Origin of the sequence: Actinomadura fibrosa (assembly GCF_900659615.1) — a bacterium.
Classification (GTDB): domain Bacteria; phylum Actinomycetota; class Actinomycetes; order Streptosporangiales; family Streptosporangiaceae; genus Spirillospora; species Spirillospora fibrosa.
The window spans coordinates 1-57,045 of sequence record NZ_CAACUY010000040.1 but is presented as its reverse complement, the minus strand read 5'-3'; the positions used below and the strand labels follow the sequence as shown (position 1 = coordinate 57,045).

The following is a 57,045-nucleotide window of genomic DNA, read 5'->3' as shown; positions in this document are numbered from 1 at the left end:
GTCGGGATTTGTCAGCTCCGCGCGCGGGGGTGCGAGGTGGCGTAGACCTCGCGCAGCAACTGGACGGTCACCAGAGTGTAGACCTGCGTGGTCGTCACCGAGGCGTGTCCCAGCAACTCCTGGACGACCCGCACGTCGGCGCCCCCGTCGAGCAGATGGGTCGCGAACGAGTGGCGCAGCGTGTGCGGGGAGACGTCCGACAGCCCGGCCCGGTCGGCCGCGGCGCGCAGCACCATCCAGGCGCCCTGCCGCGACAGCCGACCGCCCCGGGCGTTGAGGAACAACGCGGGGCCGCCCCGTCCCGCCTTGGCGAGCTCGGGCCGCGCCCGCACGAGGTAGGCGTCCACGGCCTGGCGGGCGTAGTCACCGATCGGGACGATCCGGGCCTTGCCCCCCTTCCCGGCGACCCTGGCGAAACCCTCCCGCAGGTCGAGGTCGTCGGCGTCCAGCCCCACGGCCTCGGAGATCCGCGCCCCGGACCCGTACAGCAGCTCCAGCAGCGCCCGGTCGCGCAGCCCCCGGGCCACCCCCGCATCCCCGTCCGCCGGCCCGGACGCCGCCGCCAGGAGCCGCTCCACCTCGTCCAGGGAGATCGCCTTGGGCAGCCGGCGCGGCGGCGTGGGCGGCTTCACCTCGTGAGCGGCATCACCCTCCGCGAGGCCCTCACGCAACGCGAACCGGTGCAGGCCCCGCACCGCGACGAGCGCGCGCGCCGCCGACCCCGCCGACAGCGGCGGATGCTCCTCGTCGCCCTCGCGCAGCCCCACCAGGAACGCGCGGACATCGTCCTCGGTGACCTCGCCGATCGCCGTACGGCCCCGCCCTCCCTGCACCTGCGCGTACCGGCGCAGGTCACGGCGGTAGGAGCTGAGGGTGTTGGCGGCGAGCCCCCGCTCCACGGCGAGGTGCCCGAGATAGGTGCGCACGGCGGCATCGAGCGCCGAGCCCGTCCCGGCATCGTCGACGGCGGGTCGCGCGGCGCTCCGGCCGGTCGTGCTCGGGGACAGTGCGGCACCTCGTTCTCGGCGATCGGGCCTGTGGACGTGCCCATCATGCCCCCTCCCGGCCGCGCCGCGAGCCCCCGACCCGGCCGCGCCGCCCGCATGTCGCCCGCGCTGACGGGAAACGCCCGGTCAGCCCTCCGGAGCGTCCACCGGACGGAGATCCCGGTAGCCGTTCGCCCGCGCCGCCTGCACCGCCAGGACCCCGATCGAGGCGATCATGTTGTGGACGTCGCCCGCGAGGACCTTGCGGACCGCCTCGTCCAGCGGGACCCACACGACGGGCATGTCCGCCTCCTCGTGCACCCGCTCGAAGTCGATCTCGTCGGCCGGCACCTCGGTGAGGTCCCGCGCGAGGAAGATCCGGACCCGCTCGTCCGACATGCCCGGCGAGGAGAACACGTCGAGCAGGGTGTCCCAGCGCCCGGCGCGGTACCCGCTCTCCTCCAGCAGTTCCCGCGCGGCCAGCCGGTGCAGCGGCTCCCCCGCCACGTCGCGGAGCCCGGCGGGAGCCTCCCACAGCAGGCGCCCGACCGGATGCCGGTACTGCCGCAGCAGCAGGACCCGGTCCCGGTCGTCCAGCGCGATGATCCCCACGGACCCGACGTGCTCGATGACGTCCCGCCCGACGAGCTCGGTGCCGTCGCCGTTCGGCATCTCCACCCGGTCCCGGCGCACCGTGAAGATCGGCCCCTCGAAGGCGACCGACCGCTCGGCCACCTCCCACGCCGCGGACCGGTCGCGGACGTCGTCCGGCCCGAGCCCGCTCACTGAGCGTTCACCCGCGCCGCGTCCTGACCGCCCTCGCGGTCCGCGGCGTACTCCAGCGCCGCCGACACCAGGCCCGTGAACAGCGGATGCGGGCGCGTCGGCCGCGACCGGAACTCCGGATGCGCCTGCGTCCCCACGAAGAACGGGTGCTGCTCCCGGGGCAGCTCCACGTACTCGACAAGCCGCCCGTCCGGCGACAGGCCGCTGAACCGCAGCCCCGCCTCCTCGAGCCGATCCCGGTAGGCGTTGCTGACCTCGTACCGGTGCCGGTGCCGCTCGGACACCTTGGCCTCCCCGTACAGCTCGCGCACCACCGACCCCTCGGCGAGATCCGCCGGGTACAGCCCGAGCCGCATGGTGCCGCCCATGTCCCGCTCCCCCGCGACGACGTCCACCTGGTCGGCCATCGTCGCCACGACCGGATGCGCGGTCACCGCGTCGAACTCGGTGCTCCCCGCGTCCGCGAGCCCGCCGAGATCCCGCGCGGCCTCGATCACCATGCACTGCAACCCCAGGCAGATCCCGAGCAGCGGCACCCGGTTCTCCCGCGCGTGCCGCACCGCGCCGACCTTGCCCTCGATGCCCCGCACCCCGAACCCGCCGGGGATGAGGACACCGTCCACACCGTCCAGCTCCCGCTTGGCGCCCTCCGGCGTCTCGCAGTCGTCGCTCTTCACCCACCGGATGTGGACCTTCGCGTCGTTCCCGAACCCGCCGTGCCGCAGCGCCTCCGTCACCGACAGGTACGCGTCCGGAAGATCGATGTACTTCCCGACCAGCGCGATCGTCACCTCGCGCGCGGGCTTGTGCACCCGGCGCAGCAGCTCGTCCCACGCCCCCCAGTCCACGTCCCGGAACGGCAGCCCGAGCCGCCGCACGACATAGGCGTCCAGCCCCTCCGCGTGCAGCACCTTCGGGATGTCGTAGATGCTGGCCGCGTCCACCGCCGACACCACGGCCTCGCGGTCCACGTCGCACATCAGGCTGATCTTGTGCTTGAGCCCGTCGGTGATCGGCCGGTCCGACCGGCACACGATCGCGTCCGGCTGGATGCCGATCGACCGCAGCGCCGCCACCGAATGCTGCGTCGGCTTGGTCTTCAGCTCCCCCGACGGTCCGATGTACGGCAGCAGCGACACGTGCAGGAAGAAGCAGTTGTCCCGCCCGATCTCGTGCCGGATCTGCCGCACCGACTCCAGGAACGGCAGCGACTCGATGTCGCCGACCGTCCCCCCCACCTCGGTGATGACGATGTCGACCTCGGTGTCGTCCGCCATCCCGCGGATCCGATCCTTGATCTCGTTCGTGATGTGCGGGATGACCTGCACCGTGTCGCCCAGGTACTCCCCGCGCCGCTCCTTGGCGATCACGTTCGAGTACACCTGGCCCGTGGTGACGTTCGCCGACCCGTGCAGCTCCGTGTCCAGGAACCGCTCGTAGTGCCCGATGTCCAGATCCGTCTCCGCCCCGTCATCGGTCACGAAGACCTCGCCGTGCTGGAACGGGTTCATCGTCCCGGGATCGACGTTGAGGTACGGATCCAGCTTCTGCATCGTGACCCGCAGGCCGCGCAGCGTGAGAAGCCGTCCGAGGCTGGACGCCGTCAGTCCCTTGCCGAGGCTGGAGGCGACGCCGCCGGTAACGAAGAGATGCTTGGTAGGACGGGTCCTACCAGTGGCTGCCGAAGGCAAGAAGACGCTCCCGTGGTCGTAGCGAGGCGGACAGTCCGCACTATCCACGGGCCTCGAGTCTACTGCTTTGACCTCGGCGTCAGGCCTGGCGGCCTTCCTTCAACGGCCAAAGCGGCGATCGCCGCATCGCTCCGGCTCGCCTGGCGGCTCACTGCGCGATCAGGTTCTCGCAAGCTCGAACCTGGCTTCGCACGCGATCGCAACGCCCCGGCCGCCGCCACCCCAGCCACAAACACCCCCGCCCGCAGGCCCTCCACACCACCAGGGCGTGTCGCCCCACCCTCCCCCGCGTCCGAGAAACACCCACCCCGGACAAGCCACCCAAACCCCCACCACAACCACCACCAGCTCCCACCACCCGCCGCGCAAGCCAAGCCCACGCGCCCCCGAAACGCCGCCAATGCCCACGCAAGGGCCCGATGATCAGCACGGCGTGGACGAGGCGCCATGCAACCAGGAGCAGAGGACCGCCAAGGCCCACCCCGGGACTCAGAGGAAACGTGCGCCACGCAGCAGCAAGATCATCCAACCCGCTACGCCGTTCGTCGGGCAGGCCCGCCAAGGCCAGTCCTGAGTAACTCAGCGGCGCTCGGGCGCAGCTCGGACGAGGCGGTCACGCACCCGAGGAGAACCACCCACGCCCGCCTTCCCGAGCTCAGCGGGGCGAGTGTCATGCGGCGGGACCATTACCCAGCCCGCTGGAAGGTTCGCCGAGCAGGCTTGACGGCCCGTCGCGAGTGATTCTGCGGTGCTCGGACGCGGCACGCGCGAGGCGGCCACGCACCCCGGGCGGGGCGTCAGAGCCCGCTGCGAGGCTCAGCGGGGACGTGCGTCACGCGGTGGCATGACCATCCGGCCCGCTAAGCGGTTCGCCGAGCAGGCCCGTAAAGGCCCGTCGCGAGTGACTTCAGTGACGCTCGGACGCGGCGCGGACGAGGCGGCTATGCACGCCGGAACGGAAGACCGCCGGAGCTCACCTCGGGACTCAGCGGGAAAGTGCGCCGCGCGGCGGCATGACCGTCTAGCCCGCGAGCGAGGGCGCTGAGCAGGCCACGCAGCCCCGTCGCGGAGGGTCTGGCGGTGCCGCACGCAGCGCCGACGGGGCGGCCATGCACCCCGTGAGGAACCTGCCTCTTCGGGCTCAGCGGGGACGAGCGCGACGCGTGGCATGACCACCCAGCTCCGCTGAGCGGGATCTACCGAGCAGGACCACGAAGGCCCATCGCCGGGGTCCCATGGTCGGGCGCGGCGTGGAGAGGCGGCCTTGCAACAAAGGGCGGAGAGCGTCCGGGCCCACGTCGAGGCTCAGCGGGGACGTGCGCCATGCGGCGGCATGACCACGCAGCCTGTCGAGCGGGCGCCGGGCAGGCCACCAGGGCCCGTCGACGGGGCCCTATGGTCGGGCGCGGCGTGGACGAGGCGGCCTTGCAGCTCGGGGCAGAGAGCGTCCGGGCACACGTCGATGTTCAGCGGGAACGTGCGTCGCCTGCTGAGCGGGGCGCCGGGCAGGCCAGCAGGGCTCATCGCCGGGGGACATAGCGGGCTCGGGCGCGGCGTAGGCGAGGCGGCCACGCGTCCCAGCGAGGAAGCCCGCCAGGCTGCTGTTTCGGGCTTGGCGGGCGCGCGGGCGTCCGCCGGCGACAGGGTTGTAAGCCCAGGTTGTGGTGGGCGGGGCGTTGCGATTGCGTGCGAAGCCAAGTTCGAGCTTGCGAGAACTTGATCGCGCAGCGAGCCCCTGGGCGAGCCGGAGCGATGCAGCAATCGCCGCTAAGCCCGTTGAAGGAGGCCCGCTAGGGCCGACGCCAAGGGCTTTGCTATATACGGGGTGCTCCTGTGGGCATGATTGTGCGGAGTTGGCGAGTTAGTTCGTCGATCAGGGAGCGGGCCTGGTCGGCGGCTTGGCGGGCGGCGTCGCGTTCTTGGGAGAGTTCGGCGATGGAGGCGCGCTGTTCGGTGACGGCCTGGGCCAGTTGGTCGACCCATTGGTCGCGTTCGGCGAGCTTCTCGGCGATGGCGTCGCGTTCGGCGGCCATCTGGCGCATTCCGGCGACGGCCTTGTCGCGTTCGCGGCCGGCCTGGTCGGCGCGGCCGCGGGCGAGGGTGAGCTCGGATTCGGCGCGGGCCTGGCCTTGGACGGCGGCTTCGCGGGTGCGGTCGGCGGCTTCGCGGGCCTTGGCGCTGGCGTCGCGTTCGCGTTCGGCCTTCTTGGCGGCCTCCAGGGACTGGGCGGCGGTGTCGAGGGCCTGCTGGCGTTCGGCTTCGGCGGCTTCGGCGCGGCGTTCGGCGTCCTGGGCGCGGCGTTCGGACTCCTGAGCGCGGCGGTCGGCGTCCTGGGCGCGGCGGTCGATCTCCTGGGCGCGGCGTTCGGCGACCTCGGCGCGGCGGCGGGACTCGTCGGCCTCCTTGCCGGCGGCGACGACGGCGTGCTGGAGGTTCTGGGCGGTCATCTCGGCGTCGGTGACCTTGGCGCGCAGCGCGGCGAGTTCGGCGTGCGCGGTCTCCAGGGCGCGGGAGAGCTCGGACGCCTGCTCGGCGACGCGGTCGCGTTCGGACTCGGCGGAGCGGCGGGCGGCGACGGCGTCCTCGACGGCGCGGAGGGCGTCGTCGCGGGCCTCGCTCATGGCGTCGCGCTGCTGGATGGCCTGCCGGACGGTGGCCTCGGCCTCGGCGACGCGGCGTTCGGCCTGCTCCGCCTGGGCCTGGGCCTGCTCCATCTGGGCGCGGGCCTGCTCGGCCTGCGCGCGGGCCTGGTCGGCCTGGACGCGCGCCTGCTCGGCCTGGCCGCGGGCCTGGTCGGCCTGGGCGCGGCCCTGCTGGGCCTGGTTCCAGGCGGCGGCCGCGTCGCGCTGGGCGTTCTCCTTCTCGGTCTGGAGCGCGGCGATCTGCTGGACGGCCTCGTTCTGGACCTCGGCGGCCTGCCGTTCGGCCTCGACGGCGCGGCGGTCGGCCTGCTCGGCCTGACCGCGGGCGCGCTGCACCTCGCCCCAGGCGGCCGCGGCGTCGCGCTGCGCCGACTCCTTCTCCGCCTGGATCGCGGCCACCTGGGCGGCGGACTCGGTCTGCGCCTCGGCGACACGGCGTTCGGCCTCGACGGCGCGGCGGTCGGCCTGCTCGGCCTGGCCGCGGGCGCGCTGCACCTCGCCCCAGGCGGCGGCCGCGTCGCGCTGCGCCGACTCCTTCTCCGCCTGGATCGCGGCCACCTGGGCCGCGGTCTCGGTCTGCGCCTCGCTGACCTTGCGCTCACCGGCGGCGAGGGCGTCGCCGATGAGGTCGGCCATCTGGCGGAGCCGCTCGACGATGTCCCATGGCTGGGCCTCGGGCGCCTCGATCTCGGAGCGCGCCTCGGTCCGGGTCTCGCCCGGGCCGGCGGGCTTGGCCATCTGTATCGGCTGCTGGGCGGCCGGGACGGGCACGTCGGTGCCCCGCCCGGGGTCGCGTCCCATCGCGGGCCAGGGGGAGCCCGCGTCCGGGACTCCGCGCGAACCACCCGATCCGTTCAGCTCACTCACTTTGTTCCTCGCCTGGCGGCTCGGAGCCGCGTTCGCGGGGCTGCCATGGACATGGTGCTCGCTTCACTCCTCGCCGTACGGCTCGTCGCTTCGCTCACGAAAGGCACTCTAGTGCCGACCAGCGGAGCGTTTGCCCAGTTTGGGGTTTAGTTTCTTGATCATCCTGACGCGTTCCCGCACGCCGGACGCCTGATCACGTGGTGTGGCGGCCCCGTGGCGCCCCCTCCACGGTGCCATGTGTCACATCGCGTGAGGGCCAAAACGCGGACAGGACGGGACTGCCCCCGCGCGAGACGCGTGAAACAACGGGCGGGTGCCGCCGAAGCCGGGCGGAACGGAGCCCGGGTGGAACAATCGCGCACCATGGAGCTTCGCACCCTGTATCCGCCGATCGAGCCGTACGATTCCGGGCTGCTCGACGTCGGCGACGGCAATCAGATCTACTGGGAGGTCTGCGGGAACCCGGACGGGAAGCCGGCGGTCATGCTGCACGGCGGGCCGGGCGGCGGGTGCAGTCCCGCGCACCGCTCGCAGTTCGATCCCGAGGCGTACCGGATCGTGCTGTTCGACCAGCGCAACTGCGGACGGAGCCTGCCGCACGCCAAGGACCCGGACGTGTCGCTGGAGGCCAACACCACCTGGCACCTGGTGGCGGACATGGAGCGGCTGCGCGAGCACCTCGGCGTCGAGCGGTGGCTGGTCTTCGGGGGGAGCTGGGGCAGCGCGCTGGCGCTGGCGTACGCGGAGACGCATCCGGAGCGGGTGTCGGAGCTGGTGCTGCGCGGAATCTTCATGCTGCGCCCGTTCGAGCTGTACTGGTTCTACCAGGAGGGCGCGTCGCTGCTGTTCCCCGATCTGTGGGAGAAGTACCTGGAGCCGATCCCCGAGGACGAGCGGGAGGACCTCCTGTCCGCGTTCCACGAGCGGCTCAACTCGCCCGACCGGGACGTGCGGGTCGCGGCGGCCACGGCGTGGGCGACCTGGGAGGGCTCGACGATCACGCTGCGGCCGGACGCCGGGCTGGCGGCGGGGTTCGCCGAGCCGGACTACGCGGTGGCGTTCGCCCGCATCGAGAACCACTACTTCGTCAACGGCGGCTTCTTCGAGGACGAGCAGCTGATCCGCGACGTCGACCGGATCCGGCACATCCCGGCGGTGATCGTCCAGGGCCGCTACGACGTGTGCACGCCCGCGGCGACGGCGTGGGATCTGCACCGCGCCTGGCCGGAGGCGGAGTTCCACATCGTGGACGACGCCGGGCACGCGTACAGCGAGCCCGGGATCCTGCACCGGCTCATCGAGGCCACCGACCGCTTCGCCCGGACGGACCGATAGGCGTCCCGGTCCTCGGGGCTTGGTTACGGACCTCTTCGCGCTTTACGGCCTACTGCGCCGCCGTCCCGGCCGGGTCCGTAATGAGGGTGGGGCCTCGCGTTCTCGCGAGGCCCTTCGCGGCGTCTGGAGACTCATGGAAACCGGCCATTTCTCACCCAGGAGCAAGCAAGTTCTTACCCATGGGTGGGGACAGTCTTGCCTTGCAAGTCAGCTGGTCCGCGCTTTCGGAGCGCCGGCGGTAGCCTGATCGCCCATCCGTCCCGGAATGCCGCGCGAGAGGACGACCTTCGACAACGCGAGCGACGCCCGCGAACCCCAGGGCGTTGTCGAAAAATCGGAGTGATTCACCTCACACAACCGATACACAGAAACCCTCCCGAAGCGACGGTCAATGGCTAAAGTGGCGCGGAGGTCCGCCGGACGCCGCGCGTCGCGCCGTGCTCGTGATACCTCCTGCACAGGAGGGGGAAATCCGATGTCCGGCCCCGCGTTAACGCGGCCGAAATAATCCCGAATTTCGCAAGCGTATTGCCCTACCCGGTCCGCGCGAAGTTCAAACATCTCGCCGATAACAATCGCGGACGATCATTCGGCCGGGTTCGCTAAGTTGCCAAGACATGGCAGCTCAATCCCTGGAAACACCGGACCGACGCCCCGCCGCCGACGCGACGAACGCCGACGTGCGGCTCCAGGAGCCAGGCCCGGCGGACGGCCCGGAGCTCTGGCGGATCGCCCGTGACTCGCGGGTCCTGGACGTCAACTCGCCCTACAGCTACGCGCTGTGGTGCCGCGACTTCGCCGGCACTTCCGTGGTGGCGCGCGACGGCGACGCCCTCTGCGGCTTCATCACCGGCTACGTGCGCCCGGCGAGCCCGGACACGCTCTTCGTCTGGCAGGTCGCCGTCGACGCGTCCCACCGCGGCCGCGGCCTCGCCCGCCGCATGCTGGACCGGCTCGCCGACCGCGCCGGAGCCCGCGGCCAGTCCTTCATGGAGGCGACGGTGACGCCGGGGAACGCCGCCTCCACCGCGATGTTCGAGTCCTTCGCCCGCGACCGCGGCTGCGCGCTGGTCCGCAGCCCGCTGTTCGGCGCCGAGCACTTCCCCGGCGGCGGGCACGAGCCCGAGGTGCTGTTCCGGATCGGCCCGTTCGCGCCGGCGAACTGACGGCGCGACCGCCCTCAACGACCGTTCCCCTTCACCCCACTCCAACCTGCCGGAGGCAGAACATGGACGTTTTCGCCCGCATGGAATCGGAAGTCCGCGGCTACTGCAGGAGCTGGCCGGCCGTCTTCACCACGGCGCGTGGCAGCCACATCACCGATGAGAACGGCCGAACCTACCTCGATTTCTTCGCCGGCGCGGGAACGCTGAACTACGGGCACAACGACCCGCAGCTGAAACGCCGGCTGCTGGACTATCTGGCCGGCGACAACGTGGTGCACAGCCTCGACATGTACACCGCCGCGAAGCGCGACTTCCTGGAACGCTTCAACGAGTACGTGCTGGCGCCGCGCGGGCTCGACTACAAGGTGCAGTTCCCCGGTCCGGCGGGCAACCACTCGGTGGAGGCGGCGCTGAAACTGGCGCGCAAGTACACCGGGCGGGAGACGGTCGTCAGCTTCACGAACGCCTTCCACGGCATGACGCTCGGCGCTCTCGCGGTCACCGGCAACTCGATGAAGCGCACGGGCGCAGGGGTGCCGCTGGGCCACGGCGTCGCGATGCCCTATGACAACTACCTGGACGGCCGCACGCCCGACTTCCTGCTGTTCGAGACGATGCTGGACGACAGCGGCAGCGGCCTGGACAAGCCCGCCGCGGTCATCGTGGAGACCGTCCAGGGCGAGGGCGGCATCAACGTCGCCACCCCCGAGTGGCTGCGCGGCCTGCACGACCTGTGCAAGCGGCACGACATCCTGCTGATCGTCGACGACGTGCAGATGGGCTGCGGCCGCACCGGCCCGTTCTTCAGCTTCGAGGAGGCCGGGATCACCCCGGACATCGTGTGCCTGTCGAAGTCGCTGAGCGGGTACGGGCTGCCGTTCGCGGTGACGCTGATGCGGCGCGAGCTGGACGTGTGGGAGCCCGGCGAGCACAACGGCACCTTCCGCGGGTTCAACCCGGCGTTCGTGACGGCGGTCGGGGCGCTGGAGGACCACTGGGCCGGCGCGGGCCTGGAGAAGCAGACCCTCGCCAAGGGCCAGCAGGTGCAGACGGCGCTGGACGAGATCGCTCTCGCGCACCCCGGGGCCGTCGACTGCGTCCGCGGCCGGGGCCTCGCCTGGGGGCTGGTCATGACGGACGCCGAGCTGGCGCCGCGGGTCTGCGCGGAGGCGTTCCAGCGGGGGCTGCTGATGGAGACGTCCGGGCCCGAGGGCGAGGTGGTGAAGCTGCTGCCGCCGCTGACCACGAGCGAGGCGGACCTGGCCCGCGGCCTGGAGATCGTCGCCGACTCGGTCGAGGCCGTGCGCACGGCCGTCGCCGTCTGAGACCGCACGACCGGCACGACCGGCGCGCCGGCGCCGGGCACACCGAAAGAGGAGTTCCATGATCGTTCGTTCCCTTGACGAGATCGTCGGCACCGACCGCGACGTGCAGGCCGACACCTGGTGCAGCCGCCGCTTCGTGCTGGCCAAGGAGGGCGTCGGGTTCTCGCTGCACGACACCGTCCTGTACGCCGGCACGGAGACGCACATGTGGTACGCGAACCACATCGAGGCCGTCTACTGCATCGAGGGCCAGGGCGAGCTGATCAACCAGGAGACCGGCGAGAAGCACCGGATCGAGCCCGGCGTGATGTACCTGCTGGACGGCCACGAGCACCACACCCTCCGGGCGCACACGGACGTGCGGACCGTCTGCGTCTTCAACCCCCCGTGCACGGGCCGGGAGGTCCACGACGAGAACGGGGTCTATCCGCTGCTCACCGAGGAGGACGCCTGATGAGCATCATCGAGTCGCATCCGACCATCGACGACGCCTACCCCACCCGCAAGGCCGCCGAGGCGGCGCTGCTGTACCGGCAGGACCCGGTCGTGTACGGCGGCCCGGAGGACGGCCCGATCGACGCCGCGACGCTGGACGGCTACGAGGCGAACGGCTACCTGTCGGTCGACCGGCTGCTCGCGCCGGAGGAGGTCGAGGACTACCGCGCCGAGCTGCGCCGGCTGGCCTCCGACCCGGAGATCCTGGCGGACGAGCGCACGGTGACCGAGCGCGGTTCGGACGAGATCCGGTCCATCTTCGAGGTCCACCGGATCAGCGAGGTGTTCGCCGCGCTCGTCCGCGATCCCCGCGTGGTCGGCCGGGCCCGGCAGATTCTCGGCTCCGAGGTTTACGTCCACCAGAGCCGGGTCAACTACAAGCCAGGCTTCACCGGCAAGGACTTCTACTGGCACTCGGACTTCGAGACCTGGCACGCGGAGGACGGCATGCCCCGGATGCGCGCGGTGAGCATATCCATCGCGCTCACCGAGAACTTCGTGCACAATGGCGGCCTAATGATCATGCCTGGCTCGCACAAGACGTTCGTGGCCTGTGTCGGGGAGACGCCCGCCGACCACTACAAGGAGTCCCTGCGCGGCCAGGAGATCGGCACGCCCGACCCGAACAGCCTCTCGATCCTCGCCGACAAGCACGGGATCGAGCTGTTCACCGGGCCCGCGGGGTCGGCGACCATGTTCGACTGCAACTGCATGCACGGCTCGAACGGCAACATCACCCCGTTCCCGCGCTCTAACGTGTTCATCGTGTTCAACAGCGTGGAGAACACGTGCGTCGAGCCGTTCTCGGCGCCGGCGCCGCGGCCCTCGTTCATCGGGGCCCGCGACTTCACCCCCGTCGGCGGCTGAGCCGCCGCCCGTCCAACTCGATATCCCGACCCACCCGGCCCCGCGCCCGCGGGGGGCTCAGCGCCCCCCGCGGGCGCGGCGGCACACCATCCAGGAGCTCGACGATGACTTCCTCTCGACGCGATTTCCTCCGCGGCGCCGTCCTGCTGTCGGCGGCGGTCCCCCTGGCCGCCGCGGGCTGCTCCACGACGGATCCGGACAAGGAGAAGGCGGGCGGCGGCACCCTCGACAAGGCCAAGAGCGACGGCAGGATCCGCGTCGGCTTCGCCAACGAGGCCCCGTACGGCTTCACCGACAAGTCGGGCAAGCTGACCGGCGAGGCGCCCGAGCTGGCCCGCGTCGTGTTCAAGGAGCTCGGGATCGACAAGGTCGAGGGGGTGCAGGTCGACTTCGGCGGCCTGATCGGCGGGCTCAACGCCAAGCGGTTCGACGTCATCGCGGCCGGGATGTTCGTCACGCCCGAGCGCTGCGGCTCGGTCGCGTTCTCCGACCCCGAGTACGTGGCGAAGAGCGCGTTCATGGTGCCCAAGGGCAACCCGAAGGGCCTGAAGACCGCCGAGGACCCCGGCAAGAAGGGCGTCAAGGTCGGTGTGCTCACCGGTGCCGTCGAGGGCGGCTACGCCGAGAAGCTCGGCGTGAAGAAGGGCAACATCAAGACGTTCGCCGACCAGCCGAGCGCCTTCGAGGGGCTGAAGGCCGGACGGATCGACTGCATCTGGCTGACCCGCATCTCGCTGGCCGACATCATGTCCAAGCACCAGGGCGAGCCGTACGAGGTCACCGAGGCGTTCACCCCCGTCGTCGACGGCAAGGAGCAGCTCGGCGCGGGCGCGTTCGCGTTCCGCAAGGCCGACGCGGACCTGCTCAGCGCCTTCAACGGCAAGCTCGCCGAGCTGAAGAAGGCGAACCGGCTGCTGCCGATCATCCAGCCGTTCGGGTTCACCCAGGCCGAGATCCCGGCCGCCGGCGACACCGCCGCCAAGTTCTGCCAGGCGTGATCCGTGTCCGATGTCCTCGACAGCTACCAGCTGCTGCTGAAGGGCGCCTGGGTCACCGTGCAGCTGACCCTGTACGGGAGCGCGCTGGCGCTGGTGCTGGCCCTGGTCTTCGGGCTGGTCGGCACCTCCCGCCTGCGCGCGGTCCGCGCGCTGAACCGCGTCTACGTGGAGTTCTTCCGCGGGACGGCGACGCTGGTGCTGATGTACTGGTTCTTCTACTCGCTGCCGCTGATCGGGCTGCGGTTCACGCCGATGTTCGCCGCGGTGCTCGCCCTCGGCCTCAACGTGGGCGCCTACGGCGCCGAGGTGGTGCGCGGGTCGGTCAACGCCGTCCCGAGGGCGCAGTACGAGGCGACCGTCGCGCTGAACTTCACGCCGCTCCAGCGGATGCGCCGGGTGCTGCTGCCGCAGGCGGTGGCGCTGATGCTGCCGCCGTTCGGGAACCTGCTCATCGAGCTGATGAAGGGCAGCGCCGTCGTGTCGCTGATCACCATCAGCGACCTGATGTTCCGCGCCAAGCAGATCCAGGCGTCCACCGGCGAGACGCTGTGGACCTACGTCGCGATCCTCGTGATCTACTTCGTGATCGCGCAGGTGCTCCAGCTCGCGGTGCGGCTGGCCGAGCGGCGCGTGGACCGGATGCTCGGGCGCGCGCCGTCCCGTGAGGCGTCGCTGTCCACGATCGCGGCGGGCGCCCCCGGCGCGGAGGTGAGGTGACCGTGGACTGGGACTGGAGCTACACCGGCGACATCCTGCCCGACCTCCTCAAGGGCCTGCGGTACACGATCATCGCGACGCTCGCCGGGTACGCCATCGCGATCGTCCTCGGCATGGTGTGGACGCTGCTGCGCCGCACCCCGTTCGCGGCCGTGAACCAGGCGGTCCGCTGGATCACCGAGTTCATCCGCAGCACGCCGCTGCTGGTGCAGCTGTTCTTCCTCTACAACGTGCTGCCGTCGTGGGGGCTCAGCCTGAGCTCCCTGACCACCGGGATCATCGGCCTCGGCCTGCACTACTCGACCTACACCGCCGAGGTGTACCGGGCCGGGATCGCCGACGTCCCCCGCGGCCAGTGGGAGGCCGCGACCGCGCTGAACCTGCCGAGGTCGCGGGTGTGGCTGGACGTGATCCTGCCGCAGGCCGTCCGCCGCGTGATCCCGACGCTCGGCAACTACCTCATCGCGATGTTCAAGGACTCCCCGCTGCTGCTGGCGATCAACGTCGCGGAGCTGCTGCACGAGGCCTTCGAGGTCGGCTCGAAGTCCCTGATGTTCCTGGAGCCCATCACCCTGGTCGGCCTGCTGTTCGTCGCCGTCAGCGTCCCGTCCTCGATCCTCGTCCGCCGCCTGGAGAGGCGCTATGCCACCTACTGACACCACACCCGACGCCCCGTCCCCGAAGAAGGAGGCCGCCGCGGCGGTGCTGCCGCGCGGCGGCGCGCCGGGCATCCGGTTCGAGAAGGTCGTCAAGCGGTTCGGCTCCAACGTCGTGCTCCGCGAGCTCGACTTCTCCGTGGCGCCGGGCGAGCGCGTGACGCTGATCGGGCCGAGCGGGTCGGGCAAGACCACGATCCTGCGGCTGCTGATGACGCTGGAGAAGCTCGACGACGGCCTGATCTGGGTCGGCGACGACACGCTCTGGCACATGGAGAAGGGCGGTAAACGCGTCCCGGCCAACCAGCGGCACCTGCACGAGATGCGCAAGCGGATCGGCATGGTGTTCCAGCAGTTCAACCTGTTCCCGAACATGAACGTGCTGCGCAACCTCACCGAGGGGCCGGTGCGGGTGCTCGGGCTGTCGCGGGACGAGGCGGTCGAGCGCGCCCGCGGCCTGCTGGACATGGTCGGGCTCGCCGACAAGATCGACGCGCATCCGTCCCAGCTCTCCGGCGGGCAGCAGCAGCGCGTGGCGATCGCGCGGGCCCTCGCCATGGAGCCGCGGGTGCTGCTGCTGGACGAGGTCACCTCCGCGCTCGACCCGGAGCTCGTCGTCGGCGTGCAGGACCTGCTGCGCGACATCGCCAGGGAGAGCGACCTGACGATGCTCTGCGTGACCCACGAGATGGGCTTCGCCAAGGACATCTCCGACCGGGTCCTGATGTTCGACCAGGGGCAGATCGTCGAGGAGGGGCCACCGGACCGGATCTTCGGTGAGCCGTCCGAGCAGCGCACCCGGGACTTCCTCCAGGCGGTCCTCGCCTCCTGAGCCGCCCCGGGCACGGCCCCGGCCCCGCCGCTCGCCGTTTACGCCGCCCGCGTTCCCGTCGCCCCGGGAACGCGGGCGGCCTCGCCTTCGGGTCGTCAGGCGACGCCGGGCCAGGCGCGCCCGACGAGATCCTCCCAGCGGACGAGTGGGGCGTCGGCGCCCGTCTGCCGGGCGATCTCGTAGGGCAGCGACCCAAAGGGCGCCTTGGCGGGATTGCGGCTGATCTGGGCGACGATGGCCTCGGCGAGTCCGCAGCCGGGCTCCAGGCGCGGCAACGCCCGGTGCGTCCGTTCCGCGAGGCCCTCGGGCAGCCGTGCGCTGCCCGGCCCGGTGACGTCCACGCCGATCCCGGCGTGCGCCAGGGCGGTCTCGGCGCGCATCCGGTCGGCGATGCCGAGGCTGGTGTGCAGCGCGATCGCCTCCCAGACGAGCCGCGCCCGCGCCTCGTTCAGGCCCTGCTCGCGGAGGAAGTCCGCGGCGAGGTCCGCGCCGTCCACCTCGAAGCGCTGGTTGCCGTTCCCGCGCTCGGTGAGGCCCACGTCGTGCAGGACGCACGCCAGGAACAGCACCTCGTCGTCGTAGTCGGAGCCGGGGACGAGGTTCCGCGCGTCGGCGAGCGCGCGGGCGAACACGTATCCGCGCACGCTGTGGTTGGCCAGGGCCGGCGTCTCGATCTCGAAGGCCAGGGCGTGGGCCTTGCGGGCCAGGTCGGTGTCGGGCAGCGCGAACTCGGTGAAGTGGTCGGCCACGGGGGTCTCCTCCATCGGCGGGCGGTCGGACGCAGCCGATCGTCCAGGCCCGGCGGAGGCGGTCACCAGTGTCCAGGCTGCCGTGGTGCGCTACGTTCTGGCCATGCCCGCCCCGACGCCGACTCCCCCGCCCGGTTCTGTACACGTCGTCGCGGTCCTGGCCATGGACGGGGTGGTGGCGTTCGACCTCGCGGTTCCGGGCCAGGTGTTCGGCGCGACCACGACGGAGGGCGGCGTCCCCCTCTACGAGACGCGCGTGTGCACCCCGCCGGGCGGCGCGGAGTCCGACGCGATGCTCGGCCGCATGCGCCTGACCTCGCCTTTCGGGCTGGACGCGCTGGCCTCCGCGGACACGATCGTCGTCCCCGGCCACACCGGTCCCGGCGGACGGCCGCCGCAGCCGCCGCCCGCCGCGCCCGCGGAGGTGCTGGACGCGCTGCGCGACGCCGCGGCCCGGGGCGCGCGGATCGCGTCCATCTGCGTGGGCGCGTTCGTCCTCGCCGCCGCCGGGCTGCTCGACGGGCGGCGGGCCACCACGCACTGGATGTACGCGCGGGAGCTGGCCCGGCGGCATCCGCGGATCGACGTCGACCCGTCCGTGCTGTTCGTGGACGGCGGGCGGGTGCTCACGTCCGCGGGCGTCGCCGCCGGGATCGACCTGTGCCTGCACCTCGTCCGGCGCGACCACGGCGCCGCGGCGGCCGCGCGGACCGCGCGCCGCATCATCATGCCGCCGCAGCGGGACGGCGGGCAGGCGCAGTTCATCCGGCACGAGGACCCGCGGGACGGCGGTCCCGCCCTCCAGCCGACCCTGGCGTGGCTGGAGGCGAACCTGCACCGGCCGCTGACCCTGGACGAGATCGCGCGGCACGCGTCGGTGAGCGTCCGGACGCTGACCCGGCGGTTCCGCGAGCAGGCGGGGACGACGCCGCAGCAGTGGCTGTCGCGCGCCCGGGTCCGCCGCGCACAGCAGCTGCTGGAGAGCACGGACCTGCCGATCGAGCGGGTCGCCGCCGCGTCGGGCTTCGCCTCGCCCGTGACCCTGCGCGCCCATTTCGCCCGCCGCGTCGGCGCGTCCCCGCAGGCCTACCGCAGCACCTTCCGCACCCGCATCACCACGTCCCCGACCAGCGTGTGAGCCCCGCCGCACGGTCGAACCACCGCCGCGCAAGCACGCCACTACGTGACCGCCGCCGCGTGAGCCAGCCGAGCAGCTGAGCCCCGTCGGCGCGGCCGGGTTTCGTGGTGGTTCTTGCGGTGCCCCGCTTGGAGGGCACCGAACGTCATTCGGTACCGTGGCTCTGCGCAAGGCGGAGGGCGGTTCGGACGCGGAGGGACGCGGATACCCATGCTGACGCATCCACGATCGGCGGCACCCATGAGCGGCGGCACCCATGACTGACGGCACGGCGATCGCCGGGCTCGGGATGACGGAGCTGGGCAAGGTCTACGGGCGCAGCCCGCGGCGCCTCGCCGCGGACGCGGTGCGGCTCGCCGCCGCCGACGCGGGCCTCGCCCTCGGCGACCTGGACGGGCTGCTCGTCAGCCACGGCATGGGCGGCTCCCCCGGCATCGAGCTGGCCGACACCCTCGGGCTGCGCGACCTGCGGCTGCTCGCCCAGGTCAACGCGTTCGGCGCCACCGCCGGGGCGATGGTGTCCTACGCGGCGATGTCGGTGCTGAGCGGCGCCGCGACCACGGTGGCCTGCGTGTTCGCGGACGCGCCGCTCAAGCCGAAGCAGTCGGCGGGCTCGGCGTACCACCGCGACGCCCGGGAGTGGTACGGGTTCGGCGGCATGACGGCGGCGCTCGGGCTGCGCAGCGTCAACGCCTTCTACGCGCTGGCGGCGCAGCGGCACATGGCCCGGTACGGGACGACCAGCGAGCAGCTCGGCGCGATCGCCGTGTCGACGCGGCAGTGGGCCGCCCGCAACCCGCTCGCGCAGATGCGCGAGCCGATCACGCTCGCCGACCACCAGGCGTCCCGGTGGGTCGCCGAGCCGCTGCACCTGCTGGACTGCTGCCTGGTCTCCAACGGCGCGATCGCCGTGATCGTCACCGGCGCGGACCGGGCCCGCGACCTGGCGCGCCCGCCCGTCCACCTGTGGGGCTGGGGGCAGGGGCATCCGGGGCACCGCAAGGAGCGCGGCAGCGAGTTCGGGCTGACGACGGGCGCCGCCGCGTCCGGCGCGGGCGCGATGAAGATGGCCGGGATCACCCCGTCCGACGTGGACGTGTGCGAGCTGTACGACTGCTACACCTACACCGTGCTGGTGTCGCTGGAGGACTACGGGTTCTGCGCGAAGGGCGAGGGCGGCGCGTTCGCGGCGTCCGGCGCGCTCGGCCCGGGCGGGTCGCTGCCGACGAACACCGGCGGCGGGCAGCTGTCCGCCTACTACATGTGGGGGATGACGCCGCTGTCGGAGGCGGTGATCCAGGCGCGCGGGGACGGCGGGGAGCGCCAGGCCCCGTCGAACGACGTGATCCTGGTCAGCGGCAACGGCGGCATCCTGGACCACCACGCGACGCTGATCGTCAGCCCGCACCCGAAGGGGGCCTAGCGATGGAGATCGGCATCCTGCGGCGGGACGGCCGCACCGACCCGTTCTTCGACGGCACCGCCGCGGACCGGCTCGTCGTGAAGCGCTGCGAGGCGTGCGACCGCTGGTACGCGCCGGACGCGGTCGCCTGCCCCGGCTGCGGCGACGAGGACCTCGCGTGGGCCGAGGCGAGCGGCGAGGCGTCCCTCGTCACCTGGACGGTCACGCACGGCCGTCCCGCCGAGGACGGGACGGTCCCGCCGCCGGCGTTCCTGGCGCTGGTCGAGCTGGCCGAGGGGCCGTGGCTGCACGCGCGCCTGGACGGCGTCGAGCAGGGGGACCTGCACGAGGGGCTGCCGCTGCGCGCGTCGTTCGTCCACCCGGACGAGGGCGAGTCGTACGTGCTGTTCCGCCTCATCGCCTGATCCCGGCCGCCACTGGACCGAATGGCGTTCGGTCCTCTAGCGTCGGAGCCATGCGCACCGAGGTCTGCGAACGGTTCGGCATCGAGTTCCCGCTGTTCGCCTTCAGCCACTGCCGCGACGTCGTCGCCGCCGTCACCAACGCCGGCGGGCTCGGCGTCCTCGGCGCCGTCGCCTACACGCCCGAGCGGCTGGAGGAGGAGCTGCGCTGGATCGACGACCACGTCGGCGGCCGCCCCTACGGCGTCGACGTCCTCGTCCCCGGGAGGATCGACGAGTCGGCGGAGCGGGCCGGGCGCGGCGACGGTGGCCTCGACACCATGCTCGCCGCGATCCCCGCCGAGCACTGGACGTTCCTGACGGGCCTGTTCGACAAGTACGGCGTCCCGCTGCCCGACTTCGAGAAGGCCAAGCGCTCCAACGCGCGCGGCGGCACGCAGGTCACCAAGGAGGGCGCGGGCGAGCTGATCGACGTGTCGCTCGCCCACCCGATCCGGCTCATCGCGAGCGCCCTCGGCACGCCCCCGCCGGTGATGGTCGAGAAGGCCAAGGCCGCCGGGATCCCCGTCGCCGCGCTCGTCGGCACCGCCGAGCACGCCCGCCGCCAGGTCGCCGCGGGCGTCGACCTCGTCGTCGCCCAGGGCGGCGAGGCGGGCGGCCACACCGGCGAGATCTCCACGATGGTCCTCGTCCCGGAGGTCGTGGACACCGTCGCGCCCGTCCCGGTCCTCGCCGCGGGCGGCATCGCCACCGGACGGCAGATGGCCGCCGCGATGGCCCTCGGCGCGTCCGGCGTGTGGTGCGGGTCGGTGTGGCTCACCACCGAGGAGGCCGAGACCTCGCCGCCGGTGAAGGCGAAGATGCTCGCCGCGACGTCCCGCGACACCGTCCGGTCCCGGTCCCGCACCGGCAAGCCCGCCCGCCAGCTCCGCTCCGCCTGGACGGAGGAGTGGGACGGCCCCGCGAGCCCCGGCCCGCTCGGCATGCCCCTCCAGATGATCGTCGCGGAGGGCGCCATGCGGCAGATCACCAAGGTCGCCGAGTCCGGCAACCCGGGCGCCCAGGAGCTCGCCAACTACTTCGTCGGCCAGTGCGTCGGCCTGATGAACACCGTGAAGCCCGCCCGCCAGGTCGTCTACGACATGGTCGAGGAGTTCACGGACGCCGTCGACCGCCTCAACGCCCTGACCGCGGGCGACTGACCCCCGGAAGGCGAACCGTCCGGTTTCGGCCGCCGCGACGGTGCTCCGGTTCACCACCGCCCCCGTGAGCGGGCCCTAGGCTGCGAGGAAAATTCCGCTCGGGGAGGTCGGCCGTGGTCAGTCCCCCACTCCCCGAGCCCGGACGCGGCCTGCTCGCGCTCTTCGCCTGGATGACCGGGCGGCTGCCCTGGCGGCTCGACTCCCGCCCGTTCCCGGTGACCGTCCTGGAACCCGCCACCGACGACGACGACCCCGAACCGCACCTGGACGAGCTGCGCCACCTCGCGAGCGAGCTGGCGCTGTCGGCGGTGTCGCCCGAGCTGGCCGACTCCGCCGACAGCCAGGCCGCCGCGATCGCGCTCGTCGACTCCCTCTCCCAGCCGCTCACCTGGAGCCGCACCCGCTCCCAGTTCGGCCGCCTCCGCTTCCCCCGCTCGGACCTCGTCCGGACGATCCAGGCCGCGGCCGCCGAACCCGGCCCCGACGGCTCCCCCGCCCCGCCCCCGTACCGGCGCTCGCCCGTCGCCACCGTCGCCCGCTGGAACGAGCACGCGGGGCTGTTCCCCTGGCAGGGCGGCGCGCTGCGCGCCCCCGCCTGGTGGTCGACGGTCGGCGCCTCGCTCGTCGCGGTCATCGCCGTCCTCGCGGGCGGCATCGCCGAGCAGACGCCGCGCCGCATCCTCGTCACCGCCGCGGCCGTCATCGCCGGGATCCTGCTGCTCGTCGCCGGGCTCACCGCCCGGCGCGTCTGGCTGCCCGTCCTGTCCAACGCCGGGTACGGCAGCCGCTACCGCTGGTTCGCGCGGACCTCGTTCTTCGCCGTCCTCGGCGACGGCGACGAGGACGGCGACGACCTGGGCTTCGAGGGCCGGCTGCACCGCGTGTCGGAGCGGCTCACCCAGCCGGACGCCGCCCGGTTCCTGCTCCAGATCAAGACGTTCGCGCTGCTGGAGGACATGCGCGACCAGTACCGGCGGCTCGCGCCCAGCCTGCGCGGCTTCAAGCGCCCCGCCCCGCCCGTCGTGTTCCTGTCCCGCGCGTCCCGCCGCAACGGCGGTCTGGCCGTCCTGACGGCGATGAGCGACATCCGCGCCCGCCGCAGCGAGTTCCACCCGCTGATCGTCATCGCGTCCATCGACGCCGCCGCCCGCGACGAGATCGGCCCGCCGCCGCCCGGCGGCGCGCCCCGCGACCGCTACGAGCGGTGGCGGGACTCGCTCGGCACCGCGCAGGGCCCCAGCGAGTCCGTCCCGCTGCCGTGGCTGCTGCGCCTGCCCGTCGGCGGCGACCCCGACACCGACCGCCCCGCCGACGACGCGCCCGCCTTCGCGCCCCGCCGCCGCCCCCGCTGGACGTGGCTGTGGTCCTGGCGCAGCCTCATCGCCGCCGCCGTCGCCTGCGCGCTCGCCCTCACCCTCGTCCAGGCCCACCTCCGCAGCACCTATTGCAGCGTCGGCCTGCCGATGTCCTGGAACGGCGACACCCGCCAGCAGGAGAACCCCGACGGCAGCCGCGAATGCGTCGGCGTCTCCACCCACGGCGTCCGGTTCGAGCGCGGCCGCGACAGCATCGGCATGGACGGCGACGCGCGGCACCCGTCCGCCGCCAGCACCGGCGGCCACATCACCCTCGCCGACCTCCAGCGGCGCATCGACGCCGAGAACCGCCGCATCGCCGCCGGGCCGGACCCCTACGTCACCCTCGTCTACGTCGGCACGTTCACGTTCGGCGCGGGACAGAGCGAACTCACCGTCTCCAGCATCCGCGAACTGGCGGGCGCCTACCTAGCGCAGGTCCGCAACAACCAGCACGGCAACTCCGGCGAGGTCGGCAACGCGCTCAAGGTCCGGATTCTGCCCGCCAACGCCGGACGCGACATGGCCCTGTCCGAGGAGACCGCCGAGCGCATCCTGCACGTGGCCCGGCGCGACCCGTCCGTCGTCGGCGTCGTCGGCTTCGGCCGCAACACCGGACCGTCCCGCACCGCCATCCAGCGCCTCACCCGCGCCGGCCTGCCCGTGGTCAACACCGTCAACTCCTCGGACAAGCTCCCCGACCTCCCCCACTACTACCGCCTCGCCGCCACGAACCGCGAGGAGGCCGCCGCGACGTCGGCCGCCCTCCGCGACGCCAAGGTGAAGAAGGTGGCACGCGCCATGCTGGTGTACCGGTCGTCCGCCGGCTCGGACGCACCGAAGACATCCGGCCCGACCGGCCCGACCGAGGACGTCTACAGCAGCGAGATCGCCGGCGACGCCGCACGCGCCCTCTCCCCCGCCCCCATCGACCACGTCACCTACACCGGCGCCGGCGACGTCTCCGGCACCGTCAAGGCCGCCTGCGCCCGCACCGGCGCCCCGTACACCCTCGTCTACTTCGCCGGACGCGCCGAGGACCTCGCCGGGCTCACCAACGGCCTCGTCCAGGGCGGCTGCACGAGGCGCCGCCTGCTCCTGATCGCCGGCGACGACGTCACCAAGACCCGATTCGGCACCGGCCCCCACGAGGTGCGGCTCCCCGCGAACGTCACCGTCTACCACACCGCGTTCGTCCACCTGCCGAACCTGCTCACCGGCGACGCCGACCTCACCGACGACTTCTTCCTCATGGCCCGCGGCCGGTTCGGCATCGGCGTCCCGCGCGTCAAGCCCGACGAGCCCCTGCTGGTGGACGGGCAGATGGCCCTCACCTTCGACGCCACGATCGCCATCGCCGAGGCCGCCCAGAACGCCTACACGTTCCTCGGCCCCCGGCTCGTCACCGGCGGCCGCTCCGTGACGAGCGGCGCCGTCCTGGAGGAACTCCACAACCTGTACGTGCGGCGCGGCGGCTCCGCCACCGGCGACATCGACTTCACCGGGGACCACCGCAAATCCGCCGCCCCCCGTCCCCGAGGCCTCACGCTCGTCAGGGTGACCCTCGTGAACGGCCGCCCGCAGTCCACCGCCATCTGCGGACAGCTCAACGGCGGCGTCCGCGCCGGCAAGCTCCCCCGCTGCTGACCGTCTCCCGGCTCACCGCAGCGGCGGCGGCCCGGGAAACCGCATCCACACCGTCGTCCGCCCGCCGTCCACCCTGATCCCCCACGCCCTGGTCAGCGCGTCGATGATTCGGAGGCCGCGCCCGTTTTCGGCTAGCGGATCGTCCCGCATCACCGGCCGCGCCCCGCACGCCCCGTCGTCGGTCACTTCGGCGACGATCTCCCCGTCCACCGTGGAGAACAGCACCGTCACCTTCCCGCCGCGCCCGGACGCCGTGTGCTCGATCCCGTTGGTGAAGGCCTCGTTCACACACGTCTGCACGTCGTCCAAGGACGGATGGTCCTCGCCCAGGACGTCCCGGACGAACACCCGCACATGCGCCGCCGACTGCTCCACACCCGGCAGCGTGAGCACCGCGATCACCTCACTGATGGCCATCAAAGCCCCTCTCTCATGCCACCAGCCTCATCGCACAGCGCTACCATCTCGACACGTTCCGTGTGGTCAGTGAGTTCCCGTCACGGGATTTTTCGCGTTCCAGGAATCCCTTGACTTCGCGACTTCGGAGCGTGACAGCCTGACCACATGACGAATCCCGCCTCCACCGTCCGCCTCCGCAAGATCGGTCGGGTGCTCCACGACCTCAGGGAAGAGTCGGGACTCACCCTCAAGGCCGCGAGCCGCCGCCTCGAACGCTCCACCACGTCCCTGTGCCTGATCGAAAAGGGCAACCAGTGGCTCCGCTTCCGCGACCTCGAATACATCCTCGACCGCTACAAGGCCCCTCCCGACGTCCGCGACGCCCTGATGACCCTGGCGCGACAACACAAGCAAACAGGCTGGTGGGACGCCTACAAGGACGTCATCTCCCACGACGCCCGCGACTTCGCCTCAGTCGAATGGGACAGCGCTGACATCATCAGTACCCAGACTGCGGTCATTCCCGGCTTCCTCCAGACCGCCGACTACGCTCGCACGGTCCTCCGCGCCGATCCGCAGGCTCCCCAACCAGACCGCGCTGAACGGTTGGTGGAGTTCCGCCTCGCGAGGCAGCAGATCCTGCTGCGCGATCCCCCGACTTCGCTACATGTGATCATCGACGAGGCAGCCCTGCGCCGCATGCGGGGTGGACGGACCGTGATGCGCTCTCAAGTGCGAAGGCTCATCCAAGAGTGCGATCAGGAGCACGTCAACCTCCAGGTACTTCCCTTCGCGGTAGACCCTGGGCCTGCCTACACAGGGCAATTCCAGCTACTCGACATCGGCAGGCCGCCGATTCTCAGTCTCGTCCTGATCGATGAGATCACCAGCCGACTCGTCAGAGAGGAGCCCGCAGAGATCACCCGCTACAGGAGCGTCTACAACTACGCTAAAGAGGTCGCTCTAACGAAAGAGGATTCACGAGAACTCATGCTAGAGATACTGTCGGAACTATGAGGGAATCCCAATTCGCCGATCTTGTATGGCGCAAGAGCAGCCGCAGCGAATCCCAATTCCAGGAGTGCGTGGAGGTCGCGCGGGTGGCGTGGGCCGTTGCCGTCCGCGACTCCAAGGACCCGGACGGCCCCGTCCTCGCCATCGACGCACAGGTGTGGCGAGGCCTCCTGACCACGCTCAAGACCTACGGCACCTGAGCAGGCAAGGATGCCAGACCTGACCCCTGTACGCCGTCCACACGGAGGGAGACATCTCTTGTCTGATCACGTCTGGCGCAAGAGCAGCCATAGCGGTTCGCAAGCTCAGGAGTGCGTCGAGGTCGCGACCGCATGGCGCAAGAGCAGTCGCAGCGGATCCCAATTCCAGGAGTGCGTGGAGGTTACGAGCGCTTGGCGCAAGAGCAGCAGGAGCGGTTCTCACCTCGAAGAGTGCGTGGAGGTTGCGCGGGTGGCGCGGGTGGTGGCCGTCCGCGACTCCAAGGACCCGGACGGCCCCGTCCTCGCCATCGACGCACAGGCGTGGCAGTGCTTCCTCGACAGCGTGAAGGCGCGGGAAGCTTCAGCTAGTGCCCAGCAGTAGTGCGGCTACTGCGTTTGGGGCTTCTCGCATGGGGTTGTGGGCGGTCGGGAGGTCGTGCACCCGCCAGTCGGGGTCGGCTTGGAGGCGGGCGCGGAGGTCGGCGAACGGCGTCCGGTCCTCCCAGCCTGAGCAGTAGACGAACTCCCGAGTGGGGATCTGTGCGTAAGCGCCCGTGAGCCGGACCGCTTGCAGGAACGAGGCCAGGGGATGCGGACGGCGGCGGGGGTCGCCGCCCTCCGGCGGACGGACGGCGTAGCCGGTGGTCGCGGCACCGGCGGCGAACGCCTGACGGTAGCGCTCGGTCGTCAGGGACCAGCATGACTCGCCGTCGCGCGGGACGTAGGCGTCGAGATGCACCAGCCGGGAGATCCGGCCAGCGGCGCGGTCGGCCGCGGCGGCGATGACCATCCCGCCGTAGCTGTGGCCGACCAGCGTAACGCCGGTGAGGGAGGCGCGGTCGAGGAGCCGCAGCACGTCGTCCGCGTGCGTGTCGAGGTTGGCGGCGGCGACCGTCGCGGCGTCGTCGTCCGGCCGCAGACCGGTCAGGGTCAGGGCGTGGACGGCATGACCGGCCCGCTCCAGCAGCGGGACCACCGCCTCGAACGACCAGGCGCCGTGCCAGCCGCCGGGTACGAGGACGAGCGTCGCCATGCGTCTTCCCTTCTCGCGAGTCGTGCGGGTCATCGAGTTACGCCCAATGCCACCAGGTCAGGGGTTTGGCTTGCCACCGATACGATGCCAAGTGATGTCTGTTCGCCGCCCAAGTGGTCAGATCGCCGGTACGAGGTCGCGTGTGTGGCCGTCCGGTGGGCGCCACCTCTGGGCGTCCGGTGAGACGAGCGCGGCGCAGTCGCATGATCGGGGTCACCTCGTCTACGCGGCCAGCGGTGTTCTGGCGGTGAACACCGAGCGCGGCACGTCGATCGTCCCCGCCGACCGGGTCGCCTGGACTCCCGCCGGGTTCACGCACCACCACCGCGCCCACGGCGAAACTGATATGCGCATCGTCTTCCTCGCGCCGTCCATCGCCCGGTTCCTCCCGGACGATCCCGCCGTGTTCCTGGCCTCCGGCCTCGCCCGCGAGGTCCTGCTCGCCCTGACCGGGCCCCGCAACTACGGCGACGCCGCGTCCGGCTACAGTCGCGCCGCGCAGGCCCGCCTCCTCCGCGTCCTCGTCGACGAACTCCGCGAGGCGTACGAGGAGCCGCTGCATCTGCCGCAGCCACGGGACGACCGGCTCCAGGCCATCGCGCGGATCCTCTACGAAACACCGGCGGACGACTCCACGCTGGGCGAGCTCGGGAAAGCCATCGGAGCCAGCACCCGCACCCTGAGCCGCCTGTTCCGCAGCGAGTTCGGCATGACTTTCTACGAGTGGCGCACGCAGTTGCGGATCTGCCACGCGCTGGTGCTCCTCGCCGACGGCCACGACACCGTCCGGACCGCTCACGCCTGCGGATGGGCGAGCCCGAGTGCCTTCATCGCGGCCTTTACCAAGATCATGGGGACGACTCCGGGCCGCCATCGGGTCGGGGCCCTAGGCCACCGCCCTCCGTTCCCGGCTCCGGCGGCGCCAGTCGCCTCGGAATGATTCGTTTCACCCTCCGGTTACGACCGTCTACACGGGTTCGAGCGCTTGTTCGGCGCCCGGTCGACCGTCCCAGCGCCAGGAGGGCCCATGACGTACGCCTCGGCCATGATCGCCGTCAGCGAGGACGAGCTGGACGGGCTGCGCGCCCGGCTGGCCGCCACCCGGTGGGCCGAGCCCTGGCCGGTGGACGGCTGGGACGCCGGCACCGACCCGGCGGAGCTGCGGCGCCTCGTGCGGTACTGGGCCGGCGGGTACGACTGGCGGGCGCACGAGGCCGCGATCAACGCCCTGCCCTCGCACGTGGCGGACCTGGACGGGACGCCCGTCCACTACCTGCGGTTCGACGGCGAACGGCCGGGGGCGCTGCCGATCGTGCTGACCCACGGGTGGCCCAGCTCGTTCCTGGAGTTGACGGCCCTGGCAGAAAGGCTGTCCGCACCGTCGCGGCACGGGGGTTCGGCAGCGGACGCCTTGACCGTCATCGTGCCGTCCTTGCCCGGTTTCGGGTTCTCCCCGCAGCGGCCCAGGCTCGATGGCGAGCAAACCCACGAGCTGTGGCACCGGCTCATGCGCGAGGAGCTCGGATTCGAGCGATACGCGGCGCACGGCGGCGATCTGGGCGCTGGGATCACCTCGCGCCTGGCCGAGGCCCATCCGGACGAGGTCGTCGGCATCCACCTTCTGGCCGTCGCCCAACCGGCCGAGTACGACCCGGCGACCCTCGAACCGGAGGAACAGGCGCATCTCGACGCGATCGCCGCATGGACGGCGCAGGAAGGCGGCTACCAGCACCAGCAGAGCACCAGGCCCCTCACGCTCGCCCCCGCGCTGGCCGACTCGCCCGCCGGGCTGCTGTCGTGGCTGGTGGAGAAGTACCGGGCATGGAGCGATTCCGGCGGTGACCTCGCGTCCCGGTTCAGCGACGACTTCGTCCTCACCCAGGCGTCCCTCTACTGGTTCACCCGCACGATCTCCACGTCCTTCAGGCCCTACTACGAGTACGCCCAGGGCCTCACGACCCGCGTGAAGCGCGTGGACGTCCCCACCGGCGTCGCGGTGTTCCCCGCCGACCTGAGCCGTCCGCCGCGCGCCTGGGCCGAGCGCACCTACAACGTGACGCGCTACACGCGCATGCCGCGCGGCGGCCATTTCGCCGCGCACGAGGAGCCGGACCTGCTGGCCGCCGACATCATCGAGTTCCTCCGCCCCCTGCGCACCGCCTAGAACCGGACCTCGAATGGTCACGGAGAGTCACATTCGTCGTGGGCATCCCCGGATACGGCCAAGCGGGCGGCAAGGTTGCGCACGCCACGGAATCTCCTATTCGTGATGTTACGATTACGTACTGTGAACAGAGCGGAGCCTGCGAGACGCACCGGACACAGCGCGCGACATGCGCACGATCACTACTGTGAGTGACCGATGATCTTACATCCGAGGCGCCGCGGCGCCTTCCCCGCCGCCCGGCCGGTGTCCCTGCGGGCTCGGTTCGCTCCCGTCCTGGCGGTCCCCGTGATCGCGTTGGCCACCGCCGGGCTCACCACGGCGGACGTCGTCGCACCACGGCCCGCCTCCGCGCCGGCGGCCGCTTCCGAAGCCGCCCCGAAAGCGGCGCCCTGCCGGGTCACGGCCGCCGCGAAGGCGGCCCCCGCCAAGTCCACCGGACCGGCCCACAGGACCGAACCGAGGCCCGGCAAGCGCCGGTACCCGGCGCGGATCCGCGTGTTCGTGGCCAACACCGGCTCCGACACCGTGACGATCTGGGACCCGCGGCTGGAGGAGACGCTCGCGGTCGTGCCCGTCGGGGACGCCCCCGTCGGCGTGACCGTGGCCCCCGACGGCCAGCACGCCTACGCCGCCAACTCCGGCTCCAACACGGTCTCGGTGATCGACACCAGCACCTACCGGGTCGTCGCGACCGTCCCGGTGGGGCGGCAGCCGTTCGGCGTCGGCGCGTCCCCGGTCGCCGTGTACGTCGCCAACCACGGCTCCGACACCGTCACCGTGATCGACCAGCGCTCCAACGCGCCCGTCGCGACGATCCCGGCGGGGCCGCTGCCGCACAGCGTGGCCATCCCCGCGGACGGGTCGCGGGTCTACGTGTCCAACAACGGCGGGCACTCGGTGTCGCTGATCGACCCGCGCATCAACCGCGTGGTCGCGCTCTTCCCCGCGGGGACGTTCCCCGCGGGCGTCGCCCTGCCCGGCTCCGCGCTGCCCGGCCCCGGGCGCGTGTACGTGGCCAACACCGGCTCGCGGGACGTCACCGTGGACGACCCCACGGGCGACCCTGTCGCGACGATCCCCGTCGGCAGGTCGCCGCTCGGCGCCGCCGGGGCCCCGTACGGCGACCGCGTCTACGTCGCCAACGCCCGCTCCGACACCGTCTCCGTCCTCGACGACTGCCTCCTCCGGGTCATCGCGACGATCCCCGTCGGCCACCGTCCCGAGGGCGTCGCCGTGGAACCGGGCGGCGAGCGCGTGTACGTGACGAACAACAGGGACAACACGTTCTCGATCATCGACGCGTTCACCAACACCGTCATCGGCACCGTTCCCGTCGGCCTGGGCCCCGAAGGCATCGCCGTCTCACCCCACTAGCCGTATCGACCCGCGACGTTCTAGTGCGCTGGATGGATCGGCCGACCGGCGAACCCGTCTGGGGCGGTCGCCTCCGTGTCGAGGTCGGACATGTCCAGCACGAACCTGTAGTGAACGTCGCCGGCGGCAAGGCGGTTCAAAGCGGTTTCGATCTCGCTTGAGGGAAGTATCTCGACGTCGGCTGTGATGCCGTGCTCGGCGCAGAACCGGAGCATTTCCGCAGCCCGCCGCCGTCCTCCCGTGCCGGAGGAGGTGAGCCTCTTGCGGCCGGCTCCGAGTTCCCAGAGCTTCGGCCCGGCCAGCAGGGGGTTTCCGAGGACGCACAGGGTCCCGTCGAGGTCCAGCATGCCGATGAGCGGTGAGAGCTCATGGTCGGCCGAGATGGTGTCGAGGATGAGGTCGAAGCGGCCCCGTGCGGCGGCGACCTGGGCCTCGTCGGTGGTCACGAGCAGTCCGGTCGCCCCGAGACGCCAGGCGTCCCGCTCTTTGGCCGTGCTGCGGCTGAGGACGGTGACCTCGGCTCCCAGCGCGGTGGCGAGCTTGACCGCGAGGTGGCCGAGCCCGCCGAGGCCGGCGACGGCCACGCGGGCGCCTGGGCCGACACCCGTGGCCCTCAGCGGCTCCCAGACGCTGACACCGGCGCACATGAGCGGCGCCGCGGCGGCCGGGTCGAGCCCGTCGGGCAGGTGGAACGCGAACTTCTCGCGCAGGACGTACTCACGGCTGTAGGCACCCTTGGTCTGGGTGCCGTCGATGCGGTCAGTGCCGCCGTAGGTGGTGGTCGGGCGCTGGTAGCAGTAGTTCTCCTGCCCGGCCAGGCACATGGCGCACGCGCCGCACGAGTCGATGATCGTGCCGATGGCGACCCGGTCGCCCTCGGCGAAGCCGGTGACGGCCTGGCCGGTGCCGACGACGACGCCGGTCGCCTCGTGGCCGGGGACGAGGTCCTTCTCGCCGAGCATTCCGTGGATGCGGTGCAGGTCGCTGTGGCAGACCCCGCAGTAGTCGATCCGCACGGCGATGTCATCGGGCCGCAGGTCGCGCCGCTCGAAGGTGACGCGGGTCAGCGCATTGGTGGTCGGGTCAAGGCTCTGCCAGCCGGCCGTGGTCCTCATGAGCAGGTCCTTCTCGTCAAAACGGAATCTATCTTCACTTTAGCATGATGCGGAATGAGGATTCCGTTTTGTACACTGCTGCCGATGAGCCCACGAACCGGCCCCTCGGCCACCCCACGCGCCCCGCGCCGGGACGCGCTGCGCAACGACGCGATCGTCATCAACGCCGCGCGTGCGGTCTTCGCCGAGCAGGGACCGCAGGCGAGCATGGAGGCCATCGCCTCTCGCGCCGGCCTGGGCGTCGGCACGATCTACCGGCGGTTCGCGAGCAAGGACGCTCTCCTCGACGCCATCGCACGGCTCTTCGTCGAGGAGCTGGACCGGGCCGCCGCGACCGCGCTCGAAGACCCCGATCCCGCCGCCGGTCTTGAGTGGTTCCTGGATTTCGTCGGGACCTTCAACGCGGAGAAGCGCCGTTACGCGGCCTCCCTGACCGACCGGGTCCCCAGTGACGACGACGTGAGCGCGCGGACCACGGACCGGGTCCGGCAACTGACGCGGAAGGCGGCCGAGGCGGGGTATCTCGCCCAGGATGTGACGGGAGACGACATCAAGGCGCTCATCGTCGCGATACGCGGGGTGGTCGCCGCTTCGCCGGACGGAGATGACGCCCCGTGGCGTCGTTTCGTCCGCGTCCATCTCGCCGGGCTCCGCGTCGGCGGGCGCGCTACCGGAGGGGGCGGGCCGGTCCCTTCCTGATCTGCTCGATGAAGAGGCCGGCCAGGGCGTGCTGCCCGTTCACGGTGGGGTGGTAGCTGCGCGGCTCGGCCTCCAGCGCGGACAGGTTCACCGCGAGGCCGTTCATGTACGGGTCACGGCTCCCCACCTCGTGCCCGGCGAACGCGCTGTAGGCGTCGACGAACTCGACGCTGCCCTGGCCGCGCCTCGCCGCGATGCGGGCGTCGGCCTCGGCGGCCGCGTCCTTGATCAGCCGGCCGAGGTCGTACGCGCGGGCGTTCAGCCACTGCTGCTCGGACACGCTGAGGTTGTCCCCGGCCGTGCCGTTCACCTCGGAGAACGCCTTCGGATAGCCCATCAGGATGATCCGGGCACGGGGCGCGCGGGCGTGGATGTCGGCGATCAGGGCGGGCAGGTCGCGGCGCAGGTCCGACATGTTCTCGGCGATGCTCCGGCCCTGCTCGGTGCAGCCCTTGCTCCAGGGCAGCTTCACCACGCAGCCGGCGACCACCTTGGAGAACCCGATGTCGTTCCCGCCGATGCTCATCGTGACGAGGCTCGTGTCGGCGCCGACCCTGCCGAGCTGCGGGGGCTCCCCGTGCCGCCCGTCCCGGACGTCCTCCGTGGTGGCGCCGGAGCAGGCCCAGAACCCGGTCCCCTTCGAGAACCGGAAGGCCTTGGAGACCTCGTTGTAGTACGCCTTGGACGTCCGGTGGCAGCGGGCGAGCGGGTTCTGGTCGGCCACGGACGCCTCCGCGCCGACGCCGGACGAGTAGGAGTCGCCGAGCGCGGCGTAGGAGCCGCGCGTCGCCACCGCGACGGGGGTGAGGGGGTCGCCGGGCGCCGCGACCGGGTCCGCCCCGACCAGCGCCGTGCGCTCGCGGCAGCCGTTTCCGTCCCCGAACACCTCGCACCGGACGGCGGGCAGCGCCACGAGCGGTGCGAACGCGAGGACCAGCAGCCCGACCAGGACGAGGACGGCGAAGCGCCGCTCCCCCATCCGCTCGCGCAGCGACCGCAGCCAAGACCCCGGGCCCGTCATCGTCCTCCCTCCGTCCGTTGGAGCAGACGCCCGTAGGGCGCCGCGAGTTCCCCCCGAACCGTCACAAGTCCCTTCCGCCGCCCTCTGTTCCCCTCCGACCGCCTTAGCGGCTCCAGCGGACTTTACATTGTAGATTCTTAGATGGGCCGCACGTGGGGGACCATGGTCATCGAAGGCCCCAACGATACGTGCGGAGGCGGAGCCCATGCTCGCGGTGCTGACCGGTCTCGGCCTCTCGGCCGCGGCCGGGCTGAACGCCTACATCCCGATGCTGGTGGTCGGGCTGGTCGACCGCCAGACCGACCTCGTCCGGCTGCCCGCCGAGTTCGGCTGGCTCACGAACGGCTGGGTGCTGGCCGGCCTCGGCGTGCTGCTCGCCGCCGAGGTCGTCCTCGACAAGGTGCCGGTCGTGGACAGCGTGAACGACGCCGTGCAGTCGTTCGTCCGCCCCGCGGCGGGCGGCGCCGTCTTCGCCGCCACGGACGCCGCCGGGAAGCTCGACTCGTCCGAGTTCATGCGCGACCACGCTTGGATCGGCTGGGTGCTCGGCATCGCCGTGGCGTTCGTGGTGCACGCGACGAAGGCGTCCGTCCGCCCCGTGGCGAACGCGGGCACGCTCGGCACCGCCGCTCCGGTCGTCAGCACCGTCGAGGACGTCGTGTCGCTCGCCATGAGCCTGCTCGCGATCCTCGCCCCCGTGATCGCCCTCGTCGCCCTCCTCCTGCTCGTCTACGCCGGCGTCCGGCTGCTGCGGCGTCGACGGCGGCGCAAGCGCCTCAGCGGACAGGCGCCCACATGACGACGCGCGGCCCGAGATCGTGCAGGCCCTCCTCGACCTCGGCGTCCCAGTAGGACCGCAGCCCCGGGCCCCAGCGCTCCTCGGGCAGCTCCGCGAAGCCGTGCTTGGCGTACCAGGGGCCGTTCCAGCGGACGTCCCGGAACGTCAGCAGGCTCACCCCGGGCGCCCCCGCGTCGGCCGCGCGCTCCAGCACCGCCCGCAGCAGGCCGACGCCGATGCCGCGCCCCATCAGCTCGGCGCGCACCGCGATCTGCTCCAAGTGGACGGCGCCGTCCACCTCCTCGAAGGCCGCGAACCCCGCCGGAGGATCGCCGGCCACCACGATGTCCGCGCCCTTCTCGATCATCTTCTCGATCACCGTCGGGCCCGGCGGGAAGACGATCCCGACCGAGCGGAACACCCGGTCCGACGAGTTCTCGATCGCCGGGAGATCCGCCATGTCCGCGGGTCCCGCGGGGCGCACGCGCAGGTCCATCCCGCGATGGTAGGACGGGCCCCGGCCGCCGTCCGAACGGTTATCCGCCGGACGGGCCGTCCCCGGGGCGCCGCAGGAGCCCGCGCTCCATGGCGACGACGACCGCGTGCGTGCGGTCGCTGACGTCCAGCTTGGCGAACACCCGCAGCAGGTGGGTCTTCACCGTCGCCTCCGCGATGACGAGCCGCCGGCCGATCTCCGCGTTGGACAGGCCGTCCGCCACCGCGTTCAGCACGTCCGCCTCGCGCGCGGTCAGCGGCACCTGGGCGGGCCGCCGCATCCGCGCGACGAGCCGCTCCGCGACCCTCGGGGCGAGGACGGTCTCGCCCCGCGCCGCCGACCGGATCCCGTCGGCGAGCTGCGCGCGGGTGATGTCCTTGAGCAGGTAGCCCACCGCCCCCGCCTCGATCGCGCGCTCGATCTCGGCGTCGGTGTCGTAGGTGGTGAGGATGAGCACCCGGGTGCCCGTCCCGCCCGCGACGATCTCGGCGGTGGCGGCCACCCCGTCCAGGACGGGCATCCGCAGGTCGAGCAGCGCCACGTCGGGCCGCAGCCGCTCGACGAGCTCGACCGCCGCGCGGCCGTCGCCGCCCTCCCCCACGATCTCGATGCCGGGCTCCGCGGCCAGCAGGGCCACCACGCCCGCCCGCATCACCGTGTGATCGTCCACGATGACGACCCGCAAGACACCGCCGCTCATATGGCCATCAGCCTCCCATTCACGGCACCCGCCGCGTCCTGGGCGGCACGCGACGGCCGCCGGACGCGTGCGCGGCCGGACGTCTCGATCCTCATCCGGCCGCCTCCACCTCGGCCTGGGCCTCGTCCTCCACGGGGATCACGGCGAGGACGCGGGTGCCCGCGCCGGGCGCGCTGGTCACGGTGAGCTCGCCGCCGAGCTCGGCCAGGCGCCCCCGCATGCCGTCCAGGCCGAAGCCGCGCGAGTCGGCCACGACGAAGCCGCGGCCGTCGTCGGTGATCTCCAGCTCGACGCCGTGGGGATGCCGTTCCAGCACCACGCCGACCGTGGACGCGTCCGCGTGCTTGCGCACGTTCGCCAGCGACTCCTGGACGCAGCGCAGGAGCGCGATGCGCGTCCGCTGGTCGCAGCGGACGTCCGCGAGGTCGGCGCTCACGGTCAGGCCGGTGTCCTCGGCGAACCGGTCGAGGGTGCGGCGGAGGGTCTCCGCGATCGCACCGGCGACGGGGGCGCCCTGCGGAGCCGAGCCCACGAGCACGCGCGCCTCGGCGAAGTTCTCGCGCGCGGTCCGCTCGATGGACAGCAGCTGCCGCTCGCTCCGTCCGGGATCCTCGCCGAGGCCGGCGCGGGCCGCCTCGGCCAGCACGATGATCGACGCGAAGCCCTGCGCGAGCGTGTCGTGGATCTCGCGGGCGATCCGCTCGCGCTCGTCCGAGGCGCCCTGCCGCCGCTGCGCCTCCGCGAGCCGGGCCCGCGCCTCCGCCAGCTCCGCGGCCAGCCGCCGGGCCCGCTCCCCGCTCAGCTGGACGAACCGGTGCGCCGCCAGCCCCAGCAGCACACCGGCCGCGCAGCCGGCCGCGGTGACGACCGCGTTGCCGGTGAGCTGCGCCTCCGCACCCCAGCCCCGGCCGTCCGCGCCCCACCCCTGCCGGACGGCGCCGCCCGCCAGCGTCGCGACGGCCGCGGCGACGCTCAGCACGATCGAGCGCCCTCTGCTCCCCCCGAGGACCCAGAACTGCGGCAACGTCACGACGTACAGGGCCGCGCCGCCGATCCGCAGGTAGGACAGCGCGCCCAGGCCGGCGACCAGCAGCCAGAGGAACACGACCGGACGCAGGACGGGATTGCGGGGCGCCGCCTTCAGCAACGCGAAGCAGAGACCGAGCGCGGCCGTCAGCCCCAACGCCCAGTAGCGCTCCGGAATCGGGTCGTCCGAACCGGCGATCGCCTGCGGCGCCAGCCCGAACAGCACCCAGAGGACCGAGTACCACCGCAGGAGGACCCCGAACCGGTCCTGGGGCCGCGGCGACTCGTCCATGAAGATCACCCTACTTTCGCGCCTGGCCGCCCGGCATCGTCCCCCATGCCCCCACCAGCACCGAAGGCGGCACCGGACGCGGCGCGGGCCACAGCGCGGGACGGCCACCAGACGCGGTCGCCGAGCGGCAGCATCAGCGCCGGCAGGATCATGACGCGGATGACGGCGGCGTCGAGCAGCACGGCCACCGCGAGCGCGAAGCCCATCTGCTTCATCTCGACGATGTGGACGAAGGCGAAGCTCGCGAACACCGTCACCATGACGAACGCGGCACTCGTCACGACCTTCGCGGACCCGCCCACACCGTCCAGCACGGCCTCGCGGGCGGGCACCCCGCGCAGCGCGGCCTCCCGGATCCGGCTGATCACGAAGACCTGGTAGTCCATCGACAGCCCGAACAGGATCACGAACAGGAACAGCGGCACCCGCGACCCGATCGAACCGGTCGAGGTGAAGCCGAGCAGCCCCTCGGCCCACGTGTGCTGGAACACCAGCGTCAGCACCCCGAGCGACGCCCCCGCCGACAGCAGGTTCAGCGCCGTGCCCACCAGGCCGAGGACCACCGAGCGGAACGCCCACACGGTCATCGCGAAGGTCACGAGCAGCAGCGTCCCCACGATCAGCGGCAGCTTCTCCTTCTGGTGCTCGGGATAGTCGGCGTAGCGGGCCACGTCCCCGGTGACCGCCGTCTCGACGCCGAGCCTCCCGACCGTCGCCGGCACGTACTCGCGCCGGACGTCCGCGAGCGACGAACGCGCCTCGTCCGTGCCGACGTAGTGCGGTACGGGCAGCTCCAGCAGGCTGACCCGCCGGTCCGCCGAGGTGCGCAGCTCGGCGGTCCCCGCGAGCCGCGGATCGTCCTTCGCCAGCCGCGCCAGCTCCCGCAGCGCCCCGGCCACCTCGTCCGCACGTCCCGGGTCGGCGCGGACGACGACCTGGTGCATCGACTTCAGCTCCGGGAACGCGGCGTTCAGCCGGTCGTAGCTCCGCATCGCGGGAATGGCGCGCGGGTGCGTCTCCCGCCCCATGTCCGTCAGCCTCATGCCGAGCACCGGCAGGGCCAGCGCGACCATGGCCAGGACCGCGACGACCAGCGTGGCGACGGGATGCCTGCTCACGGGCCTCAGCACGGCCGCCGTGACCCGTCCGGCACCGTCCCGCTCACCGCCGCGCCCGCGCCGCCGGTCGTGGCCGCGGCGCTCCGCCCTCGTCCCGAGCCTCACGAGCACCGCGGGCAGGACGGTGAACGAGCTGACCACCGCGACCAGCGTGACGATGATCGCGCCCGTGGCGATCGAGGAGAAGATGACGTCGTCCGCCAGGTACAGCGTCGCGCTGGACACGGCGACCGCCAGCCCCGACACCACCACGGCCCGTCCCGACGTCGCCGCCGCCACCTCGACCGCCGCCCGCGGGGACAGCCGCCCACCCGACCTCGCCCGCTCCTCCCGCGCCCGCTTGAGGTAGAAGAGCGTGTAGTCGACGCCGACCGCCATACCGATCAGCAGGATGACGTTCGTGCCGACCCCCGCGTCCGGGAAGGCGTGCGACGCCAGCAACGACAGGCCCACCGCCGCCGCGATGGACGACAGCGCGAGCAGCAGCGGGAGCACGGCCAGGCCCACCGACCCGAACACCAGCAGCAGCGTGATCAGCGTGACCGGCAGCGCGATCACCTCGGTGCGCGAAAGGTCCTTGCCGCGCAGCTCCTCGACGCCCTTGCTGACGGACGGGCCGCCCGTCTCCTCCACCCGCAGCGCCGGATGGGCCGCCTGCACCAGCGCGGTCTGGGCCCGCAACGGCGCGACGTGCTTCTTACCGTCGAGTTCGGGCCCCTTCATCGTCACATCGACCCGGACGGCCGTCCCGTCGGCCGACCGCACCGGCGCACCGACCGACTCCACCTCGGGCAGGCCCTTCATCCGTCCGGCCACGTCCTGGGCGGCGGTCATCGCCTCACCGAGCCGTCCCGCGCCGGCGGAGATCAGGACCCGCTCGACGGGCTTCTGCTGGAGGCCGCCGTCGGCCGCCATCGCCTCGGCCCGTCCGGCCTCACCCACCCGGAAGTCCGCCGAGGTCGCGGCGTTCCCGCCGACCGCGATACCGGCGCCGAGGCACAGCGCGACGAACAGGAACCAGCCGGCGATCGCCCGCCATGGGTGCCCGGCACTCCACCGAGCCATCCGTTCAGGAAGATTCCTCATGCCATAGATGCTGGTCAACGGCCTATGCCCGCCGACAGCCTCGACCGGCTGAACCTCACGTCCACCGATCGGTGGACACGGGCACGACCGCAGGCGCCTTCGCCGCGGTTTCGTGATCATCAAGGCGTCCGCGAGGAAGGCCCGGCCTGTTACTCTCGCCCCCTGTCGCGCCGAGGGGGCGCCGCAATCGTGAGGAGCCGGGGGGCTTGACCTTGTCCGACGAGTCGCCCATGGGGCCCGTCGAAGTGCTGTCAACGCCGGAGTCCCCGGACGAGCGACCGGCTCGCGGAACCAGATCGCGAGCGCTCCTGCCATGGGCAGCGATCACGGCGCTCGCGCTCGCGGCCGCCGCCATCTGGACGGTGCATGCGCGGACGTCAGCGGACAAGCCCCTCCCGCCCCTGGTGACCCTGCCGGCAGAGTGCGTCGGGCCGTCCCAAGCCTCCATGGCGAAGTACATGCCACAGGCGGGCAAGCTGACCTCCGACGCGGCTGGGGGCTCGTCATCCCCACGGGAGGCCCTCTCCTGCCGCTCGCGCGAGCTGTGGACCGCCCTGGACGGCAGCGGCGTCGTGTCGCGACTGCTGCTCATCCACGTGCGCATGCATGGAGGAGCAGGCGGGATCGCCGAAGCCAGGAGCATGTACCAGCAGGAGTGGCGGACGCTCGCCCAAGCCTCGACGCTAGGCGATCTTGGCCGCGATCTGGATCAGCACGCGCCCGAGCAGGTTCCCGGCATCGGCGACGAGGCGTTCATCAGCTACGCCACCTTCAGTATCGGAGGCGACGGCGGCGCGCACGAGTCGATGACGGTGCGGACGCAGAACACCGACATCACCGTCGCCGTGCAGGGCGTCCAGTATCCGCGTGACCCGAACGGCGAGATCCGCCGCGACAAGGCCGTTCCGCTGGGCGAGGCCGGGCTCCGCGAAGCGGTGATGGCGTTCACGCGCGACGTGACGTCCTCGCTAGCGAAGTGCGAGCCCTGCCGCCGCTCCTGAGACGCATCACACCTCCTCGCCTCATGGCAGCGCCCACCGATCGGCGGTGGCGCCCCGGTGGGGACCACCCCGGTATGGGCGGAAAAGAGCATGCGGCCGTGTGGCCCTAAGCTCACCCGCCGCCCCGCCCACACCCTCCACCACGACTCAGCGGGCGGGAACCCGCGTGTTCAGCAGGTCGAGTGGAAGAGGCCGCCTACGGGTTCCGTCTCCGCGAGCCGGTTGTAGAGGTCCACCGCCTTGGTCGTCTCCTCGATGTGGACTTCGACACCGCGCTCTTCGAGGAACCTCACCGCCTCCGGCATGGTGTGGAGACGGGATTTCATGCCGCGGCTCAGCACGATGACCGAGGAGCCGTGGTCGAGGAGTTCCTCAACGTCGGCGGGCTGGATGCCCGGTTCGTGCCGGGTGCCGTGCTCCGTCCAGTCCCAAGGGCGGCCGCCGCCGGGGTAGAGCTTGAAGTCCTTACCGGTCTCCAGCCCCTCGACCTCCATCCGTCCCCAGGAGATATGGGTGACGCGCGGTGAACGGTCCATGAGGGCCTCCTCGGTTCGTGACGGCGCGCCGATCGGACGTCACCAGGTCATCATGCCCCGGGCCAGAGCGCCGGGGGCGCGCGGAAAAGGGTGTGCGGGGGTGTGGGAGCGTCGCGGATGATGGGGCATGGGTTGGTTGATCACTGAGGACGTCGACGAATTCCTGGGGCGGGCAGGCGGTTTTCTGCGGGCCGACCCGGCCGCTAACACCGTGCCGCTCACGGTCGCGGAGACCGCACGGGTGGTCGGGACGGCGATCTACGACAGCGTCTCGTTCGGGTGGTGGACGGACGCGGGACGGGTCGATGGGGCCTTCATCCACACGCGGCCGCATACTCCGCTGCTCACGGCGATGCCGGAGCAGGCGGCGCGGGAGCTGGCCGGGCTGCTGGACGGCGTGTCCGCCGTGAACGCGGAGCGCGACGTCGCCGAGGCGTTCGCGGACGCGTGGGCACGGCGGAGAGGTGCCGCGGCTGCCGCCGGTCGCGTGGACAAGTCGAACCGGCTGTACCGGCTGGGACGGCTGATCGTGCCCGACGTGCCGGGGAAGGGCCGTCTCGCGACGACCGCCGACCGTGACCTGGTGCTGGACTGGTTCGCGGCGTTCCATCAGGAGCTCGGCGACGGTGTGAAGCCGACCCCGGCCCTGGTGGACGACAAGCTGGCGATCGGCGGCTTCGTCCTGTGGGAGGACGGGGGCACGCCGGTGTCGCTCGCCGGCCGGACGCGGATCCTGGCGGGGATGGCGCGCGTCGCCCCCGTGTACACGCCCGAGAGGTTCCGGAGGCGGGGTTACGGCAGCGCGGCGACGGCCATGGTGGCTCAGGCCGCGCGGGAGGCGGGTGCGGAGGAGGTCGTGCTGTTCACCGACGCGGCCAACCGCACGAGCAACGGCGTCTACCGGCGGCTGGGCTTCCAGGACATCGGCGAACGCGTCCTGATGTCCCTCGCCTGACCTTGCTCCCAGCCCGAGCCACCGCGCCACCGGGCCCCCTTCCCCGACCACAGCGCCGCCTGGTCGTGGGGGTCAGTGACACAGGGTTACTTGACGCCGGCTTCTTTCATTTCGCGGAGTTCGCGTTTGAGTTCCTTGATCTCGTCGCGGAGGCGGGCGGCCAGCTCGAACTGGAGGTCGGCGGCGGCCTGGTGCATCTGGGCGGTCATCTGCTCGATGAGGCCCTCCAGCTCCTCGCGGGGGCGCTCGCCGACGAGGTCGGCGGCGTGGCGGCCGACCTCGCGGGTGCGGGACGCGAGGCCGGGGACGGGGGCCTTGCCGCGGCTCTGCTGGCGGCCGGCGCCGCCGATGAGGGTCTCGGTGTCGGCGTCCTCGCGGGCGAGGGAGTCGAGGATGTCGGCGATGCGCTTGCGCAGCGCCGTCGGCTCGATGCCGTGCTCGGTGTTGTAGGCCTGCTGCTTGGCGCGGCGCCGGTTCGTCTCCTCGATCGCCCGTTCCATGGACGGGGTGACGGTGTCGGCGTACATGTGGACCTGGCCGGAGACGTTGCGGGCCGCGCGGCCGATCGTCTGGATCAGGGACGTCTCGGAGCGGAGGAAGCCCTCCTTGTCGGCGTCGAGGATCGCGACGAGGGAGACCTCGGGCAGGTCGAGGCCCTCGCGGAGCAGGTTGATGCCGACGAGGACGTCGAACTCGCCGGCGCGCAGCTCGCGGAGCAGCTCGATGCGGCGCAGGGTGTCGACCTCGCTGTGCAGGTAGCGGACCTGGATGCCGAGTTCGAGGAGGTAGTCGGTGAGGTCCTCGGCCATCTTCTTGGTGAGGGTGGTGACGAGGACGCGCTCGTCGCGCTCGGTGCGGAGCCGGATCTCGTGGATGAGGTCGTCGATCTGGCCCTTGGTGGGCTTGACGACGACCTCGGGGTCGATGAGGCCGGTGGGGCGGATGACCTGCTCGACGACGTCGCCCTGGACGCGGTTCATCTCGTACGTGCCGGGCGTCGCGGACAGGTAGACGGTCTGGCCGATGCGGTCGAGGAACTCCTCCCACTTGAGCGGGCGGTTGTCCATCGCGGACGGCAGCCGGAAGCCGTGCTCGACGAGCATCCTCTTGCGGGACGCGTCGCCCTCGTACATCGCGCCGATCTGCGGGACGGTCTGGTGCGACTCGTCGATGACGAGGAGGAAGTCCTCGGGGAAGTAGTCGAGGAGGGTGTTGGGGGCGGTGCCGGGGCCGCGGCCGTCGATGTGGCGGGAGTAGTTCTCGATGCCGGAGCAGGTGCCGACCTGGCGCATCATCTCGATGTCGTAGGTGGTGCGCATGCGGAGGCGCTGCGCCTCCAGCATCTTGCCCTGGCGCTCCATCGTGGCGAGCGTCTCCTCCAGCTCGGCCTCGATGTCGCGGATGGCGCGCTCCATGCGCTCGGGGCCGGCGACGTAGTGGGAGGCGGGGAAGACGTAGAGCTCGTCGTCCTCGGTGATGAGCTCGCCGGTGAGGGGGTGGAGGGTGGCGAGCTTCTCGATCTCGTCGCCGAACATCTCGATCCGGACGGCGAGCTCCTCGTACTGCGGGATGATCTCGATGGTGTCGCCGCGGACGCGGAAGGTGCCGCGGGTGAACGCGAGGTCGTTGCGGGAGTACTGCATGCCGACGAGCTGGCGGAGCAGGTCGTCGCGCTCGATCTCCTGCCCGACGCGGAGCTTGACCATGCGGTCGACGTACTCCTGCGGGGTGCCGAGGCCGTAGATGCAGGAGACGGACGCGACGACGATCGTGTCGCGGCGGGTGAGCAGCGAGTTCGTCGCCGAGTGGCGGAGCCGGTCGACCTCGTCGTTGATCGACGAGTCCTTCTCGATGTAGGTGTCGGTCTGCGGGATGTACGCCTCGGGCTGGTAGTAGTCGTAGTACGAGACGAAGTACTCGACGGCGTTCGAGGGCATCATCTCGCGCAGCTCGTTGGCGAACTGGGCGGCGAGGGTCTTGTTCGGCTGCATGACGAGGACGGGCCGCTGGAGCTTCTCGACCAGCCACGCGATGGTGGCGGTCTTGCCGGTGCCGGTGGCGCCGAGCAGCACGGCGTCCTTGTCGCCGCGGCCGATCCGCTCGGCCAGCTCGGCGATCGCCGTGGGCTGGTCGCCCGACGGCCTCATCTCGGTGACGACCTCGAACGGCGCCACGCGGCGCCGCAGGTCCGTGATCGGCCGCATCGCCGCCCTCCCCTTGGTCTTCCGTACCGGTTCGCCCCACCACTGTATGCAGGGTCTCCGACAGTACGCACCGAGTACGACAATTCCCGGCGCCCGCTTATTTCCGCAGGTCAGATGGATGATCGTTTTCAGGACGTGGGGAGCGGCAGCCGGGCCCGGACGGCGTAGCCGCCGCCGTCGCGGGGGCCGGCCTCGAAGCTGCCGCCGAGGGCGGTGACCCGCTCCCGGAGGCCGAGGAGGCCGTTGCCGCCGCTCGGCAGGCCGTGGTCGGGGCCGGCGTGCGGGACGTCGTTGGCGATCTCGACCTCGACGGCCTCGGGGAGCAGGCCGAGGTCGACGCGGGTGTCGGCGGCCCCGGCGTGCTTGTGGACGTTGGTCAGGGCCTCCTGGACGAGGCGGTAGACGGTCCGTCCGACGGCGGGCGGCATCGGGCGCTCCTCGCCGCGGACCGACAGGTCGACGCGCAGGCCCGCGGCGCCGGACTGGCCGACGAGCTCGCGGACGTGGGCGACGGTGGGGGCCTCCTGCGGGAGGGCCTCCTCGCCCTGCCGCAGGACGCCGATCACGTGGCGGAGCTCCTCCAGCGCCTGCCGTCCCATGTCGCCGATCACGGCGGCGGTCTCGGCGGCGCGGTCGGGGTCGCGGGCGGCGATGGCGCGCAGGGCGCCGGCGTGGACGACCATGACGCTGATCCGGTTGGCGACGACGTCGTGCATCTCGCGGGCGATGCGGGTGCGCTCCTCGCCCCGCGCGCGCTCCGCGAGGAGGTGCTGCTCGCGTTCGAGCCGTTCGGCGCGCTCCTGGAGGGAGGTGAGGAGCTGCTTGCGCGCCCCCATGTAGAGGCCGAGGAGGACGGGCACCGCGGTGAACGCCACCCCGAAGATCGCCTGGGCGAGGAACGGCTCGTCGCTGGACGACGGGTTGGGGAAGGCGAGGTTCGCGGCGTAGCCGGTTCCGGCGAGCGCCCACACCAGGCGGCGGGACGGGGTGTAGGCGGCCAGCGAGTAGAGGATCACCAGCACGGCGAACACGCCGGCCCCGGTGACGGTGCTGAAGACGATCGTGAAGACCGTGAGGCGGACGGGGTGGCTGCGGCGCACGACCAGCGCGAGGCCGAGGACGGCGCTGCACGCGGCGACTACGGGTTCGGGGAGCCAGAAGTCCTGCTGCGGCGCGAACAGCATGTAGGCGCCGTCGAAGGCGGCCAGGCAGACGGCGAGCGTGACGTCCAGCGCGCGTGACCGCCGTGTCGGCCACGTCGCCGACCACCAGCCGCGCGGGTGCATGCGCCAGAGCTTATAGCCAGGTACGTGACCAAGGTCGCCTCCATACGGGAACGTGACATTGGGCGCTCCTGGCCCTGTTTGCCCTGGATGTGGCGTACCGCCGGAAGCCGCCCGCCTGTGGGGGTTTTCGCCGCGGTGGCCGCCTCCGCGCCGCAGTGGTTACGATGACGGCGCCGACAAGGACGGGGTAACCGCAGACGATGACCCGCTTCGCCACCTGGCTCGGGAAGAACGCCGACGCCTTCATCGCGCTGGTCCTGGCCATCGCCGTCGCGGTGCTGGGGCTCGGGGTGAACCTGCCCCACGAGGACGAGGTCACCAACAGCGCGATCCTCGCGGTCGTCGGCCTGCTGGCGACGTCGGTGCTGCGCGACCGGGGGCGGCGGATCCCCGTCGAGGCGGAGGTGCGCGACACCCTGCGGGCGTCCTCGGCCACGCTGGACGACCTGAGCGGCAGGCTGACCCGCATCGAGTCGTTCGAGGGCGTCCTGTCCGACACCAAGCGCGCGCTTGACGAGACCACGGTCGTCCGGGTCATCAGCGGGGCGCAGGTGGCGCAGGTCCTGGAGGACGCGCGCCGCGACACCGACCGCTGGTTCTTCAAGGGCGGCACGGGCACCTACATCCGCGCGAAGACGCTGCCGGAGACCGTCGCGGCGGCGCGCCGGGAGCGGCGGACGCTGCTGTTCCGCCTGGAGATCCTCGACCCGACGAACGTGGAGGTCTGCGAGGCGTACGCGCGGCACCGCCGGTCGGTGTCGGACGGCCCGGACGCCACCGGCGAGCCCTGGACGCTGGAGCGGACCCGCAAGGAGGCGTACGCGACGATCCTCGCGGCGTGCTGGCACAAGCAGCGGTTCGGGATGCTCGACATCGACATCGGCCTGTCCCGGACGATGACGACGCTGCGCTACGACCTGGCGGCGTCCCGCGTCGTGGTGACCCGGGACGACCCGCGCGGCGAGGCCCTGGTCATCGACAGCGGCAAGTTCTACTACAGCTGGGTCAGCGCGGAGCTGCTGACCAGCCTGGACCAGGCGCGCCGCGTGCCCGTCGAGCAGGCGCGGCTGGCGCCGCTGGACGACGAGCCGACGGTGGAGGAGGTGCGCAAGCTGTTCGAGGTGATCGGCATCGAGCTCGCCGCCGGGTACACCGACCGGGACGTCATCGAGATCATCCGCAAGGCGCTGCGCGCCAAGGACCCCTACGAATGATCCTCCGATCGACGGCCCGAATGATGACGAGTGCATACTCCGCGGCGGCGTGATGCGCGACGATTGACGTGCCGGAGACGATGCCGGGCGAGTGACGGCCCCCTACGAACGATGGTGCTCTGCGACCGATGAGGTACGAGGAGATCCGCGGGGAGATCGACGCCGGGACGGCGGCGCGGACGCTGCCGTCCTGGGCGGCCCGCGTGCTGGAGGACGCCGCCGCGGGGCGCTCGCCCGTCCCGGCCGTGCGGCATCCCCTGGGGTTCCTGTGCCTGCCGGTCGAGCGCAGCGGCGACCTCGGCGTGTGCCTGCACATCTGGACCCCGGAGGTGCGGCCCGCCCCGTCCACGATGTCGCCCGTGCACTGCCATAGCTGGGAGCTGCTGAGCTTCGTCCTGTACGGGACGGTCCGCAACGTCCGCATGGACGTGCAGGAGATCGGGGTGGAGGAGTCTCCGGACGGGACGGCTCCGGTGGGGGCGGTCCAGCAGATCTTCGAGGTCCTGAGTGGCGGCGACGTGGACGAGCTGAGGGCGACGGGGCGCGCGGTCCGGTACGCCTCGGGGCCGTCCACGGCGCACCGGACGGGCGAGGCGTACTCGCTGCCCGCCGGGGTGTTCCACAGCACGCTCATCGAGGACGGCCAGGACGCGGCCACGGTCGCCCTCGGCCGGGTGACGCCGGGCAGCGGCGACCTGTCGCTCGGCCCGCTCGGCGTCCCCACGCACCGCGTCCGCCGGTCACTGTCCGAGCAGGGCGACACCGTGCGGGCGCTCCGCCGTTCGGCGCGCCGGATCACCGCCGCGCATCCGCGGGAGGCGGCGCCCTCGCCCGACGGGCCGCAGCCCCCGTTCCCGCCGGGTCACGCGCCCCCGGATTCCGTCCCGCACGCACGGCACCGCAGGTCGGCCCGCCGGTAGGCGAGCCGACCGGCGCGCCGGACCCGACCGGAGAGGCCGCCCGATGAGATCCAGTCCCCCGCCGCCGACCGTTCCGGTCGATCTGGGCGAGGCCAGGCGCGTGGCGGTCGAGGCCGCCGAGGCGGCCGGGGCGCTGCTGCGCGCCGGGATGCACGGCCCCCTGGAGGTGCGTCCGAAGGGCTCGGGCGGGGACGTGGTGACCGAGCTGGACACGGCCGCCGAGGAGCTGATCCTCGGGCGGCTGCGGTCGGCGTACCCGGGGCACGGCATCATCGCCGAGGAGTCGGGCGTCTCCGGCCCTGGCGCGGACGGGGACGGCGCCTCGCCCGAGATGGTGTGGCTGGTCGATCCCCTGGACGGCACCAACAACGTCGCGATCGGCATGCCGGTGTACGCGGTGGGCCTGGCGTTGTGCGCGGGCGCCGTACCGGTCCTGGGCGTCGTCCACGATCCGGTCACGGGACGGACGTGGTCGGCGGTGCGCGGAGAGGGCGCCCTAGGCCCGGACGGGGCGCGGCTCAGAGTCGCCGAGCGTCCGCGTCCCGGCCGGGAGGGGAACCCTGTCCTGGCCTGGACGCAGGGCCACCAGGTCACGTCGGGCGATGCCGTCGCCTTCCACCTGCGCATGGCGCTGGAGGCCCGGGCCGCGAGGATGCTTCAGCTGTGGGCGCCGCTGGTGGCGTGGACGATGCTGGCGCGCGGCGACATCGACGGCATCGTCGGCTACCTGCCCGAGATCGTGGACCTGCCGCCCGGCGCGCTGCTGGCCGCCGAGGCGGGCATCGAGCTGCGCCGCCTGGACGGCGCCCCCTACTCGCTGTGCATCGACCGCCCGCGGTCCGAGCTCGGCTTCGTCGCGGCGCGCCCGGAGCTCCTCGGGCGGCTCCTGGAGACCACGGACCAGGTGCTCGGCTCGGTCGGCGCCGACGGCGGCGTCCGCCTCGCCTGGTGAGCACGTGACGGCGGGCCCGCCGCGCGCGGTCAGGCCGTCAGGAGGAGGGCGGACACCGAGGCCGCGCAGCCGAGGGCGGCGAGCACCGTCCCGGTCAGCACGAACTTGCGGATCGGGACCCGGACGTCCCAGCGGCGGCACCACTCGAACCACAGCAGCGTCGCGAGGGAGCCCCACGGGGTGATGACGGGGCCGACGTTCGTGCCGACGAGGAGCGACAGCAGCTGGTCGCGGTTGGCGGCGGGCACGGCGGACTCGCCGGCGACGTAGGCGGGCAGGTTGTTGAGGACGTTCGACAGGCTCGCGCCGGCGAACCCGGCCCGCGCGGCGCCCGCCACGCCGTCGTCGCCGCCGATGAGCGCGCGCATCACGTCGTCCAGCCCGTAGCGCTCAAGCGTCGGGACGACGAGGAACAGGCCGGTGACGAACACCATGAGCTGCCACGGGATCAGGCCGGGGCGCAGCGCGGACCGGTCGCGGACCGCGAAGGCGGCCACGGCCACGACCGCGGCGGCGGCCGCGGCGATCCCGAGCTGGACGCCGGTGTGGACGCCCGCCAGGATCGCCCCGATGAACAGCAGGCACGCGGCGCCCGTGGTGGCGAACAGGACGCGGTCGCGGACGGGGGCGATCTCGGGCGGGTCGTAGGAGTCCTCGCCGCGCATGCCGCGCCGCCAGTAGAACAGCCAGAGCAGCGCCATGGTGACGGCGATCGCGGCCAGCTGCGGCGCCCACATCCGGGCGGCGAACTCGGGGGTCTCCAGCGCGACCCGGTCCGCGGCGAGGAGGTTCGTCAGGTTCGACACCGGGAGCAGCAGGCTGGCGGTGTTGGCCAGCCACACCGTCGTCATGGCGAGCGGCAGGGCGGCGATCCGCGCGCGCGCCGCCAGGGCCAGCATGACGGGCGTGAGGAGGACCGCCGTCGTGTCGAGGTTCAGGAAGATGGTGAGCGCGGACGCGAAGACGACGCACAGCAGGAAGAGGGCGGCGTAGTCGCCGCGTCCGACGCGCGCCATCCGCTGGGCCATCGCGTCGAAGACCCCCGCCTCCTTGGTGAGCTCCGCCAGGATGATGACGCTGAACAGGAACAGCAGCAGCGGCGCGATGCGCTCGACGCTGGAGCGGGCGGTGGCGGCGGGCAACAGTCCCGTGGCGACGAAGAGGAGCCCGAGGGCGAGGACGCCGATGCGGATCCAGTCGAGGACCCCGAGCGCGCCGGCGGCGCGGCGGACGGACCGGCTCGGGGGCCGGCTCGGGGACGGGCTCGGGGACCGGCCCGACGGCGGGCTCGGCGGCGGGCCCGGCGGCTCGGCCGGCGGTTCGGGCGGGGACGGCACGCGCGCCATGATCCCATAACGCCCCGCGGCCCGGTTCCGTCGGCGCGGCGCGCGATACTGGCGGCATGACTCCCCCCGGCGACCGCTCCAGGCAGGAGCGCCCGACCGACTTCTTCATCAGCTACTCGCCCGCGGACGAGCGGTGGGCGTCCTGGATCGCCTGGCAGCTGGAGGCCGCCGGGCACCGGACGATGATGCAGGCGTGGGACTTCGTGCCCGGCACCAACTTCATCGACTTCATGGACCGGGGCCTGTCGGAGGCCAAGGCCGTCGTCGCGGTGCTGTCGCGCAACTACCTGCGCTCGCGGTACGGGCGCCTGGAGTGGATGGCGGCGCTGCGGGCCGACCCGGACGACCCGGCCCGCAAGCTCGTGACGGTCCGCATCGAGGACTGCCCGATCGACGGGCTGCTGTCCACGATCACGTATGTCGACCTGGTGGGCGTCGACGACGCGGACGAGGCGCGCGGGCTGCTGATGCGCCGGATCCAGGAGGCCCTCGCGGGCCACGCGCGTCCCGTGGACGGGCCCGGGTTCCCCGGTGGCGGCCCGTCCGGCTCGGGTGGCCAGGCGCCGCTTCTCGGACGCGTGGAGGGCCCTGGAGCCGGGGACGATCCCGCCGGGCGGCCGGAGCTGGCCGGGGAGCGGGCGGTGCGGCGCGCGCCGGTCGCGGCCCCCGCGTTCCCCGCCGCGGACGGCGGCGACGCCCGGCCGCGCGAGCACGTGAGCGTGCTGCACGTGTCGGGGCCGCGGTTCGGCCGGACGCTCGCCGAGCCGGGCGAGCCGACCACCGCCACCGAGCTCCAGGACCGCATCTGGAGCGATGTGACGCGGCTGGCCGACGCGGGCGTGCCCCGTCCCGACCTGCTCGTGGTCACCGGGAACCTCAGCCACTCGGGGAGCCGCAAGGAGTTCACCGAGGCGCTGTCGTTCCTGACGAGCCTGCGCGCGCTGCTCGGCCTGGAGGCGCAGCGGGTCGTGGTCGTGCCGGGCACGCACGACATCACGCGGGCGGCGTGCCAGGCGTACTTCGCGAGCTGCGAGGCGGACGAGATCGAGCCGCAGCCGCCGTACTGGCCGAAGTGGCGGCACTTCGCCGGGTTGTTCAAGGAGTTCTACCAGGGCCTCGACTCGCTGGTGTTCGACAGCGCGCAGCCCTGGACGCTGTTCCCCGTCCCGGACCTGAAGGTCGTCGTGGCCGGGCTCAACTCGACGCTGCCGCACACCCACCGCGAGGAGGACCGCTACGGGCGGGTCGGGCAGGCGCAGGCGGCGTGGTTCAACGAGCGGCTGCGGCACTTCGAGGACGAGGGCTGGCTGCGGCTGGGCGCCCTGGAGCACACCCCGGTCGCCGGGGAACCGGGGGCGCTGCGCGACCCGGAGACGGTGGAGACGCTGCTCGCCGGGCACCTGAACGTCCTGTTCCAGGGCACGCCGTCGGAGTTCGGGCCGGTGCCGCTGCTGGGGTCGGGCGACGCGGCGGTCCCGTCCGTCCCGGCGCTGGGGCCGGGCCGGCACCAGATCGTCGTCCTGCGCCGGGACGGCCTGGAGCGGTGGATCCCCGAGGACGCCGCGCGGCGCGGGCCCGAGCGGCACGCGCAGGTCTGGGCGCGGGTCGACGGAACGTTCCCGCCGGCGCGCGAGGACGCCCTGCCCACCGGTCCCCTGCCCACCGGTCCCGTGCCGGAGCTCGGCCCGCCCGCGCGGGGCGCGGGAACGGGCGTGGAACCCGCGCCCGACCCCACCGCGCGGCTGCTGGACCGCCTCACCGAGGCGTGCGAGACGCGTTTCGAGCGGGCGACGATCCGCCGGGTCGTCCCGCCCGCCGGGGAGGACGGGAGCGCCGACCCGCCGCACCTGCTGCTGACCCACCTGGAGGACGGGTTCGTCCGCCAGTACCGGATCGGCGCCCATGTCGGCCAGGTGACGGAGGCGGACGTGGACGCGTTCGCCCGGCACGTCCACGCCGACGGGTCCGACCATGGTTCCGAGCTCGTGTACGTGGGTCCGGCCCCAGCGCGCGCGCTGCGGGCCGAGGCGCTCCGCCGCGGCATCCGTGTGCGGAGCCTCACCGAGTTCCAGGGGCTCGTCGACCTGTCGGAGTACGTCACCGCCCAGACGGGACGGCTCGCAGCGGGCGGCCTGTACCCGCCGTCGCTGTACGTCCCGCAGCGTTTCCGCGAGCTGGACCGCTTCCGTACGGGCGCCCCGTCCGGCACGGACGACCCCGACCGCACCGGGGACCCGGCGGACGGCGACTCGGCGGAGGTGCGCGACGACGTCGTCGGGGAGATGCTGCGGCTCCTCGCGGCCGACCACGGCCGGTTCCTGCTGCTGCTCGGCGACTTCGGGCGGGGCAAGACGTTCGCGCTGCGGGAGCTGGCGCGGCGCATCCCCGAGGAGCTGCCGCACGTCATCCCGATCCTCATCGAGCTGCGCGCGCTCGACAAGGCGCACTCGGTGGACGGCCTGGTCGCCGCGCACCTGGCGAACCACGGCGAGGAGCTGATCGACCTCAAGGCGTTCCACTACATGCTGCGGCAGGGGCGGATCGTCCTGCTGTTCGACGGGTTCGACGAGCTGGTGACCCGGGTCACCTACGACCAGGCCGCCGACCACCTCGACACGCTGCTCCAGGCCGCCCAGGACAAGGCGAAGATCGTGGTGGCGAGCCGCACGCAGCACTTCAAGTCGCAGGCGCAGGTGCTGACCGCGCTCGGGGAGAAGGTGGGGGTGCTGCCGCACCGGCGGGTCCTCGGGCTGGAGGAGTTCACTCCCCCGCAGGTCCGCTCCTACCTCGTCAACCGGTACGGCGACGAGCGGGCCGCCGAGGAGCGGCTCGGCCTGCTGTCGGGCATCGAGGAGCTGCTGGCCCTCACGTCCAACCCGCGGATGCTGAGCTTCATCGCCGACCTGCCCGAGGAGCGGCTCCGCGCGGTCGCGCAGGCCCGCACGACCGTCAGCCCCGCCGACCTGTACCAGGAGATCCTCGCGTCGTGGCTGGCGTACGAGGCCGAGCGGGTGCGGCACGCGGGCGGGCCGTCCGGGCTGGACGTCGAGGACATGTGGGAGGCGGTGAGCACGCTCGCGCTGCGGCTGTGGGAGGGCAACGAGCAGTTCCTGCGGCTCGCCGAGCTCGCCGACGTCGCCGACACCCTCACCGGCCTCGCCGACGGGCGGCTGTCGCCGCACCAGGTCACGCACGCCGTCGGCGCGGGGAGCCTCCTCGTCCGCACCGCGGAGGGCCTGTTCGGGTTCATCCACGCGTCCGTGGTGGAGTGGCTCGTCGCCCGGCACATCGCCCGGGAGTTCGCCGCCGGCAAGGCGCCCGCTGCGCTGGCGCGGCGGACGCTGTCGCAGCTCACCGTCGACTTCCTGTGCGACCTCGCCGACGCCCGCGCGACCCAGCGGTGGGCGGCGGGCGTCCTCGCCGACCCCGACGCGGGCGACATCGCCCGCGCCAACGCCATCCGCGTCACCACTCGGCTCCGTACCCCGGCCCGCACCGACCTGCGGGGGGCGCGCCTCCAGGGCGAAGACCTCTCCTACCGCGACCTCCAGGAGGTGGACCTCACCGGAGCCGACCTCACCGACGCGCAACTGGTCGGCGCGAACCTGTCGCGGGCCGTCCTGCGGGACGCCTCGCTCGCCGGGGCCCGCCTCGACGAGGCGAAGCTGACGGGCGCCGACCTGCGCGGCGCCGACCTGTCGCGAGCCCGGCTGGCCCGCGCCGACCTGCGGGACGCGTCCGTCGAGGGCAGCCGCTGGACCCGCGCCGCCCTCGTCGACGCCGTGCTCCCCGACCGGATCGCGGCCGCGCCCGAGCTGCGCGAGGCCGCGATCGCCCCGGGCCGTCCGGTCGACATCCAGGTCGCCCCGGCCGCCGTCGGCGTCCCCTACGGATTCCACTTCCAGACGAGCCGGCTTCCGCAGCCGCTCGCCTACAGCCCTGGCGGATCCGTCCTCGCGGTAGGCGGGGAGGACGGCGGTGTCCTCGTCTGCGACGCCGTCACCGGGGTCCCCCTGCGCACACTCCAGGGTCATGGAGACCGTGCCTACGCGGTGGCGTTCGACTCCGAGGGCAACCGTCTCGCCAGTGGTTCCGCGGACGGCACCGTCCGCATCTGGGATCTCGCCACGGGCCAGTGCGCGCACACCCTTCCCGTCCACCCGGACGGTGTCTGGCCGGTGGTCGTCGGAGGCCGCTCCCCCTCAGGGGCGAACCTCGTCGCCGCGGGCGCGGCCGACGGGACGATCCGCGTCTGGGACACCGTGTCCGGCACGCTCCTGCATGAGTTCCCCGGGCACACCTCACCCGTCTTCACCGCCGTCTTCGACCCCGCCGGGTCCCTGATGGTCACCGGCGACGCGGGCGGGACGCTGCGCGTCTGGGACCTCACCACGGGCGCGCTCCGGCGCGAGCTGACCGGCCACCGCGGCGCCGTGTTCCGCGCCGTGTTCCACCCCGGCGGGTCGCTGCTCGCCGCCGGCGACGAGGCGGGCGTCGTCCGCCTCTGGGACATCCGCAGCGGCGAGATCGAGCAGGAGCTCCTCGGCCACACCGGCCGCGTCTACGCCATCGCCTTCCACCCCGGCGGCGACCTCCTCGTCACCGGCGACACCGACGCCTCCGTCCGGCTCTGGCGGGACGGACGGCACCGCGCGACCCTCACCGGGCACGGCGGCGGCATCTACCAGGCCGCGTTCAGCCCGGACGGGGGCCGCCTCGCCACCGCCGACAGCGCCGGGTCCGTGCGCCTGTGGGACCCCGAGACCGGGCGGCAGCGGCTGGAGCTCGCCGGGCACCGCGGCGCGGTGTGGCCGTTCGCGTTCCGCCCCGACGGCGCGCAGCTCGCCACCAGCAGCAACGACGGCACCGCCCGGCTGTGGGACGCCGAGACCGGGCAGTGCCGGGTGATCCTGCGCGGCCACGGCCGCCGCGTCACCGGCGTCGCGTTCAGCGCCGACGGCGGCCTGCTCGCGAGCTCCGGCAACGACGGCCTCGTCCGCCTCTGGGACCCGCGCACCGGCCGGATGGTCCGCGAGCTGCACGGCGTCGCCGACAACCTCACCTCCGCCGCGTTCAACGTCCGCGACTCCCAGCTCGCCACCGCGACCAACGACGGCGGCGTCCACCTGTGGCAGGCCGGCACGGGCACGTTCGAGCGCGAGCTGAACGTCGAGACCGACCACGTGTGGGCGCAGGCCTTCTCGCCCACCGGAGACGTCCTGGCCACCGCGAACGACGACGACAGCGTCCGCCTCTGGTACTGGACGACGGGCCGCGAGACCGTCAACCTCGCCGACCACCGGGGCCGCGTCCGCTCGATCGACTTCCACCCCGGCGGCGACGTCGTCGCCACGGGCTGCGACGACGGGCTCGTCCGCCTCTGGCACACCCGCACGGGCGCGCTCCGCGAGACCCTGCGCGGCCACACCGACCGCGTCTACCGGGTGGCGTTCGCGCCGTCCGGCGACCTCCTCGCCAGCGCCAGCAACGACGGCACCGTCCGCGTGTGGGACTCGTCCACCGGAACGTCCCTGCACACCCTCACGGGGCACACGGGCCGCCTATGGACGGCCGCGTTCCACCCCTCCGGGGCCGTGCTCGCCAGTGCGGGCGACGACATGGCAGTGCGCCTGTGGGATCCGTCCACGGGCCGCCTCCTGCACACCCTCACCGGGCACACCCGGCGCGTATGGTCGGCCACGTTCAGCCCGGACGGAACGCTCCTCGCCACGGCGGGCGACGACGGCGCCATCATCCTGTGGGACGTCACCGACCTGTCCGCGCCGTTCCGCCGCACGACCCTCCTCGGCCTCGCCGGAGGGTGGGCCGCGCTCGCCCCGGACGGCCGCTACAAGTGGGAGGGCGACGCCACCGCCGAGTTCTGGTACGCGGTCGGGATGTGCCGCTTCGAGCCGGGCGAACTCGACGCGTACCTGCCCGACGTCCGGCAGATCCCCCTGGACGCGTCCTTCTAGCCGTCAGACGAACGTGCAGACGGCGGCCGTGGCGTCGTCGCGGGGTTTGGTCCGCGGCCAGCGGACGGCCTCGGGATCGGTGGCCTCCACCGCGCGGGTCCGGTCGATCAGCGCCGCCGGGCCGTCCTCCGCGGCGAGCCGGGCCAGGCCGTCCCAGCCGGTGGTCCGGAACAGGTCGGCGAGCCGCGTCGCGCCGTCGGTCAGCAGGAACGCCCGCCGCAGCTCCCGCAGCGGCACCGTCCCGGTGATCGCCGCGTCCGCGCCCGCCGGGTCCGCCGAGACCCAGCACGGCCCGCCCGTGATCTCCTGGAGGCCGCCGGGGCCGTCCAGCAGCAGCGTCGAGTCGGCGAGGACGAGGTAGTCGACCAGCTCGCCGCGGACGCGCAGCGCCAGGACCGTCGCGGCGGGCGTCGTCGGCACGGACAGGTCGCAGGTGGCGCGGTGCGAGGCGGCCACGTCCGCGATCGCGCCCGCCAGGCGCGCCACCAGCGGCCGCCCCGCCGGCCGGTGCGCGCCCTCCGGCGGCCCGACGGGCGGACCCGCCTGCGGGACGCCGCCGATCCCGTCCAGCATGCGCGCCAGCAGCCGCGTGCCGAGCGAGCGGGCGTACCAGGCCGTGCCGTGCGAGCAGCCGAGGTCGGTGCCGAGCGGCAGGCCGCAGCCGTCCAGGACCACGACCGCGCCCGCCGCCGCCGCGACGAAGTCCTCGTTCGGACGGCCCGGGATCCCCTGGTCCGTCGCCCAGGACACCTGCATGATCGGACCTCCGGGTCGAATCGCCCGCCGGGCGGCGGAGTCAGCTCGTCGTGGCGGCGCGCGCGGTGAGGTCCTCCCAGAGCGCGTCGACCTGCGCCTTCAGGTCGTCGAGCGTCCCGGAGTTGTCGAGGACGTGGGTGGCGATCGCGCGCCGCTCGGCGCGGCTCGCCTGGTTCGCCATGCGGGCGCGGGCGTCCTCCTCGGCCATCCCGCGCCGGGACGTCAGCCGGTCGAGCTGGGTCTCCTCCGGCGCGTCGACGACCACCACGGCGTCGTACATCGAGGCCAGGCCGTTCTCCGCCAGCAGCGGGACGTCGTACACGACGATCGCGTCCTCGGGCGCCGCGTCCATCAGCTCCTGCATCCGCTCCCCCACCAGCGGGTGCACGATCGCGTTGAGGGCGGCGAGCCGGTCCCGGTCGGCGAACACGATCGAGCCGACCTTCTCCCGGTCGAGGCCCCCGGACGGCAGCAGCACGTCCTCGCCGAACTCGGCGACGACCGCGGCGAGGCCAGGGGTGCCCGGCTCGACCACCTCGCGGGCGATCCGGTCGGCGTCGATGACCACGGCGCCGCGCTCGGCGAGCCGCGCCGACACCTCGCTCTTGCCCGACCCGATACCGCCGGTGAGTCCCACTTTCAGCACGCGCACCACAGTAGCGCCGCGGCCCTCTCCCCGTCCCGGCCGGGAGGCGGGCCGCCCTAGGTCGCCTCCGCGGGGACGAGGGCCTTGCGCATGTGGACGAGGGTGAGGTGCGCCGCGACCCGCTCGCGGTGCGTCTCGGCGTACCCGAGACGGCGGTACAGGCGCAGGTTCGCCTCGCTCAGGTGGCCGGTGAACAGCACGCACGCGTCGGCGCGCCCGGCCACCTCCTCCTCCAGCGCCCGCATCAGCGCGAGGCCGATGCCGCGGCGCTGCATGTCCGGGACGACGACGAGCCGCCCGATCAGGCACGTGTGGTCGCTGAACTGCGCGCGGACCGCGCCGACCACCCGGCCCGCGAGGACCGCCTTCAGCACCACCGCGTCACCGGCGAGGGTCTTTCGGATCTGCTCGAACGACTCGACCAGCGGGGGAATGAACGGGTCGCCGTACAGCTGCGCCTCGGCGAGGTACGCGGCGCGCTGGACGGTCAGCAGCTCCCCGGCGTCGGGCGGGCCCGCCCGCTCGATCACGACCGTCGGTTCGCTCATGGCAATGACCATAGCCCCGGCGGCGCCGCCGGTCTCGTCAGCGCCCGATCCGGACGGTCACCGCGACCGGATAGTGATCGGACGCGTCCGAGCGCGGCACCTCGTAGTCGGTGAACATCAGCCCGTCGGAGCCGAGCACCTGGTCGACGCGCCGCCCGTCCGACGTCGTCGGGGACGTGTCGGCGCCGATCGCCGCGCTGCGCAGGTCGGTGTCGGTGAGGCCGTCGAGCTCGTCGGCGCCCGGCTCGGCGTTGAAGTCGCCGCCGATGACCGTGCGGGGCGCGCCGCCCCAGGCGCGCACGAGCGCCGCGACCTCGCGGGCCCGCTCGCCGGCCTGGTCGCCGCCGCCCTCCAGGTGCGTCGACCACACGTCCATCGTCGTCTTCCCGACCGCGAGCCGCGCCCACACGTACCCGCGGATCTGCGACCAGTCGCCCTTCGCCATCCGGCCCGTCCCGGAGCTCCGGACGGGCAGCGACGTCAGGATCGCGTTGCCGAACTGCCCGTCGGCCGCCGGACCCCAGATCAGCTTCATGCCGAGGCGCCGCGACAGCCACACGCCGACGTCGGTGGTCCCCGACAGCAGCGACCCGCGGCTCGCCTCCTGGAGCAGGACCACCTGGGCCCGCTGCCCCTCGATCACCCGGGCGATGCCCTCGGGGTCGAGCCGCCCGTCCTGGCCGACGGCGTCGTGGATGTTGTAGCTGAGCAGCCGGACCTGGCCGGGGACCGGTCCCGCCTTCGCCGTCCCGTCCGGGGCGGCGACGGTGAACACGAGCGTCCCGGCGAGCAGGACGAGCGCGGCGGCGCCCGCGGCGATCGCCCGCAGCGGGGCGCGGGCCGGCAGCGACCCCTTGATCGCGTGGTAGGGGGTGAGCCCCGCGTCCGTGAGCGGCACGCTCGTCGCCGG

Annotated in this window: 49 protein-coding genes; 28 read left to right on the top strand and 21 right to left on the bottom strand. The window is 72.6% G+C overall.

Features of this window, described 5'->3' with window-relative positions:
* Positions 1 to 11: 11 nt before the first annotated feature.
* The 4 genes from E1300_RS16740 to E1300_RS16725 form a co-directional block, all read right to left on the bottom strand.
* Complete coding sequence (locus tag E1300_RS16740) at positions 12 to 926, bottom strand: site-specific tyrosine recombinase XerD (RefSeq protein ID WP_242619190.1); 915 nt, start codon at positions 924 to 926, stop codon at positions 12 to 14.
* 207 nt (positions 927 to 1,133) lie between these two features.
* Complete coding sequence (locus E1300_RS16735; protein ID WP_242619189.1) at positions 1,134 to 1,772, bottom strand: NUDIX domain-containing protein; 639 nt, start codon at positions 1,770 to 1,772, stop codon at positions 1,134 to 1,136.
* Positions 1,769 to 3,463 carry a CTP synthase gene (pyrG, locus tag E1300_RS16730; RefSeq protein WP_131757932.1) on the bottom strand — a complete coding sequence of 565 codons (1,695 nt, stop codon included), beginning with the start codon at positions 3,461 to 3,463 and terminating at the stop codon, positions 1,769 to 1,771. The genes E1300_RS16735 and pyrG overlap by 4 nt, the downstream gene beginning before the upstream one ends.
* A gap of 1,814 nt (positions 3,464 to 5,277) precedes the next feature.
* Complete coding sequence (locus tag E1300_RS16725) at positions 5,278 to 6,972, bottom strand: coiled-coil domain-containing protein (protein WP_131757931.1); 1,695 nt, start codon at positions 6,970 to 6,972, stop codon at positions 5,278 to 5,280.
* A 363-nt stretch (positions 6,973 to 7,335) separates the two neighbouring features.
* Here E1300_RS16725 and pip point away from each other — a divergent pair, with 363 nt between their 5' ends.
* The 9 genes from pip to ehuA all read left to right on the top strand — a co-directional run bounded on the left by pip (position 7,336) and on the right by ehuA (position 15,363).
* Positions 7,336 to 8,307, top strand: a complete 972-nt coding sequence (gene pip, locus E1300_RS16720) for a prolyl aminopeptidase (RefSeq protein WP_131757930.1) — start codon at positions 7,336 to 7,338, stop codon at positions 8,305 to 8,307.
* 617 nt (positions 8,308 to 8,924) lie between these two features.
* Positions 8,925 to 9,473 (top strand): diaminobutyrate acetyltransferase, encoded by a 549-nt coding sequence (gene ectA, locus E1300_RS16715; protein ID WP_131757929.1) that lies wholly within the window; start codon positions 8,925 to 8,927, stop codon positions 9,471 to 9,473.
* Between the two features lie 62 nt (positions 9,474 to 9,535).
* Entirely contained in the window at positions 9,536 to 10,798 is a 1,263-nt protein-coding gene (ectB, locus tag E1300_RS16710) for a diaminobutyrate--2-oxoglutarate transaminase (RefSeq protein WP_131757928.1), read from the top strand.
* A gap of 58 nt (positions 10,799 to 10,856) precedes the next feature.
* Positions 10,857 to 11,252 (top strand): ectoine synthase, encoded by a 396-nt coding sequence (locus tag E1300_RS16705; RefSeq protein ID WP_131757927.1) that lies wholly within the window; start codon positions 10,857 to 10,859, stop codon positions 11,250 to 11,252.
* On the top strand, positions 11,252 to 12,160 hold the full coding sequence (gene thpD, locus E1300_RS16700; protein WP_131757926.1) for an ectoine hydroxylase: 909 nt from the start codon (positions 11,252 to 11,254) through the stop codon (positions 12,158 to 12,160). Before E1300_RS16705 ends, thpD begins: the two co-directional genes overlap by 1 nt.
* A gap of 104 nt (positions 12,161 to 12,264) precedes the next feature.
* Entirely contained in the window at positions 12,265 to 13,158 is an 894-nt protein-coding gene (gene ehuB / locus E1300_RS16695) for an ectoine/hydroxyectoine ABC transporter substrate-binding protein EhuB (protein WP_131757925.1), read from the top strand.
* 3 nt (positions 13,159 to 13,161) lie between these two features.
* Complete coding sequence (ehuC, locus tag E1300_RS16690) at positions 13,162 to 13,875, top strand: ectoine/hydroxyectoine ABC transporter permease subunit EhuC (RefSeq protein ID WP_131757924.1); 714 nt, start codon at positions 13,162 to 13,164, stop codon at positions 13,873 to 13,875.
* A gap of 2 nt (positions 13,876 to 13,877) precedes the next feature.
* Positions 13,878 to 14,531 carry an ectoine/hydroxyectoine ABC transporter permease subunit EhuD gene (gene ehuD, locus E1300_RS16685; RefSeq protein WP_207399783.1) on the top strand — a complete coding sequence of 218 codons (654 nt, stop codon included), beginning with the start codon at positions 13,878 to 13,880 and terminating at the stop codon, positions 14,529 to 14,531.
* Positions 14,518 to 15,363: an ectoine/hydroxyectoine ABC transporter ATP-binding protein EhuA gene (gene ehuA / locus E1300_RS16680; protein ID WP_131757922.1), complete on the top strand. Its 846-nt coding sequence runs from the start codon at positions 14,518 to 14,520 to the stop codon at positions 15,361 to 15,363. Before ehuD ends, ehuA begins: the two co-directional genes overlap by 14 nt.
* A gap of 95 nt (positions 15,364 to 15,458) precedes the next feature.
* Here ehuA and E1300_RS16675 read toward each other — a convergent pair whose 3' ends face one another.
* A complete protein-coding gene (locus tag E1300_RS16675; RefSeq protein WP_131757921.1) occupies positions 15,459 to 16,127 on the bottom strand; it encodes an HD domain-containing protein in 669 nt (222 codons plus the stop codon).
* Between the two features lie 88 nt (positions 16,128 to 16,215).
* On the opposite strand from E1300_RS16675, the gene E1300_RS16670 reads away from it, so the two are divergent.
* From E1300_RS16670 to E1300_RS16650, 5 genes are all read left to right on the top strand, one after another.
* On the top strand, positions 16,216 to 17,250 hold the full coding sequence (locus E1300_RS16670; RefSeq protein ID WP_131757920.1) for a GlxA family transcriptional regulator: 1,035 nt from the start codon (positions 16,216 to 16,218) through the stop codon (positions 17,248 to 17,250).
* 256 nt (positions 17,251 to 17,506) lie between these two features.
* Positions 17,507 to 18,673, top strand: coding sequence for a thiolase family protein (locus E1300_RS16665; protein ID WP_131757919.1), 1,167 nt, complete (start codon positions 17,507 to 17,509; stop codon positions 18,671 to 18,673).
* Positions 18,674 to 18,675: 2 nt separating this feature from the next.
* Positions 18,676 to 19,077: a Zn-ribbon domain-containing OB-fold protein gene (locus tag E1300_RS16660; RefSeq protein ID WP_131757918.1), complete on the top strand. Its 402-nt coding sequence runs from the start codon at positions 18,676 to 18,678 to the stop codon at positions 19,075 to 19,077.
* Positions 19,078 to 19,127: 50 nt separating this feature from the next.
* Positions 19,128 to 20,276 (top strand): NAD(P)H-dependent flavin oxidoreductase, encoded by a 1,149-nt coding sequence (locus tag E1300_RS16655; protein ID WP_131757917.1) that lies wholly within the window; start codon positions 19,128 to 19,130, stop codon positions 20,274 to 20,276.
* A gap of 113 nt (positions 20,277 to 20,389) precedes the next feature.
* On the top strand, positions 20,390 to 23,278 hold the full coding sequence (locus E1300_RS16650; RefSeq protein WP_131757916.1) for a type 1 periplasmic-binding domain-containing protein: 2,889 nt from the start codon (positions 20,390 to 20,392) through the stop codon (positions 23,276 to 23,278).
* 12 nt (positions 23,279 to 23,290) lie between these two features.
* On the opposite strand, the gene E1300_RS16645 is transcribed toward E1300_RS16650, so the two are convergent.
* The gene (locus E1300_RS16645; RefSeq protein ID WP_131757915.1) at positions 23,291 to 23,695 is read right to left on the bottom strand and encodes an ATP-binding protein; all 405 of its coding nucleotides are present in this window, start codon (positions 23,693 to 23,695) and stop codon (positions 23,291 to 23,293) included.
* 147 nt (positions 23,696 to 23,842) lie between these two features.
* On the opposite strand from E1300_RS16645, the gene E1300_RS16640 reads away from it, so the two are divergent.
* Genes E1300_RS16640 through E1300_RS53435 form a run of 3 tightly spaced genes read left to right on the top strand, consistent with a single transcriptional unit; the run spans position 23,843 to position 25,273 of the window.
* Positions 23,843 to 24,694, top strand: a complete 852-nt coding sequence (locus tag E1300_RS16640; RefSeq protein WP_131757914.1) for a helix-turn-helix domain-containing protein — start codon at positions 23,843 to 23,845, stop codon at positions 24,692 to 24,694.
* Complete coding sequence (locus E1300_RS16635) at positions 24,691 to 24,891, top strand: DUF397 domain-containing protein (RefSeq protein WP_131757913.1); 201 nt, start codon at positions 24,691 to 24,693, stop codon at positions 24,889 to 24,891. Before E1300_RS16640 ends, E1300_RS16635 begins: the two co-directional genes overlap by 4 nt.
* A 10-nt stretch (positions 24,892 to 24,901) precedes the next feature.
* Complete coding sequence (locus tag E1300_RS53435; protein ID WP_131757912.1) at positions 24,902 to 25,273, top strand: DUF397 domain-containing protein; 372 nt, start codon at positions 24,902 to 24,904, stop codon at positions 25,271 to 25,273.
* Here the strand turns inward: E1300_RS53435 and E1300_RS16625 are convergent.
* Positions 25,253 to 25,924, bottom strand: coding sequence for an alpha/beta fold hydrolase (locus E1300_RS16625; RefSeq protein WP_131757911.1), 672 nt, complete (start codon positions 25,922 to 25,924; stop codon positions 25,253 to 25,255). The genes E1300_RS53435 and E1300_RS16625 overlap by 21 nt on opposite strands.
* Positions 25,925 to 26,066: 142 nt before the next feature.
* Between E1300_RS16625 and E1300_RS16620 the strand changes: the two genes are divergently transcribed.
* From E1300_RS16620 to E1300_RS16610, 3 genes are all read left to right on the top strand, one after another.
* On the top strand, positions 26,067 to 26,864 hold the full coding sequence (locus E1300_RS16620; protein ID WP_207399781.1) for an AraC family transcriptional regulator: 798 nt from the start codon (positions 26,067 to 26,069) through the stop codon (positions 26,862 to 26,864).
* A gap of 87 nt (positions 26,865 to 26,951) precedes the next feature.
* Positions 26,952 to 28,088: an epoxide hydrolase family protein gene (locus E1300_RS16615; RefSeq protein WP_207399780.1), complete on the top strand. Its 1,137-nt coding sequence runs from the start codon at positions 26,952 to 26,954 to the stop codon at positions 28,086 to 28,088.
* A 198-nt stretch (positions 28,089 to 28,286) separates the two neighbouring features.
* Entirely contained in the window at positions 28,287 to 29,465 is a 1,179-nt protein-coding gene (locus E1300_RS16610) for a beta-propeller fold lactonase family protein (protein ID WP_131757909.1), read from the top strand.
* A 20-nt stretch (positions 29,466 to 29,485) separates the two neighbouring features.
* Here E1300_RS16610 and E1300_RS16605 read toward each other — a convergent pair whose 3' ends face one another.
* A complete protein-coding gene (locus tag E1300_RS16605; protein WP_131757908.1) occupies positions 29,486 to 30,580 on the bottom strand; it encodes an NAD(P)-dependent alcohol dehydrogenase in 1,095 nt (364 codons plus the stop codon).
* Positions 30,581 to 30,664: 84 nt separating this feature from the next.
* Between E1300_RS16605 and E1300_RS16600 the strand changes: the two genes are divergently transcribed.
* Positions 30,665 to 31,279, top strand: coding sequence for a TetR/AcrR family transcriptional regulator (locus tag E1300_RS16600; RefSeq protein ID WP_131757907.1), 615 nt, complete (start codon positions 30,665 to 30,667; stop codon positions 31,277 to 31,279).
* Here the strand turns inward: E1300_RS16600 and E1300_RS16595 are convergent.
* Entirely contained in the window at positions 31,248 to 32,300 is a 1,053-nt protein-coding gene (locus tag E1300_RS16595; RefSeq protein WP_131757906.1) for an SGNH/GDSL hydrolase family protein, read from the bottom strand. The genes E1300_RS16600 and E1300_RS16595 overlap by 32 nt on opposite strands.
* A 205-nt stretch (positions 32,301 to 32,505) precedes the next feature.
* Between E1300_RS16595 and E1300_RS16590 the strand changes: the two genes are divergently transcribed.
* A complete protein-coding gene (locus E1300_RS16590) occupies positions 32,506 to 33,099 on the top strand; it encodes a DUF4126 domain-containing protein (protein WP_131757905.1) in 594 nt (197 codons plus the stop codon).
* Here E1300_RS16590 and E1300_RS16585 read toward each other — a convergent pair.
* The 4 genes from E1300_RS16585 to E1300_RS16570 all read right to left on the bottom strand — a co-directional run bounded on the left by E1300_RS16585 (position 33,077) and on the right by E1300_RS16570 (position 37,775).
* On the bottom strand, positions 33,077 to 33,574 hold the full coding sequence (locus E1300_RS16585) for a GNAT family N-acetyltransferase (protein ID WP_131757904.1): 498 nt from the start codon (positions 33,572 to 33,574) through the stop codon (positions 33,077 to 33,079). The genes E1300_RS16590 and E1300_RS16585 overlap by 23 nt on opposite strands.
* A 40-nt stretch (positions 33,575 to 33,614) precedes the next feature.
* On the bottom strand, positions 33,615 to 34,274 hold the full coding sequence (locus tag E1300_RS16580; protein ID WP_131757903.1) for a response regulator: 660 nt from the start codon (positions 34,272 to 34,274) through the stop codon (positions 33,615 to 33,617).
* Positions 34,275 to 34,365: 91 nt separating this feature from the next.
* A complete protein-coding gene (locus E1300_RS16575) occupies positions 34,366 to 35,592 on the bottom strand; it encodes a sensor histidine kinase (RefSeq protein ID WP_131757902.1) in 1,227 nt (408 codons plus the stop codon).
* Positions 35,593 to 35,597: 5 nt separating this feature from the next.
* Positions 35,598 to 37,775 (bottom strand): MMPL family transporter, encoded by a 2,178-nt coding sequence (locus tag E1300_RS16570; RefSeq protein WP_207399779.1) that lies wholly within the window; start codon positions 37,773 to 37,775, stop codon positions 35,598 to 35,600.
* Positions 37,776 to 38,242: 467 nt separating this feature from the next.
* Between E1300_RS16570 and E1300_RS16565 the strand changes: the two genes are divergently transcribed.
* On the top strand, positions 38,243 to 38,797 hold the full coding sequence (locus E1300_RS16565) for a hypothetical protein (RefSeq protein ID WP_131757900.1): 555 nt from the start codon (positions 38,243 to 38,245) through the stop codon (positions 38,795 to 38,797).
* A 170-nt stretch (positions 38,798 to 38,967) separates the two neighbouring features.
* Here the strand turns inward: E1300_RS16565 and E1300_RS16560 are convergent, their stop codons facing one another.
* A complete protein-coding gene (locus tag E1300_RS16560) occupies positions 38,968 to 39,333 on the bottom strand; it encodes an Mth938-like domain-containing protein (RefSeq protein WP_131757899.1) in 366 nt (121 codons plus the stop codon).
* Positions 39,334 to 39,460: 127 nt separating this feature from the next.
* On the opposite strand from E1300_RS16560, the gene E1300_RS16555 reads away from it, so the two are divergent.
* Positions 39,461 to 40,288 (top strand): GNAT family N-acetyltransferase, encoded by an 828-nt coding sequence (locus E1300_RS16555; protein ID WP_131757898.1) that lies wholly within the window; start codon positions 39,461 to 39,463, stop codon positions 40,286 to 40,288.
* An 86-nt stretch (positions 40,289 to 40,374) separates the two neighbouring features.
* Here E1300_RS16555 and uvrB read toward each other — a convergent pair whose 3' ends face one another.
* The gene (gene uvrB, locus E1300_RS16550) at positions 40,375 to 42,492 is read right to left on the bottom strand and encodes an excinuclease ABC subunit UvrB (protein ID WP_131757897.1); all 2,118 of its coding nucleotides are present in this window, start codon (positions 42,490 to 42,492) and stop codon (positions 40,375 to 40,377) included.
* 128 nt (positions 42,493 to 42,620) lie between these two features.
* Entirely contained in the window at positions 42,621 to 43,778 is a 1,158-nt protein-coding gene (locus E1300_RS16545; RefSeq protein ID WP_131757896.1) for a sensor histidine kinase, read from the bottom strand.
* Positions 43,779 to 43,978: 200 nt separating this feature from the next.
* On the opposite strand from E1300_RS16545, the gene E1300_RS16540 reads away from it, so the two are divergent.
* From E1300_RS16540 to E1300_RS16530, 3 genes are all read left to right on the top strand, one after another.
* Positions 43,979 to 44,992: a hypothetical protein gene (locus E1300_RS16540; RefSeq protein ID WP_131757895.1), complete on the top strand. Its 1,014-nt coding sequence runs from the start codon at positions 43,979 to 43,981 to the stop codon at positions 44,990 to 44,992.
* Between the two features lie 128 nt (positions 44,993 to 45,120).
* Positions 45,121 to 45,912 carry a hypothetical protein gene (locus E1300_RS16535; RefSeq protein WP_131757894.1) on the top strand — a complete coding sequence of 264 codons (792 nt, stop codon included), beginning with the start codon at positions 45,121 to 45,123 and terminating at the stop codon, positions 45,910 to 45,912.
* 43 nt (positions 45,913 to 45,955) lie between these two features.
* Positions 45,956 to 46,864 (top strand): inositol monophosphatase family protein, encoded by a 909-nt coding sequence (locus tag E1300_RS16530; RefSeq protein WP_131757893.1) that lies wholly within the window; start codon positions 45,956 to 45,958, stop codon positions 46,862 to 46,864.
* 29 nt (positions 46,865 to 46,893) lie between these two features.
* On the opposite strand, the gene E1300_RS16525 is transcribed toward E1300_RS16530, so the two are convergent.
* Positions 46,894 to 48,201 carry an ArsB/NhaD family transporter gene (locus E1300_RS16525; RefSeq protein WP_242619188.1) on the bottom strand — a complete coding sequence of 436 codons (1,308 nt, stop codon included), beginning with the start codon at positions 48,199 to 48,201 and terminating at the stop codon, positions 46,894 to 46,896.
* A gap of 65 nt (positions 48,202 to 48,266) precedes the next feature.
* Here E1300_RS16525 and E1300_RS53430 point away from each other — a divergent pair, with 65 nt between their 5' ends.
* Complete coding sequence (locus E1300_RS53430; RefSeq protein ID WP_131757891.1) at positions 48,267 to 54,185, top strand: WD40 domain-containing protein; 5,919 nt, start codon at positions 48,267 to 48,269, stop codon at positions 54,183 to 54,185.
* A gap of 3 nt (positions 54,186 to 54,188) precedes the next feature.
* Here E1300_RS53430 and E1300_RS16515 read toward each other — a convergent pair whose 3' ends face one another.
* From E1300_RS16515 to E1300_RS16500, 4 genes are all read right to left on the bottom strand, one after another.
* Positions 54,189 to 54,941, bottom strand: a complete 753-nt coding sequence (locus tag E1300_RS16515) for a hypothetical protein (protein WP_131757890.1) — start codon at positions 54,939 to 54,941, stop codon at positions 54,189 to 54,191.
* Positions 54,942 to 54,981: 40 nt separating this feature from the next.
* Complete coding sequence (gene coaE / locus E1300_RS16510; protein ID WP_131757889.1) at positions 54,982 to 55,587, bottom strand: dephospho-CoA kinase; 606 nt, start codon at positions 55,585 to 55,587, stop codon at positions 54,982 to 54,984.
* A gap of 56 nt (positions 55,588 to 55,643) precedes the next feature.
* Complete coding sequence (locus E1300_RS16505; RefSeq protein WP_242619187.1) at positions 55,644 to 56,135, bottom strand: GNAT family N-acetyltransferase; 492 nt, start codon at positions 56,133 to 56,135, stop codon at positions 55,644 to 55,646.
* 37 nt (positions 56,136 to 56,172) lie between these two features.
* Positions 56,173 to 57,045 (bottom strand): endonuclease/exonuclease/phosphatase family protein (locus E1300_RS16500; RefSeq protein ID WP_207399778.1); only part of this gene is annotated, 873 nt, incomplete at its 5' end.

Coding starts and splice junctions, on each gene's coding strand:
- pip (WP_131757930.1), top strand. CDS start 7,336: ATGGAGCTTCGCACCCTGTATCCGCCGATCGAGCCGTACGATTCCGGG.
- ectA (WP_131757929.1), top strand. CDS start 8,925: ATGGCAGCTCAATCCCTGGAAACACCGGACCGACGCCCCGCCGCCGAC.
- ectB (WP_131757928.1), top strand. CDS start 9,536: ATGGACGTTTTCGCCCGCATGGAATCGGAAGTCCGCGGCTACTGCAGG.
- E1300_RS16705 (WP_131757927.1), top strand. CDS start 10,857: ATGATCGTTCGTTCCCTTGACGAGATCGTCGGCACCGACCGCGACGTG.
- thpD (WP_131757926.1), top strand. CDS start 11,252: ATGAGCATCATCGAGTCGCATCCGACCATCGACGACGCCTACCCCACC.
- ehuB (WP_131757925.1), top strand. CDS start 12,265: ATGACTTCCTCTCGACGCGATTTCCTCCGCGGCGCCGTCCTGCTGTCG.
- ehuA (WP_131757922.1), top strand. CDS start 14,518: ATGCCACCTACTGACACCACACCCGACGCCCCGTCCCCGAAGAAGGAG.
- E1300_RS16675 (WP_131757921.1), bottom strand. CDS start 16,127: ATGGAGGAGACCCCCGTGGCCGACCACTTCACCGAGTTCGCGCTGCCC.
- E1300_RS16670 (WP_131757920.1), top strand. CDS start 16,216: ATGCCCGCCCCGACGCCGACTCCCCCGCCCGGTTCTGTACACGTCGTC.
- E1300_RS16665 (WP_131757919.1), top strand. CDS start 17,507: ATGACTGACGGCACGGCGATCGCCGGGCTCGGGATGACGGAGCTGGGC.
- E1300_RS16660 (WP_131757918.1), top strand. CDS start 18,676: ATGGAGATCGGCATCCTGCGGCGGGACGGCCGCACCGACCCGTTCTTC.
- E1300_RS16655 (WP_131757917.1), top strand. CDS start 19,128: ATGCGCACCGAGGTCTGCGAACGGTTCGGCATCGAGTTCCCGCTGTTC.
- E1300_RS16645 (WP_131757915.1), bottom strand. CDS start 23,695: ATGGCCATCAGTGAGGTGATCGCGGTGCTCACGCTGCCGGGTGTGGAG.
- E1300_RS16640 (WP_131757914.1), top strand. CDS start 23,843: ATGACGAATCCCGCCTCCACCGTCCGCCTCCGCAAGATCGGTCGGGTG.
- E1300_RS16635 (WP_131757913.1), top strand. CDS start 24,691: ATGAGGGAATCCCAATTCGCCGATCTTGTATGGCGCAAGAGCAGCCGC.
- E1300_RS53435 (WP_131757912.1), top strand. CDS start 24,902: ATGCCAGACCTGACCCCTGTACGCCGTCCACACGGAGGGAGACATCTC.
- E1300_RS16625 (WP_131757911.1), bottom strand. CDS start 25,924: ATGGCGACGCTCGTCCTCGTACCCGGCGGCTGGCACGGCGCCTGGTCG.
- E1300_RS16615 (WP_207399780.1), top strand. CDS start 26,952: ATGACGTACGCCTCGGCCATGATCGCCGTCAGCGAGGACGAGCTGGAC.
- E1300_RS16610 (WP_131757909.1), top strand. CDS start 28,287: ATGATCTTACATCCGAGGCGCCGCGGCGCCTTCCCCGCCGCCCGGCCG.
- E1300_RS16605 (WP_131757908.1), bottom strand. CDS start 30,580: ATGAGGACCACGGCCGGCTGGCAGAGCCTTGACCCGACCACCAATGCG.
- E1300_RS16600 (WP_131757907.1), top strand. CDS start 30,665: ATGAGCCCACGAACCGGCCCCTCGGCCACCCCACGCGCCCCGCGCCGG.
- E1300_RS16595 (WP_131757906.1), bottom strand. CDS start 32,300: ATGACGGGCCCGGGGTCTTGGCTGCGGTCGCTGCGCGAGCGGATGGGG.
- E1300_RS16590 (WP_131757905.1), top strand. CDS start 32,506: ATGCTCGCGGTGCTGACCGGTCTCGGCCTCTCGGCCGCGGCCGGGCTG.
- E1300_RS16585 (WP_131757904.1), bottom strand. CDS start 33,574: ATGGACCTGCGCGTGCGCCCCGCGGGACCCGCGGACATGGCGGATCTC.
- E1300_RS16580 (WP_131757903.1), bottom strand. CDS start 34,274: ATGAGCGGCGGTGTCTTGCGGGTCGTCATCGTGGACGATCACACGGTG.
- E1300_RS16575 (WP_131757902.1), bottom strand. CDS start 35,592: ATGGACGAGTCGCCGCGGCCCCAGGACCGGTTCGGGGTCCTCCTGCGG.
- E1300_RS16570 (WP_207399779.1), bottom strand. CDS start 37,775: ATGGCTCGGTGGAGTGCCGGGCACCCATGGCGGGCGATCGCCGGCTGG.
- E1300_RS16565 (WP_131757900.1), top strand. CDS start 38,243: ATGGCGAAGTACATGCCACAGGCGGGCAAGCTGACCTCCGACGCGGCT.
- E1300_RS16560 (WP_131757899.1), bottom strand. CDS start 39,333: ATGGACCGTTCACCGCGCGTCACCCATATCTCCTGGGGACGGATGGAG.
- E1300_RS16555 (WP_131757898.1), top strand. CDS start 39,461: ATGGGTTGGTTGATCACTGAGGACGTCGACGAATTCCTGGGGCGGGCA.
- uvrB (WP_131757897.1), bottom strand. CDS start 42,492: ATGCGGCCGATCACGGACCTGCGGCGCCGCGTGGCGCCGTTCGAGGTC.
- E1300_RS16545 (WP_131757896.1), bottom strand. CDS start 43,778: ATGCACCCGCGCGGCTGGTGGTCGGCGACGTGGCCGACACGGCGGTCA.
- E1300_RS16540 (WP_131757895.1), top strand. CDS start 43,979: ATGACCCGCTTCGCCACCTGGCTCGGGAAGAACGCCGACGCCTTCATC.
- E1300_RS16535 (WP_131757894.1), top strand. CDS start 45,121: ATGAGGTACGAGGAGATCCGCGGGGAGATCGACGCCGGGACGGCGGCG.
- E1300_RS16530 (WP_131757893.1), top strand. CDS start 45,956: ATGAGATCCAGTCCCCCGCCGCCGACCGTTCCGGTCGATCTGGGCGAG.
- E1300_RS53430 (WP_131757891.1), top strand. CDS start 48,267: ATGACTCCCCCCGGCGACCGCTCCAGGCAGGAGCGCCCGACCGACTTC.
- E1300_RS16515 (WP_131757890.1), bottom strand. CDS start 54,941: ATGCAGGTGTCCTGGGCGACGGACCAGGGGATCCCGGGCCGTCCGAAC.
- E1300_RS16505 (WP_242619187.1), bottom strand. CDS start 56,135: ATGAGCGAACCGACGGTCGTGATCGAGCGGGCGGGCCCGCCCGACGCC.